Genomic DNA, 41,302 nt, shown 5'->3' with positions numbered 1-41,302 from the left:
ACTTCCAAACATTGCCGGTACAATCTCTCTGCTTCATCCCAATTGCCGCGATTTCGCTCGATATCTCCCAATACTCCCCAACTTGTTGCCATACCTGAGCGATCGCCCAATTCTGTCCTTAATTCCAAAGATTGCCGGTACAATCTCTCTGCTTCATCCCAATTGCCGCGATTTCGCTCGATCGATCCCAATACTCCCCAGCTTGTTGCCATACCAGAGCGATCGCCCAATTCTGTCTCAACTTCCAAACATTGCCGGTACAATCTCTCTGCTTCATCCCAATTGCCGCGATTTCGCTCGATATCTCCCAATACTCCTTTTGCAGAAGCGATGTTGCTCTTATTACCCTCTGTTTGAGCAATAGCCAAAGCAGCTTTAAAACATCTTTCTGCCTCATCCCAATTACCAATCTCATAATGACAACGACCCAAACCTAGTAAAGCTTCGGTTTGGTTATTACCTTCTACTATCGTTGGATGTTGGATCATTGCATTTTCTATTAAGCTTCCATTCCCCAGACGGAGGCTATAATTAATCCAAATTTTACCCAATCTTAAATACTCTCTTTTATTCCCTAAATTTAATGCAAAAAATACTGGTTCTCCGAACAGTTGCAAATCTTTCATATCTTTAATATCGTTAAAAGTTATATTAGATTGATAAAAATTATCTACTCTTTTGAACAATCCCGGCATTTGGTTGTATTGCTTTCGCACGAAATCTGCTGTCACCCGATGCAAGTCATAAAAAGACTCGCATTTCTCTTCATCATAGCGAGTTTGCATCAAACTGCTATTTACTAATTGCTCGATAATTTGTTCGGTAGCACTAATATCTTCATCTAAAATTTCAACAGCTTTGTTTGATTGTGCTGCTGTCATCAAACGGTTATCTTGTTCCCACTCATCTGTATACAAACGCAAAAAAGTTAAACTTCGGACATTAATTTGCGTCCGCAAAATGCACATCCGGCAAAGTAAATCACAAGCTGCTTCACTTTGCCTTGCTAGTTGTTCTGTGAGGATAACTTCTACTTCATCTGTCACCAATTCCGGCCGCTTGCGAAGCTTTCCCGGCTCCTCTGCATAATTATTTCCTAACATTTCTAGTACCAAAAGATGACCTTTGACTCGTTCGGCTATCCACTGCAAATCCTCCTCACTATCTCGCAATCCATATTCTTTTAAAATTTCCACGCTAGCCTCAGTGTCTACACCGAGCAGTTTTTCTACCTGTACTAGCTTGCGATTGATTGTAGCTTTTTTAGACCGCGCATCTCCCAAATCTGCTGGCACTTCCCGACAGGTTAAAATCGTTTGAGATTGATGCTGGTTGTAAACCAGGGCATTCAGCAGTTTTCCCCAATCCGGCGAAATTGATTTTCTCGCTTGAGAATGCTTAGCAGGCTGCAAGATATCTTCCAGGTTATCCAACACCAAAAGAAAACGATTTTGGGCAAATCCTGCAATAATTTTCGCAATTTTTTCATCAGCAGTCTTCAAAAGTTCGGGCGCCTGAATTTGCAAACCCTCGCTCAACAAAAACTCAGCTACATCATCAAAACTGGTTCCTTCCTGCACTTTGAAATACAGCACGCCCTCGTAGGCACTATCTGCCGCCAAAGCCCGCCCTGACAAATTTACGCCCACTGCTTCCATCAGTTTGACTGCCAAACTGGTTTTACCGATGCCGCCTTGCCCGATAATTGCTAATACCTTGGGCGCGTTTTGGGGATGCAGCAACTTGGCTGTTAACTCTGCCAAAATTTCATCGCGCCCCTTCCACACGGGAACATCTATAATATTTTGCAACCCCACAACTCGCCTGTGTTTTGTCGCGCGGGTATTTTGCGGGCTGGTGCTATCTTCGCTATGTGCTGCGGGAGAAGAGGTATTGTGGTTGCTGCTATATTCAATAGTGACAGTCGATTTGCTGTTTGCTTTCCACTTGTCTCTTAAATTTTTAATATTTTCGTGTTTGTCTCTGCTTTCCAGCTTCAGAGTAAATATCCAGTCAGGAGATCCCTGAGGATCTGTGCGGTGATCCTCCAAAATTTCCAACCAATCCCTGAGATAATAAGTTAGTGCCTCACCGATATATTGGCGAGTTTGCTTCTCTCGTGTTGTTGCATTGGGCTTAAACCCGCCTCGATCTTGAAGCAGATGCCGTAGCGCTTCTAGGTTGGTGTTCACCTTTAACTCTGAGGTGTGGTCTTTCCACCTTACATGAAGGTTGGAAACGCGATCGCTATCATCTAAAGCATAATCCAGCAGCGCTTCCACCAAGTAACAGACTCGCTGCCAAGACTTTTCGCCTTTTCCGAGATTGCGCGTAGATTTTGATTCGCCTTTTCCGCGCTTGGTCATAGATTTGAATATAAAGTTGTGAAAAAAGTTTCGGGAAAGTTTCGGGATTCCCGATACCGAATGACCGTCCCGAAAGTCCCTAATGCTGATTCTACCACAGTTTCAGCCATTTCTTGCCTTCGGGTATCCCGAAATTCCACACTCAGATTATTGAGTTGGAAATGATTTATGAAATTATCGAAAGAGCATAAACTGATGATTGCCGAGGCTGTTGCTTCGATCGCGATCGGATGTATTGACAATACGGCCGGTATTATTTTAACCGTTACCTCAGTAGCTTTGCACTTGCAGTTCGATCGGCGATCGCGACAAAGCTGCCCCTACGAGCAAATTATCAAAGGCAAGACAGTGCAGCAACGATTTGGGCACTGTCAAGAATGCCCTCTCCTCAAAATGTTAAATCTCAAAAAAGACAATGAACAAACACCCGACTAATTTGATTTGCCAAAATAAGGTTTGTAGTGAGGACTTTAGTCCGCAACAAAAGAAAGGACTGAAGTCCGAACGATCGAACGAAAAGAGGTTTGTAGTGAGGACTTTAGTCCGCAAGAAAAGAAAGGACTGAAGTCCGAACGATCGAACCTATGGGTAAACCCTACGAATTAAGGTAAATCGGTTTCACCCATCAAATAAAGGTCGCACTCCCGCGCCACACCGCGCCCTTCATTAATCGCCCAAACAACCAAACTTTGTCCCCGGCGACAATCCCCAGCGGCAAAAACTCCCGGAATACTGGTTGTATACTTTTCGTGCTCGGCTTTCACATTGCTGCGCGCGTCGCGTTCCAATCCCAACGCATCTAATAGCGGCTGTTCCGGGCCCAGGAAGCCCATCGCCAGCAGCACAAGCTGCGCCGGCAACACTTTCTCAGTACCGGGGATGTGTTTCGGAATGAACTGCCCTTTCTCGTTTTTCGCCCACTCCACCTCAACAGTGTGCACGGCTTTGACGTTGCCGTTTTCGTCGCCCTCGAACTTCGTCGCGGTGGTGAGATAGCCGCGGGGGTCATCGCCAAATTTGGCTGCGGCTTCTTCTTGGCCGTAATCCAAGCGGTAGACTTTCGGCCATTCGGGCCAGGGATTGTTGGCTGCGCGTTCCGATGGCGGTTTGGGCAGGATTTCTAGCTGTACCAGGCTTTGGCAGCCGTGGCGGATGGAGGTGCCCACGCAGTCGGTGCCCGTGTCGCCACCGCCGATAATCACTACATCTTTGCCTTCGGCTGAAATAAAGTTGCCGTTGGTGCTCTTGTCTAAAACTGCTTTGGTGTTGGCTGTCAAAAAGTCCATCGCGAAGTGGACGCCTGTTAATTCCCGCCCTTCGATTCCTAAATCGCGGGGTTTTGTGGCGCCGGTACAGAGGACAACCGAGTCGTATTCTTTTAGCAGTTGTTCTGCTGGTAAGTCTTTCCCGACTTCGGTGTTGCAGACAAATGTCACGCCTTCGTCTTCGAGGACTTTGAGCCGGCGCATCACGACTTGTTCTTTGTCTAGCTTCATGTTAGGGATGCCGTACATTAACAGGCCTCCCGGTCGATCGGCTCTTTCGTATACAGTTACCAAATGACCTGCTTTGTTCAATTGCGCCGCAGCGGACAAACCGGCGGGCCCGGAACCGATAACCGCGATTTTTTTACCGGTGCGTTTGGCGGGGGGTTCGGCGGTAATCCAGCCTTCATCCCAGCCTTTGTCGATAATCGAGGCTTCGATGTTTTTAATCGTGACAGGCGGGTTGTTGATGCCGAGGACGCAAGCGCCTTCGCAGGGGGCGGGACAGACGCGGCCGGTGAATTCCGGGAAGTTGTTCGTTTTGTGGAGTCTGTCTAGGGCTTCTTTCCACAATCCCCGATATACTAAGTCGTTCCATTCGGGGATGAGGTTGTTAATCGGGCAGCCGCTTGCCATGCCGCTGATGATACTGCCGGTGTGGCAAAATGGAATGCCGCAGTCCATGCAGCGCGCGCCTTGACTGCGGAGTTTGTCTTCCTCCATCGGTAGGTGAAACTCGTCCCAGTTGTGGACTCTTTCGACTGGTGAGAGCTCGGAGGGCAATTCGCGGAGGAATTCGATAAAGCCTGTTGGTTTTCCCATAGCGGTGTTTTTCTTAGAATTTACTATTCTGGTAGTTTGTCAAAGCTGAGGCCTGTAGCCTTCTGAACTAACTATTATCATCTCAATTGCGGGCGATCGCACCTCAGATAGAGTAATTCGTACCAGAAATCTTCTATATTGCCCTAGCTACACATAATCTGGCTGCTAAGCCTGCCGACTGGAAGTCCGATGCTCCACATACCAAGTCCGCCTCCGCGGACTGAAAACCATCAAAGCGGGGTCTCAAAATACGATACAAAAAGTTACAGGCGTTGCAAAATATTATTTTAAGGCTATACTACTGTAAACCCGTCAGATATACGGAGTTAACATCCTCAACTCCTAAAATAGGTACACAAAATCATGAGCATTACAGTTCAGAACGTATCGAAACACTTTGGCTCCTTTCACGCCATTGACAACGTGAGTTTGGAAATTAAACGCGGCTCTTTAGTGGCGCTGTTGGGGCCTTCCGGTTCCGGGAAATCGACTTTGCTGAGGATGATTGCAGGACTGGAACCGCCGGATACCGGTCACATTTACTTGATCGGCGAGGATGCTACCCAGCAGTCGGTGCAGGAAAGACATATCGGTTTTGTGTTTCAGCACTATGCTTTGTTCAAACACATGACTATTCGGAAAAATATTGCTTTTGCGATGGAAATTCGCAAAGCTCCTAAAGACTCTATTACCAAACGGGTTGATGAACTTTTAGATTTAGTGCAGTTGAAAGGTTTGGGCGACAGATATCCTTCGCAACTTTCCGGCGGCCAGCGGCAGCGGGTTGCTTTGGCCAGAGCTCTGGCTGTGCAACCGAAAGTGCTGCTGCTAGATGAACCTTTTGGAGCATTAGATGCTAAAGTTCGCAAAGAATTGCGATCGTGGCTGCACAACCTTCACAAAGAAGTTAATATCACTACAGTTTTTGTGACTCACGATCAAGAAGAAGCGATGGAAGTAGCCGACGAAATTGTAGTGATGAACCAAGGTAAAGTCGAACAAGTCGGCACTCCCGCAGAAATTTATGACAAACCTGCATCTGCTTTTGTGATGAGTTTTATCGGGCCGGTTAACGTGCTGCCAAATGCTGCGGGTTTGTTCGCCAGCAACGCTACAACTGCTTACAATAATGGCGCGGCTCATTCGGAATTAGTGTTTTTGCGCCCGCATGACGTGGAAATTAAAACTAAGCCGGAGTTTGGTTTTGCTTCAGCAAAAGTTAGCCGCATCATTCATTTAGGCAGGGAGATTCAAACTGAGTTAGTGTTAGAATCGGGTCAAACGGTAACAGCTTACGTCAGTCGCGAGCGCTTTGACAACCTACAGCTACAGCGAGAGCAGGAGGTTTACGTCAAGCCCAAACACGCGATGACTTTCCCTGCTTATTCAATTTAAATCAGCGGCTGCATCTTACTCTAAATTCTATCGGGGAGCTTTTACAAAACACTGCTGCCACATCTTTACCAGGCTCGTGCCTGGTAATGCTGTCTTGTGTCTCCAAATCGGAGGCTGAGCCTCCTGAAATTCATTCCCAGGCTCTGCCTGGGAACGAGAAAAAGATTTTACAATTGATTTAGGATTGCTATATGGGGTGATTATTCCGAAAGTTTCGGCTTTTTGTTCTGTAGGAGTTGACAAGACGGAAAATGTCGGTATAATAAATACTTATGCCGAATCAATGCGTCCGTTGAGGTTGTATGATTTCATTCGAGATTGGGCAAGCAAAAATGGTTTGCTTCGTTGTTAAGTTCGGAGAGGTTATTGGCGAGCGCAAAAATTAAGAAATTGAGAAGCGAGCGGGGCATAACAAATCATTGGAGCGGACAAAGCTGTAATATTTTCGTTGAAAGCGAAAGTTTTTCTGCCGCTCAATTTAGCTGTTAGCCTGACTAGAATCTACTAAACGCCTCATCGGGTTGATCAGGTGGATAGAGTCCATCTAATAAATATTTATATGCTTTGTTGTGGGAAAATCTTGACGAAAGATGAATATGACAGAACAACAGCCTTTCGGAAAAAGCGTAATTCAAACTTTCGTTAAATCAATTATCGAGAGTAAAGGTAAGCCCAAAACATTACTTATCAACACATCGGATTTCAATCTATTTGCTGATTTAGCAAATTCTGATTTAACTCAAGTTTCAAGGGCGGATGAAATTCCGAATAATGTAAAATTTGATGTTGTTCTAGGTGATTTGCCTCTTGGACTTAACCAAAATGAATGGCAAGACACCATAAATAACAGAATCATTAAAGCCCAACAAAATTGGCTGGATATATTAAAATCTCTATTTTCGCTTGAAGATAAAGGTTTGGCTATTTTTCTCGTCGAACCGCACGGATTAAGCAACTATCAGGGACAAAAGTTTCAGAGAGAGATGAATGCCATAGGTTTTTACGTGAATGGCGTTTTCAATACTCCTGAAAAGTTGCTTTTCCCAACAACAGCAATACGCCCAACGCTAATCTCTATTTCAAAAGAAGAACATCCAAAACTTTACTTGGGAGAGTTAGTTGAAACCGACCAAGCCGAGCAAGTTGCACATAATTTTCTTTCGTCTGTTGACACAGGACATTTAACGGGCGGAACGCTGATAGCTAACGGTGATTTTGTCGGTTTTTATAGATTGAAAATTCAGCAGCAAATCGAACGCCTTGAAACACAGTATAAAGAATACGACAAGTATACTTTGAGCGACATTGCTACTGAAATCAATTCAGTTAAAAGCGGTAAGACGTTTGAGGAAAAAGAAAACGCTGTTTATATTCCCAGCATTGGAAACTCCAAGGTTGTCAGCAATCTGCAAGATGCAAAGTTAAAACACCATAATTACTTTCAAATTGTTCTGAAAGAAAACACCTCTAACGAGTATGTCGCTTCTTTTTTTGAATCAACATTAGGAAGGCTTGTCCTCGATTCATTGAGGATGCAGTCATTTATTCCTCATGTGAACAAGCGAGATATTGAACAAGCTTCAATTGCTGTTCCAAGTATTGTTGAGCAAAAATCTATTGTGCTAACGCAACACAAATTGCGTGAGTTAAAAGATGTAATTGATAATTTCAACAGAGAGATTGCGCTTAACCCAAAAAGTTCAGCCTCTATTCAAGGACAACTAAGCCGAATGCTTGAAGCAATGGCCGTTTTGACGGACGCTGATAAAGTCCGTGCAATTATTCGGGAGGGCGAATCACAAACAATTGAATTTAAGGAATCTCTCAGTTTGGACGTGAAGAAACAAACGAAAGAGTCATACATTGAGCAATCATCTCTGAAAACTATTGTTGCGTTTCTTAATACTAAAGGCGGTACGTTACTTATAGGCGTTTCTGATGATGGTCAAATATGTGGCGTTGATGGAGAAATTGAGAAGTTTCACAAGAATACCGACAAGTTTTTATTACACTTCAAAAATCTTCTGAAAAGCAAGATTGGTGAAGAATTTTATCCTTTCATTGATAATCGGCTGGTGAAGGTAGATGATGTAAATGTTCTTTTAGTTGAGTGTAAAGCATCTCAAACACCTTGTTATTTGGATAGCAAAGATTTTTACGTTAGAACTAATCCAGCAACCGACAAACTTGAGGGGTCTAAATTAGTTAAATACGTAAAACATCGTTTTCCGAGTTGAGGATATTCTCTCTTCTCTAGGAGTGTAGCCTAACAATTCTGGTGCAGCGGATTGGGACAATCCGCTTGTAGAAATGCAAAGGTGTTGGAAACCGCTGACCAGAACCGTTAGACAGTCTAGCGGAGGTTAATAGGTTGTATTTTCAAAACGCAGTCGAGCGGAAACGCGGGTAAATGGATATGCCGTAGACTGTCAATCAGCTATAAAATTGTCGTAGAAAAGCACAAGGGTGCGCTGCGCTGCGATTCGACACCGGGATTGGGGACGGAATTCTCGATCGAGATTCCGCTGCGGCAACAAGTCAGACAAGCAGTACCGTTAGTTTCGCTGAAAATATCGGAGGCAGCTTAGAAAGAGCCGGGGAAGGAATTTTTTTTCTTATATACTACTGTAAGTCGGTCGATTTATAGTATTATGTGTAATAATGTCACAACCGATACAGCTAGGACTTACGCACAGGTGGTCATCACCTTGGTTGTTTGCACAAACACTTCGTTACACCCCGAAGAGAGGGCAAAAAACCAGGTTTCTTTGTTTTTAATGCGTCAGTCATGACTGGTTTATGCAGCTTAAACTTTGGGCGCTGGCGATACGGTAAAACCGAAAAACGGCGAGACGGCAATTGTACGAACTAACTTTGATTCCTTCAGTAACTAGCTATGACTATTGCTTCACTTTCCACTATAAATTTTGATGAAACGAGCCGACATATATTTTCTCGCCGCTCGCATTTGCCCAATAGAAGTAACGGTCTGTGGCAAATTGCCACTGGAGTAGTGCGAACTGTTACCTGGCTTGAAGATGGCACAATTATCACTTTGGGATTGTGGGGGCCTGGTGATACGATCGGCAAACCGATATCAAAATGCGATCCTTTTCAAATTGAATGCCTCACTAAAGTCGAGGCAACTCTATTATCTGCCGATCGCTGGCTAAATAGAGATATTTTGCTCAATCACATTCAGCAGGCTGAAGATTTTATTGTACTGCGAGGTTACAAAAAAGTTGACTTTATGCTGTATAAACTATTGACTTGGCTGGCTAAGAGGTTTGGTTCTGAGGTAGAGCAAGGACATCTGATCGATATGATTTTAACGCATCAGGACATTGCAGAAATTCTCGGTACAAGTCGCGTAACTGTCACTCGCACCCTCGGTATTTTTGAGCAGCAAGGTTTGATTGAGCGTCTGCCGCTCCACCGGATTGTTCTGCAACCTTCAGAGGTGTGGCACTACGAAATATAAAAGGATATTAACTGTTAAGCTGTTGCGGCATTTAGATTTAATTTTGAGGGCTGGTTCTCCTGCCCACCCCACAAGACTTTCAAGAAACAGCATTCTTAAAACTAGATGCGCGCCAGCTTAACAGTTAAGTGTTAACCTTTTCAACTCCCGATCTTGTATCATATTTCACAAAAAATTATATTGAGTTTGTGAGGTATTTGTGATGAGTTATGGAGCGCTGCTAGCTTTTGGCTGCAATGTCGGTGCTTTTTTTTAGCGGCATTGTTTCCACCAGTTTGCACGGTTGGCTGTGGATTGCTGCTGCGAGAGTTGGGTAGTGTGGCGGGAATTAAATTGCGATCGCTCCTCCGGCTCCAGAATTAAGCCACCAACAAACTACTGTTCACCTATAGACATTAAGTAGTTTATCGTGTAATCTGTTAAATTAAGTAGAGAGAGTTGGCGATCGCACTCCTGGAGCGATCGCCCAATTGCTACTAGCAAAACAGTCTCTCAATCTTGCCGCTGTTGCCCTTAACCAGAATTGCCACAGCAGCGAAATCTTATAGATTATCCGGGCAAATCTCATCAGGCTGCATTTGCTCTATACCAAGCGCATTACACATGACAGTGAATTTTGCGCTCGCTTCACCTGAGAAAAAATAAGAGGAACTAAGAACCATCAATGCCGTACAATCATTTCAAAGATAATGTCTTGCAGTCCTTAAAGAAAAAAACTGGCTGGCCAGTTATTTCTCTAAAGTCAATCAAGTTTCAAAAATCGTCCCTAGTCAGAGTTTTTGCTTTCTTTTTTGCAGTAGGTTTAGGATTGAGCGGGTTAATCCCCCAGGCTGCGATCGGCCAGCAACCTAAAGATGTCGAACTTACCTTAGTTTCCTTTGCTGTTACCAAATCCGCCTACGACAAGATCGTTCCCGGCTTCGTCGCCAAGTGGAAGCGAGAAAACAACCAGAATGTCAAAATCAGCCAAAGCTACGGCGGTTCGGGTTCCCAAACTCGTGCTGTGATTAGCGGTTTGGAAGCCGATGTCGTACACTTAGCCTTAGAATTCGATACCGATCGCATTCAAGAAGCGGGTCTAATTAAACCGGGTTGGGAGCGAGAAGTACCCAATAACGGAATTGTTAGCAAATCAGTTGCGGCATTAGTAATGCGGGCCGGAAATCCTAAAAAAATCCAAGGCTGGGCAGATTTAGCCAAACCCGGTATCAAAGTAATTACTGCTAATCCGAAAACCTCGGGTGTCGCGCGCTGGAACTTCTTAGCTTTGTGGGGCTCGGTAACTCGAAACGGAGGAAACGAACAAGCAGCCCGCACCTTTGTCGGCCAGGTTTATAAAAATGTGCCAGTGCTTCCCAAAGATGCCCGCGAAGCATCTGATACATTCTACAAACAAAACCAAGGCGATGTATTGATCGACTACGAAAACGAAATTCTGCTGGCAAAAACGCAGGGCGAAAATGAACCTTTCATTATCCCCCAAGTGAATATTTCCATTGACAACCCGGTAGCTGTAGTTGATAAATACGCAGCTAAACATGGAACTACTAAAGTAGCGGAGGCTTTTGTGAAATATCTTTACACGCCGGAAGCTCAGCGAGAATTTGCGAAAGCGGGTTTTCGACCTGTTAACTCGACGGTAGCCGGAGAATTTAGCAGTAAGTTTCCTAGAATTAGCAAACTGTTTACAATTGCCGATGTAGGTGGCCCGAATGCAGCGCAAAATAAATTCTTCGCTGACAATGCGATGTTCGATCAAATTCAGAATTCTCTGGGAAGGAGATAATCTCAAATTCCATTAGTTAAATTTTCTCCTCGACTCCCCAATTAAGTTCAAAAGCAAGTGCGATCGCACGCACTTGCTTTTTTTACAGTCCTGGACGCACTCCGACGAAAGAAACCGGGTTTTTTAATCGAGGTTGAAATAAAGCATAGCTTTTTAAGGAGGGCTAGGCAGGATCGGGCTTAACTGAACCGTATTGGGCGATCGAGGCGGCGGTATTGCTTGTAAAATACTCGCTCCCTGCAACATTTGAGACTTTCGGGCTCTACCCGCTTCTGGGTGTTCGCAAGACGGTGCAAAGGGCGGAACCAAGAACGGGCAAGCTTTCCACCCACCCTGTACCCCCACGCCGAGCATCAGGCAGTTTCCGCCCCTGTGCCCGTGCTGCTCGTAATACCGACAGTGCCGACAGCTTAAATTGCCTACATTTACGTTGCTCACGGGATTTCTCCAACCGTTTTTGTAATAAAATTATAATAACACCTGTATGCCTACCGGAATTGTGTACTATGATATACTGTACAATTTAAACTCGATCGCAAGTGAGGAATGTGGAACTATCTTCTAGAGTAGAATATGCCTTGTTAGCGCTCTTGGAACTGGCGAGCCACCACCCAAAAGAATCGCCCCTAACAGTCAACGAAATTACTGCTTCTCAAGAGATACCGGAACGCTATCTCGACCAAATTCTTGCCGTGCTCCGCCGTGCGGGTATCGTCCAGAGTCTGCGGGGCGCTAAAGGCGGTTATTTGCTGGCGAAAGAGCCTTGGCAGATTACTTTGCTAGAGGTGTTTTCGAGTCTCGAAGGATCCGGCAGCGGCCAGACTCAAAAAGTTGCGGAATCTGTAACAATAGAAAAAACTGCGGTGCTAGAAATCTGGCAGGAAGCTAGACAGGCATCTTTGGCAGTTTTGAGCAAATACACATTACAAGATTTGTGCGAACAGCGGGATGTTCGCAAACAAGCAAATCCCATGTACTACATTTAAACGGAGATAAATTTAACCATGAAAGTTGCTAAAGATGTTACGCAAATAATTGGCAAAACTCCTTTAGTTCAGCTCAATAAAATTCCTCAAGCTGAGGGAGTGGTGGCGACAATTGTCGCTAAGTTGGAAGGGATGAATCCGGCGGCTTCGGTGAAAGATCGGATTGCGGCAAGCATGATTCAGGCGGCAGAAGATGCTGGGTTAATTCAACCGGGGAAAACAATTTTAGTTGAACCGACTTCGGGAAATACTGGCATTGCTTTGGCTGCGATCGCCGCTGCGAAGGGTTACAGTCTAATTTTAGCTATGCCGGATACGATGAGCTTGGAACGCCGATCGATGTTGAAGGCTTACGGTGCTCAGTTAGAATTGACGCCGGGGCATGAAGGGATGTTAAGCGCGATCGCCCGTGCCGAAGAAATTGCCGAAGAAACCCCCAATGCTTTCATGCTGCAACAGTTTCGCAACCCCGCAAATCCGAAAATTCACCGGGAAACTACAGCCGAGGAAATTTGGGCGGATACTGACGGTAAAGTAGATTTTTTAGTGGCGGGAGTTGGCACCGGCGGCACAATTACGGGCGTTGCTGAGGTGATTAAACAGCGGAAACCGAGTTTTAGGGCTGTGGCGGTGGAACCAGCCGGCAGCCCCGTGCTTTCAGGAGGGCGATCGGGCGCTCACAAAATCCAAGGAATCGGTGCGGGATTCATCCCGGAAGTGCTGCGAGTTGAGTTGATTGATGAGGTGATTGCAGTTAGCGATGAAGATGCGATCGCCTACAGCCGCCGCCTCGCCCGAGAAGAAGGATTGTTGTCAGGAATTTCGGCAGGTGCAGCGTTGTACGGCGCGATTCAAGTTGGCAAGCGTCCCGAAAATGCTGGTAAATTGATTGTTTTTGTGCAGCCTTCTTTTGGCGAGCGCTACCTCAGTACAGTGCTGTTCAAAGATTTTGAATTACCGACAGCAACGGAATTAGAAGCATTAGTTTAGAACTACCTATGTTAGTTTTTCTATAATAAAATTGGCTTGTAGTGGGGACTTTAGTCCTCCAAAAGAAGGACTAAAGTCCTCACTACGAACCTTTTTAAGATTGGTTTGTAGTGAGGACTTTAGTCCGCAATCCCAAGGACTAAAGTCCTCACTACAAACTTTTTTAAGATGGTTTGTAGTGGGAATTTTGTCTTTCAATAGAAGGACTAAAGTCCTCACTACGAACCTTTTTAAGATGGGTTTTTAGTGAGGACTTTAGTCCGCAATCACAAGGACTAAAGTCCTCACTACGAACCTTTTTAAGATGGGTTTGTAGTGAGGACTTTAGTCCGCAATCACAAGGACTAAAGTCCTCACTACAAACCTTTTTAAGATGGATTTGCAATCAATTGGGGATGACAAAACTCTGCGAACTCACGGCGGCTGCAAAAATAAAAAAAATTACTCCCATCCCCAACAAACCAACAGCCGCACTGAAGAGGATTATCAACCAATCTGAAGGTTCGTAGGTATTCTCGTCAATTTGGCGGCGCACGATAAAGTATTTTCTAGTTGAGATTAACACGGTTGCTAAACCCACTAGAGAGAAGACTAAACCCAACTTCCAACCCGTACCGTGACGGTGCTGTATGGGGATTTGCACGGTGCGAAATCGCACGATGAGGACGCCAAAACCCATTAAGGCGATCGCGCTACGCATCCACGAGAGAAAGGTGCGTTCGTTTGCAGAGCGATCGATCGCCTTTGACAGATTTTCCTGCTTGAGTTTTTCCTCGTCTACTGTCATCGGTTTGAAGGAAATATCTGGGGCGATCGAACTTTTGGATATATTTAGGAAACACTCGGATTATTCGGGACTCATGAAACTAGCTGCGCTGCCGGGAACTGAGAAGATAAAATAAATTACTCCCATACCCAAAAGTACGATCGCCAAACTAAACAGCAGTACCCACCTGTCTGTAGGCTCGTAAGTATCGTAATCGATATCGTGACGCACAGCAAAGTAGTGCTTAGTGGAAATTAACACTGTCAGCAAACCCACCACAGAAAACAGCAAACCCAACTTCCAGCCGTTACCGGGAGTCGGTAGCAGAGGCGGGTGGAAGGCTCGCAGGCGGACGATGACGACGCCAAAACCCATCAGGGCGATCGCTGTGCGCATCCACGCTAAATAAGTGCGCTCGTTTGCTAAATGATCGCGCACCCGCGAGGGATTGTGTCGCTTGGTTTTTTGCGTATCTGCTTTTGGCGATTTAAATCCTAACAGCATAAATAAAACTCTTAATTTGGGCTGCAAACCTGGAGCAAGAATTAATTTTTTTCAGCTTCGCCGAGTTACCCGTGTTAAATCCAACTCATCAAAAAAAAGCACACCAAAATTTGTTAACACTGTCATACTTATGTATTTTCCTGTTCATCTACTTGTATAGGCGATCGCTGCCCCGGGCGCACCCTACAGCAGAGATTTCATGTTAGCATTTTAAGTCAGTTTATCTCAAGTCGAAATATTTATCGAGACTGAAACAGCCGCAGCAGCCGATAAGTACCGCTGTCTATCAAAATGAAGATTCCCAAGCCAATCAAGACAAAAGGGACAATAGCTTGAGTATAGCGAGTCAAAAAACTGGCGATCGCCCCCTGAAGAGTCAACCGATAAGCCGCCCAACACCAAACGCCTACCAAAACAAAGAAAACCGTCAAAATTACCGCCAAACTCGGCAAATCCCTGCTAGCAAACAGCGGCAGATAAATGCCGATGTTGTCTCCCCCGTTGGCGACAGTCACAGCAGCCACGTTCAAAATTTGGGGGTGGAACAGGCCTGCTAATTTTGACAGCGCAGAGAGTTATATTGACCGTTAAACCCGCCCGATACTGCTTGCACCTCATTTCGATCGTTTTCGCGATTCAGCAGGTGACTGATGCCGAGCGCGATCGGAACCAAACCCAGCAGACCAATCCAAGCTCTCGGCACAATTAAGCCGCCAAAAAAACCGGGCCAACTAGCCACAATCAATGCTGCAAATCCGAGGTACTGACCGGCCACAATATGTCTGGGGCGGAAACTAGAATTTACCTGAGCGAAGCACAGCATCAAAATGGCAATATCGTCAATGTTTGTGGCTGCAAAAGATGTAATTCCGGCAAGACTCGCTGCGGCAATCCAACTCATAACAATCATAATTGAATAATCCTCATTCCTCGGGTTTGCTTGGGGATGAGGGAATTAATGTTTTTGACAATATTCATGAGGATTATTGCATTAATCTTTGATAGGATAGGGAAACCGCAGATCGACGCTGCGGAACGCAGATATGTTTCAAGATAGTTGGCTATTTTGACAATATTCATTGACTATCATAGCACAAAGACTGACTTCACCACTCTGCTATTTCCCTTCCACTAGCAACTGTTCAAAATCCGCTGCCGGCACGGGAGGGCTGAACAAATATCCTTGCATGGCATCGCACTCGTAGCGCCAGAGAAAATCTCTTTCTGCTTCCGTCTCAACTCCTTCGGCAATTACCTCAAGACACAGACTGTGCGCCATTTCAATAATCGCTTTCACAATCGCTGCATTTGTGCAACCATCGGTGATATTGCTGATAAAACAGCGGTCAATTTTTAAAAGATCGAAGGGGTATTGCGTCAGATAGCTTAAGGAAGAATAGCCTGTTCCGAAATCGTCAATAGATATAGAAACTCCCAAATCTTTCAATTTTTGCAAAGTAGCGATCGCACTTTCGGCATCCTCCACCATCAAACTTTCTGTCAGCTCTAATTCCAAACTGCTCGGTGCCAAACCAATTTCTGCTAAAATTTCGGCAACTCTGCTGCTGAGATCCGGTTGATGAAATTGGCGCGGCGACAGATTCACCGCTACCTGCTGCAAGGAAAAACCAGCATTTTGCCAAACCTGCATTTGCCTGCAAGCTGTCTGCAAAACCCACTCGCCTAATTGTACGATGAAACCAGTTGCTTCGGCATCGGGAATAAATTCGGCGGGCGAAATCAGCCCTTTTTCTGGATGCAGCCAGCGCACTAAAGCTTCTGCACTCATAATTTTACCAGTCTGGACATTGACCTGCGGCTGATAGTAAACTTGGAATTCTTCTCGTTCCAGGGCTGCGCACAAATTTGTTTTTATCTGCTCTAATTTCTCGGCGGCTTCTTGCAGCAATTCGTTGGTTTGCGATCGCAAATTACTCTGCTGTTGGGCCAAAGCTGCTTGTTTTTTCAAGCGACTCGATATCGCGCCCACAAGTTCAGCTTTAGTAAAAGGTTTAGTCAGGTAATCATCTGCTCCCAATTCCATGCCTTGGCGCACTTGGGAGCGATCGGCTTTACCGGTGAGAAACACAAAAGGTACTGTAGCAGTAACAGGATGCGATCGCAAGGCCGCCAGCACCCCATACCCGTCAAGTTGCGGCATCATCACGTCGCAAAGAATCACGTCGGGAAGATTTGACACCGCCGCATTTAAACCTTGGGCTCCATTTTCTGCACCCGTCACGTCGAAACCTTCAGCTTTGAGGAGTTTGAGAATATTCTCCCGAATTACTCGATCGTCCTCAATTACTAGAATCTTTTTCATACGTCATTCCCTGAAAGTGATATAATTGATCGGCGTTGCAGAAAGCCGATCGGCGTGGCAATAACTGAGAACGCACAGCTCGATCGGATTAAGGGCCGAATATTTTCCGACAAAAATAGCAGACGCCCCTGAAAAACCCTAATTTTTCAAGGACAACTTGATTAATGTTTCTCTGCTTACTTAGCGCCGTCCGTATTATTACGAGGTTAATTAAGAAATCTCTCAACTAATTTTAGGCGATCGACAGTTAGCAGCACCCTGAATAACTGCTAAACTGATTGTGCCAGTCGATCGATCGTCTGCAAACAATCTCAGCTTATTTATACCAGTTGCCAAAAACAATGCAACTGCAAGCAAGATCCAAACCCTTGCAGAGTAAGTCTTTTCCCATTTTTCAATGTAAAATCTCAAATCTGAAATCTCAAATCTAAAAATGGTATTACCAAGTGGATTCCCTGAACCCGCACAGATTGGCGTCATAGAAATTAAGCAATATCCTCAGTATCGCGCTGTCACATACACCCACGCGGGCGATTTGCGACAAGCAACTGGAATTGCTTTCAATCCCTTATTTCAACACATCAGCAACAACCAAATTGCGATGACAACGCCAGTAGAAGCGCGCTATACAGCAACTTCCGAGCAAATCGATGCAGTTCCTGTTGCAGAAGTTTCATTCCTGTATCCCGCACCAAACATCGCCCCTAGCAGCGTTAACTCCGCTGTGGAAGTCACCGATACTTCACCGATGACAGTTGTCAGCATCGGCGTGCGCGGCGCCTACACTTGGGAAAGCTACGAAAACAACCTCTCCCAACTCAAAGATTGGCTTCAAGAACATCCCGAATACGAAATAGTCGGGCCACCGCGCCGCTTTTTTTACAATTCGCCAATGACAGCGGAAGCAACTAAAATCAGCGAGGTACAAATTCCGATCAAACGCCGCTGACATGAACAACCAATTCGCGAATGTGGCCGCGCTGGCGGTGTTCCCAGAGGTAAATTCCCTGCCAAGTTCCTAACAATAATCTACCGCGTGCGATCGGGATTTGTTCGGAAGTATGAGTCAGCGCAGTGCGAATGTGGGCCGGCATATCGTCTGGGCCTTCCGCATCGTGAATGTAGCTCGCGCCCTCCGGTACAAGTTTAGCCAAAAAATTAGCCAAATCCGTCAGTACATCCGGGTCAGCATTTTCTTGAATCACCAAACTAGCAGAAGTGTGGCGCAAAAACAAGCTACAAAGTCCCGTTTTAATACCTGAATTCGCTACCACATCTTCTATCTTACGACTGATATTGTACAGAGACTTGCCTGTAGTTTTAATTTTGAGTATTTCCTGGTGATGAAGCATATCATATCCGGTAAAATAACCATTATAAGGTTCGTAGTGAGGACTTCAGTCTTCAAAAAAGAGAGGACTGAAGTCCTCACTACAAACACCTTTTATTACGGGTAATTAAACGGAAATTATATCATTCAATTTGGGATTTTGCACGAGACTGTTGTAAACCTCTTCAGTCGGCGGAGGCCGACATTGTTTGTATAGCAGCGATTTCAATCGCCGTCATTCGATTTTAGATTTTAGACTTTAGATGAGCTTGTTTGCAAAAATATTCAATCGCCGCCATCCTAATCCCGGTCTTTAAAATAGTCTACAACAGCTTGGGCGATCGCCTCCGTACCGTGCTTATCCAACTTATCCGACAAAAGAGGCGGGTGCAGCGGTTTGTGCAAAAACCCCCAATCCCCCTCAAAAAACTCCGCCGCCGTCACAACTTGATGCGCCGCATAATTTTCAAGCCACTCCAACAACACCGCAGCTTCCGCAAAACCCTCTCTCATAATAGAAACAACAGGTACTTCCAAACGCAAAGCTTCCGAAAAAGTGCTGTATCCGGGTTTAGAAACCAAGCGCCCGCAGACAGGCATCAGATCAACGGGGCGCGGTAAAATCGGGAAAGATTGTGCAAACTCCTGACTTTTGACTCTAATCAAATTCGGCAAATCCGGAGCTCCCGCATCAAAAGTAATAAATTGCCAATCGCTAAATTGCTGTAAATTTTGATAAGGAATTGCCTCTAAACCCAGCCCGCCAAAAGTCAACAATACAGTTTTTTCCAGCGGTGATTCGATGCCGAATACTTCCCTAATTTTCTCATTACTGTAGCGAGGATTCCCGCCAGTCAAGCCGACATCTTGAATATTTGGAAAAGCTGGCATCGGTTCGTGCAAAGGCAGGCGAAAAAGCCGATCGCACTTTCCGAAGCATTCACCAATCCAATCAGCCATTTCCGTAAATTCCCCACCCCAATCCCGATATATAAAATCCCACCCAAAATTGCTCATCATCCAGCAAGGAACCCCAGCCGCTGCCGCCATTCGTGTTGCCAAAGGAGGAATATCTGCTAGCACCAAACCCACCCGATTTTGCTTAATAAAATTAACTTCGCCCGCAACAATCGAATTTTGCTTTTTCTTAATTTCCCGCAATTTTTCCAAAGTCGCCTCTTTATCCATATGCAAACTATCAGCTTGCACAACTCCGACATCAAAAGCACGGGGACGGAGGATAAAATCGCCAGTAATATAACATTCTAGCAGCCAGCGAGGTGCAGTTGTGGTGATAATTAATAAAATATCGGGATTTAATTCTTGAATTTTGGCAGCTACGGAGGAAACTCGGACGGCATGACCGAATCCATGATTGGTGAGGGCAATATATAATGTTGGTCGAGACATTGATAATGGGGAATTGGGAATGGGGAATTGGGAATGGGGCATTGGTCATTGGGAATGGGTAATATTATGTCCTGTCGATTACCATGACAAAAACGGATCGAGCGTGCGTCCTGGCGTCCGCTCTAATGCGGAGGACGCCAGGACGCACTACGAACTAATATTATTGCGTTTAATTGATCGGACACGATATAATTGGTAATTGGAAAATAAGAATGAAAAGGGAAAAACAAAGTACAACTGCCAACTGTCAACTGCCAACTGTCAACTGCCAACTGCCAACTGCCAACTGACTACTGACTACTGACTACTGACTCGATCGATAATTTCGCGTGCCATATCTTGTAAGGATACCACTCGATCGGCAAAACCAGCATTAACCACACTTCCCGGCATCCCCCAGACAACGCTGCTAGCCTCATCTTGAACAATAATCTTACCCCCAGCCTGCTGAATATTCTCACAACCCAGCAGCCCATCCTGCCCCATTCCAGTCAGTATCGCACCCAAAACCGCATCACTATAAATCAGCGAGCAAATTTTGGATGCTACGCGCAGCACGAAGTAGTGCGAGGTTTGCCAACAGCATTGTTACACAAATACTTCCAGCAGTGTGGCAAGGAATGGCAGATTAAAGAAGACCTCCGCAAGGCGATCGAATTTCGCCAGATTAACTTAACAGAACCCTTTGGATCGATGCCTCAAATGGACATTATTTTTATGCGAAATGTCTTAATATATTTCGATGTTCAGACAAAGCAATCGATTTTAGCGAGAGTGCGGCGGGTGTTGCGGCCAAAGGGCTATTTATTTCTAGGGGGATGAGAAACAACTGTAAATCTTGACCCGGCTTTTGAGCTGGTGCAATTTGAAAAAGGTATATGTTATCGATTGAGATGATGTGCGGTCGATCGACTATAATAAAATAGGTTTGTAGTGAGGACTTCAGTCCTTTCTTGATTAATAGACTTGAATTGCAAAAGTCTTTTTAATCAAAATTTAGGACGCTGCTCAGAGCAGCGTCCTAATTATTTTTGCAATTCAAGTCTAATCTTGAGGAATTAAGAAGGACTAAAGTCCTCACTACAAACCTAAATTTTACAGGTTTGTAGTGAGGACTTTAGTCCTTTCTTTGGGCCGCGCCCTCAGACCAAACAGGCAATTGATTAATCTTTTCCAGCGTGATATCTACATACTTTTGACCGTTCCCCGCTAGATTTTCCCCAAAATATCCATCATCGCCGTCGTGCTTGTGAGGGCCGCTGAAAACTTCTACATAGCGGCCTTGGGAACGGGCTTGATTGAAGGGAGAAGTCGCGTACCAGTACCAGCGAGTGGGAAAAACTATGCCGCCTATATCCTCAATTGGATCGCGAGTACCGCGCAGATGAAAAATGCGATCGGCTTCTGCAAAACCATTTTCTCCCGAAAACACGCCACCAACCGAAACAACATTAATTTCTGCATTCAGCCATTGCTTAAGATAGCGAGTAGCACCCAAAGCAACTTGGGCGCCACCGCTAGTCCCAATTAAAATAACTTTCACAGGTTTTTGAGGATTAGCTGCAATCGGAGATTTAGCATTCATGCGATCGATAATTACATTAGCAATCCCCTGATTGTATGCAAAGCCGTAGCGATAATCTAGAGAAATTGCAAACCTCCAGAGATTGCGAATTTTGATGAAGACATCCCCCGCAATCGGCCCGCTTTTTGCGTGTTCTGCAAACCGCCAAAAAGGAGCTAGCAACCGCTGTCCTCCTAAACTTTTGTTAGAAGCTGAATAAGGAAAAATGTCGCCCACTGCGACGCACTGCGGGTGATTTTTAACTAAACGCTTGAGAAAAAACTCTTCTCCCGGCGTTAATTCGTTGCCCGAAAAATCGCCAACTCCCGGTAAAAAGATGATATAACAATTGAGCGGCGAAGACTTGCGCGCTTCTAGATTGCTGTTACTTGAGGGTAATATCTCCGGCGGATTTTTCTTGATACCCAAAGTTTCGGCACTTTGACCCAGCCACCAGATCACAGTTCCCACCGGCGAAAGAATGCCCCAAATTATCAGGATTATACCTGCGATGGTCAACAAATTTAAACTTCCCCCGCGCAGCCACGCAAGTATCTGCAAAATCAATCTTAGCATTTAATCAAATCTGGTAGAATGCCTGTTAATTACCTAATTACGTAGAAATATTTCGGTGAGTCTGCTGTATTAGAGCTTATTTTATCCAACTTGTCAACTATCTAGAGGAGCAGGGGTTAAACGTGAAGGGAGAAGATTCAATTGCAGGTTTGCGGGCAACGCTTTGGAACGCACTTTCTTTGAACGGCAATTTTTATGAAAAAACTCCCTACACTGGCAGAACTAAGCGGATAGCTTTAACAATTGTAATTTTAGCAGCGGTGTCCAGGATTTTGGGCAGTGCCGTCATTTTGTTAATCAATCGAACTGAGCTATCGGTCTTGTTCTTAGCACTTTGGATAGATGGTTTGGCAGTCGTGGGAGGTTATTATTTTTGGAGTTTTACTATCTTTAAAATCGGGGAGTGGCTAAAACCTGGTCACGTAACTTATGGGGAGTTGTTGGTGCCGATCGGATTTGCCTACGCTCCCCAAGTGCTGAATTTCTTAACGTTAATTCCGTTGCTGGGAGAAGGCATAGAGCGGATATTAGCTGTGTGGAGTTTGCTGGCAGTAATTGTGGCGGTTCGCCAAGGTTTGGATATTGAGACTCGCTGGGCGGTGTTAATTTGTCTGGTGGGTTGGCCGTTGATTCAAATTGCGATCGGCTTTGTGAAAGTTATTGAACAGTTGCTTGCACAATGGCTGTAAAATGAGCAAATTGTCAGAAGTTAAAAGGAAAAAAATCAGGGTCTGAAGTCCTCAAAATTTATTCTGCAAGTAGGCGAGTAATAGCAATTTCAAAACGCAGCCAATGTTGCCATTGCGATCGCACGCCCGCAGCAGTCCCTTAACCTGTTAAAATAAAATTGCTTTAGGGTGCAATACTTTTGCCCAAAGGGCGTCATTTCCAACAAAAGCATTCCCCGCTAGTCATTGAGGCACTTTCGCTTGCCAATTTGAGAAAATGCTTGACAGGGTGGCAGCCACCAAGTAGAGTGAGATACAACATTCTTAGCCTTAATTTGCATTGCCACTTGTAGCTCGTATTGTAGAGCGTACTGCGAGACGGCAACCACACCCCTGCTATTCGGCTCTCCCCACTGTCCGCCCCCTATTACTAGCGATACATTGTTAAAGAAGGAAATACACAAAAATTTACATCTATAATTTGTGTAGTATTCCAAATCGCTCCTCACCAGCAGCGATACAGCCCTCGCCAAGACAGTAGGAAGGAAAAAATATGTTTGAACGCTTTACAGAACAAGCCATTAAAGCAATCATGCTAGCCCAAGAGGAAGCGCGGCGTCTCGGTCACAATTTTGTAGGCACCGAGCAAATCCTTCTCGGACTCGTCGGCGAAGGCACTGGCATCGCTGCCAAAGTATTACTGGATATGGGCCTCAACTTGAAAGAGGCGCGCAATGAAATCGAAAATATCATCGGTAGAGGTTCGGGGTTTCTCCCGCCAGAAATTCCGTTTACACCCCGCGTCAAGCGCATTTTTGAGACGGCGCTGAACGAAGCGCGGCAGTTAGGCCACAATTACATCGGCACCGAACATATCCTGCTTGGGTTGATTCAAGACGATGAAGGTGTAGCGGCGAAGGTGCTGCAAAACTTGGGGATCGATCGCCAGAGAGTTCGCACGCAGGTAATCCGCGCCGTGGGAGAAGTCGCGGCAGTACCCGGAGGCCGAGGAGATAGCGGTGGCGATCGCAAAATCCCAACTTTAGAAGAATTCGGCACTAACTTAACTAAGTTAGCAGCCTCCGGCAAACTAGATCCAGTCGTGGGCCGCGAAAATGAAATCGAGCGCGTGATCCAAGTGTTGGGGCGCCGCACGAAGAACAATCCAGTGTTAGTAGGCGAACCGGGAGTCGGCAAAACAGCCCTCGCCGAAGGCCTCGCCCAGCGGATTGTCAACAGAAACGTCCCGGAAATTTTAGAAGACAAACAAGTAATCAGCCTCGATATGGGTTCGCTGATTGCCGGTACAAAATTCCGAGGCGAATTTGAGGAACGGCTGACGAAAATCATGGCAGAAATTCGCGCTGCCGGCAATATCATTCTGGTAATCGATGAAATTCATACCTTAGTCGGTGCAGGCGCGATCCAAGGCAGCATGGATGCTTCCAATATGCTCAAACCAGCCCTCGCCCGAGGCGAATTGCAGTGTGTCGGCGCCACAACCTTGGATGAATACCGCAAGCACATCGAACGCGATGCAGCCCTAGAACGCCGCTTCCAACCGATTAAAGTCGGCGAACCGAGCGTGGCTGAAACAATAGAAATATTGTACGGTTTGCGATCGGCCTACGAACAGCACCACCGACTGACAATTTCCGACGCAGCTTTAGAAGCAGCGGCTACACTGTCAGACAGGTACATTAACGATCGATTTTTGCCAGACAAGGCGATCGACTTAATTGACGAAGCAGGTTCCCGCGTCCGCGTGATGAACTCGCAAACCCCGCCCGAAGTTAAAGAGCTCAAGAAACAACTGCCGGCTGTCACCAAAGAAAAAGATGCAGCCGTGCGCGAGCAAGACTTCGACAAAGCTGGGAAATTGCGCGATCGCGAATTAGAAATCGAAGCCGAAATCGCCGAAGCTACGATCAACAAAAGCCAGGTCAAAGCCTCTCCCATTGTCACCGAAGAAGACATCGCGCACATCGTGGCAAATTGGACGGGAGTACCTGTTAGCAAGCTGACAGAATCCGAATCGGAATTGCTGCTGCACATGGAAGACACATTGCACCAGCGCTTGATCGGTCAAGAAGAAGCTGTCAGCGCAGTTTCTCGGGCGATCCGTCGCGCGCGAGTTGGCTTGAAAAATCCCAATCGCCCGATCGCCAGTTTCATCTTTTCCGGCCCCACAGGCGTCGGTAAAACGGAACTGACAAAAGCCTTAGCCACATATTTCTTCGGTTCCGAAGAAGCGATGATTCGGTTAGATATGTCCGAGTTTATGGAACGCCACACTGTTTCTAAACTAATCGGTTCGCCTCCCGGTTACGTCGGCTACGACGAAGGCGGCCAACTAACAGAAGCAGTCCGGCGCCGTCCTTACACAGTAGTCTTGTTCGACGAAATCGAAAAAGCTCACCCGGATGTCTTCAACATGATGCTGCAAATCTTGGAAGACGGCCGTTTGACCGATGCCAAAGGTCGCACAGTAGACTTCAAGAATACGCTGCTGATCATGACATCAAACATCGGTTCGCGAGTCATTGAAAAAGGCGGCGGCGGTTTAGGCTTCGAGTTTGCCGAAAGTGCCGCAGACGGTCAGTACAACCGCGTTCGCAGCTTGGTAAACGAAGAATTGAAACAGTTCTTCCGTCCCGAATTTATCAACCGCTTGGATGAGATTATCGTCTTCCGCCAGTTGAACAAGGCAGAAATCAAGCAGATTGCTGACATCTTGTTGCAGGAAATTTTCAGTCGCTTAACCGAACAGGGTATCACTTTGTCGGTGACAGACAAGTTCAAGGATTTGTTAGTTAAAGAAGGCTACAATCCCAGCTACGGTGCTCGACCTTTGCGCCGCGCCATCATGCGGTTGTTGGAAGATGTACTGGCTGAGGAAATGCTGTCTGGGAAGCTGAAAGAAGGCCAAAGTGCGATCGTAGATGTGGATGAAAACGGTCAGGTTAAGATATTGCCCGGTGGCGAATCTGAACCGAGATTGCCGGAATTTGCATTGAGTCATTAATGCGATGACTCGCAGATAAATAACGTCTGATTAAAAACCCGGTTTCTTGGAGGAACCGGGTTTTTAATTGAAAAATACCAGTTAAAAAACAATTTTACAATAGTATTTGTAGGGTGCGTCGCCATCAACAATCCTCAAAAAAAGCGACAATCGAGCGAGCGACGCACCTGAGTTTTGTCAATAGCCGAGCCAGCCAACAAACCCAACATTTCATGCCCAATAAAAAAGCTTGCTACAATAAAAATATTGGGCTTGCTTATATGTTCATTGAACCTCCCAGGTGCGTCGCTATTTAGGTTATCGGTCTTTCTTAAAGATGGTGGATAGCGACACACCCTACGGAAGACTTGGGTATTCCGCTATAAATAGCATCGCATTTTTTGGCATTAATCCTAATTAGATGAATAAACTAGGCGACACTTTAAAATAATCGCCGAGTGCCTTAGCTTGTGCTTTGCTAATTGCCCGCTTACCATTGACAACCTCAGAAACTACGCCACTCGATCCAATGATGCCCACTAAGTCAGCTTGACGGGTGCCGCTGGCTTCCATGATGTGTTGCAAAATCTCGTGAGGCTCAGATTTGTCGATCGCATAGTTTTGGGCTTCGTAAACTTCAATTAGCGTTACCAATAACTTGTGTAAAGCTCTTTCTTCTGGAGTGCGGTTTTTTGCGAACGTCAGCCGCTGGGCCACTGCTAGGAGGCGATCGTATTCTTCCTCAGTTTCGATCGCCCGTGGAGCGACTTCTGCCAGCAAATTGCTATAATTAGCTCGATCGAAAGTAAGGGTCATTTTTCCATTTGTCCTTGTCGTATAAAGATGTCACAGATTCCTTCTGCTAAATAGGTGGTTAAACGTTTAGTCATCGGAGATTTAGCTGTAGGGTGCGTCGCCATCAACAATCCTCAAAAAAAAGCGACAATCTGATAGCGACGCACCTTATTCTTTGCAATAGGTCAACAAACAAATCCAACATTTCATGACGCTAAAAAAGCTTGCTACAATAAAAATATTGGGCTTGCTTATATGTTCATTGAACCTCCCAGGTGCGTCGCTATTTAGATTATCGGTATTTCTTAAAGATGGTGGATAGCGACACACCCTACGGAAGACTTGGCCCCATTGAACCTCCCAGGTGCGTCGCTATTTAGATTATCGGTATTTCTTAAAGATGGTAGATAGCGACACACCCTACGGAAGGCTATTTCGCATCCAGTTTATTGTCGCCCCTGCTTTTCATCAGACAAAGACTGCTGTTTTAGCAGTTTCTCCTCATGGTCTACAAGAGCTTTCTCTAACAGGAATGCTGCCAAATTGCTCGTCGATCGACCTTCTTGCTTTGCCCATTCCTCAAGGCGAGTATAAATTCCGTCTGCCAAATATGTTGATAAGCGTTTCGTCATCAGAGATTCACTATTTTCTGGTCTGGGTCGATCGTTAGTGTAATGTACGATAGCTTTGACGAGCAATTGCATAAATCTTTGAGGCAAAAAGAGGAAACCGCAGATTAACGCCGATGGACGCAGATGTCTTGCAAGATTTTTTGCGAATGCTGCAATTGCTCGCCTACTTAAGCCCTCATATCATGTCCGATCGATTGAGAGCAATAAGATGGGTTCGTAGTGCGGACTTCAGTCCGCTCCCCGGCTGCGGACTGAAGTCCGCACTACGAACCTTTTTTGTTATGGTAATCGACCGGACATGATATCGCTACAAAACCTAGCCATTTTTCTAGGTAGCATTCCCCCCATTTCTCCGATGCCACACCTGCCAGCAGGACAGCACAATTGATTTGAGATTGGAAATTTGAGATTGAAAGATTCCGAGTCCGATCGATTAATTTAAGGAGAAATATTCATGTCTTCACCTTCATCAGACTCCAGTCCCCTGGTGGCTTTGTCGAATAATTTAGCAGATGCTGTCGAAGAAGTAGGGCGCTTTGTCGTGGCAGTTCGCGGTCGATCGCGCTTTGCGGTAAGCGGCATTCACTGGCAGCCTGGAGTCATCGTAACAAGCGATCGGGCGATCAAACGCGAAAACGAAATTGCAGTCACCCTTCCAGACGGCAGCACGGCATCCTGCACCCTCGCAGGCCGCGATTCGAGTACCGATTTAGCTGTGCTCAAACTCCCGAATTCCCAGCTTCCCGTTCCCGAAATCGGCGATACATCTTCCCTGAGAGTGGGTAACATTGTGCTAGCCGTGGGCCGCAGTTCCGAAGGTGGCACGATCGCCAGTACCGGTTCTGTAAGCGCGATCGGCGGGCCCTGGCGGAATTGGTGCGGCGGCGCGATCGACCAATTCGTGCGCCTCGACCTCACTTTGTATCCCGGACTGGACGGCAGCGCCCTAGCAGACGCCTCTGGGCGGATCGCGGGCATCAACATCTCCGGGCCGCGCCACATGACGCTGACAATTCCTACTGCTACCGCCAACAAAGTAATCGAGCAATTACTGGAAAAAGGGCGAATCAAGCGCGGTTACTTGGGTTTGGGGATGCAGTCGGTGCTGTTGCCGATCGCACTCAAACAAGCTTTGAATTTGTCCCGCGACGGCGGCGTTATCGTTGTCAGCATTGAAGCCGGCGGCCCCGGCGATCGCGCGGGCATCTTGCTGGGCGACATTTTACTGGCCCTTGATGGCATTCCCGTCAGCGATACGGGCGACGTGCTGGCGGTGTTGGCGGGTTCCGGCGCGGGGCAGCCGATCGGCGTGCAGCTCATTCGCGGTGGCAATCTGCTCGAACTCTCACTTACAGTAGGCGATCGGCCTGGGAGCGATGATTGATAAGTAGAAGGAAGGAAGAAGGAAGAAGGAAGAAGGAAGAAGGAAGAAGGAAGGCTTTAGCTATCGTCCATAGAGAAGTCAGAACCAGTACACAGCAAGCTTTTTAGCGATCCGTATTTTACGCTTAATTAGGTTGATTTACTTATGACACGGGAAAATTTTACTCTTGCCAACGGGCGAACAGCCGCCATTGCCACCGCAGGAGCGGCGCGCCCGCCGATTGGGAAGGAGATTTCAGGAGAATTAGCGCTGTTGGGCGAACAACTGCGACATTCTAGCGTGCGAGTACAAACTCGGCATTCTGGCGCTGGATCGGGGGTGATTTGGGATTCAGACGGCTCGATCGTCACTAACGCCCACGTAGCACAAAGTGAGAAAAATACTGTGGAACTTTGGGACGGGCGGGTATTTGAGGCGGTGCGGACTGCGATCGATCGCGATCGAGATTTAGCTCTGCTGAAAATTGCAGCCCGCGATTTGCCAGCAGCCGCGATCGGCAATTCGGACAATTTGCGCGTTGGTGAATTAGTGCTGGCGATCGGCAATCCTTTAGGCATTCCCGGCGCCCTGACAACTGGAATCATCCACTCTGCCAACCACACAGCGCCTCTGCTTGGACGGCACCAGCGAGGCTCGATTTTCGGCAAAAACTGGCTGATTGCTGACATCAAGCTCGCACCGGGCAATTCCGGGGGCTTGCTGGCAAACGCTCGCGGCGAAGTTGTCGGCATCAACACTGCGATCGCGAACGGTTTGGGATTGGCGGTACCGGCTAGGGAAGTAGAGCGTTTTCTGCGCGCAAGTGCGACGGAACCCGTGCGTCTGGGGGCTACCATGCGATCGGTGCCTGTTTTGTGGGGAAACAGGCAGATTTTAGGCTTGTTGGTATTGGATGTAGCCTTTGGCAGCTTGGCGATGGCTGCCCGATTGCAGCCGGGGGACGTGCTAATTAGCGTTTTGGGTCAGTTTTTGGGTTCTCCTGACGATTTAGCAAGGATTTTATGGAACGCCAAACCGGGCGATCGCTTGTCGGTTGAGTTTGTGCGATCGGGAAAACTGTTTTACAGTGAAGCAGTTGCAGGCGAAAGCAGGGGATTTTTCCGATGAGGGAAAGCAGCGAGATCTCAGTTGCGATCGCTGCCGCTAATGCTATTATCCGCGTCGGGCTCGAAAGCATTGTTCGCGCCCGCCCGACGCTGGAAATAGTTGGCATTGCGTCGGGAGAAGAGGCTTTAGTCGATCGCGTGCAGGAGTCGCAGCCGGATGCTGTGCTCTTGGATGCGGGGGCAATTGATGAGCTTTCTGCTGAGGAAGCGGTGTGGGAGAAGTTGTTTGCTGTCAGCGATGCCAATGCGATCGCGATCGTGCTGTTAACAGACAATTTCGATCGCGATCGGGTGGCGGAGGCACTTGCCGGCGGCGTGCGGGGGATTTTGCCGCGATCGGCTACTGGCGAAGAGATTGCGAGCGCGATCGAAGCAGCAGCAGCCGGGTTAATTGTGCTGCACCCGGATGTTTTAGATGCGTTATTGCCGATCGAGCCTGCTATTTCCCGCACTGTTCCTGCGGTGCCTTTGCAGGCTTTGAGTCCGCGAGAAATTGAAGTTTTGCGGATGTTAGCTGAAGGTTATGGCAATAAAAATATTGCCAAGAAATTGAATATTTCCGAACATACGGTGAAGTTTCACGTCTCGTCAATTTTTCAGAAGCTCAACGTTGCAACGCGAACAGAAGCTGTTACTGTCGGTGCCAGAATGGGTTTAATTATGCTGTGATACGAAGTTGGATTTGCGATCGAGCGAGTTTGATTCGCCGATGGTCGATCGATATGAGGCGGTGAATGCTTTTCTGGGATTGACCTAGAACAGAACTCATACGTCTACTTGCTTTTCAATAGACGAACGAGTATCATGATATAAGAAGTATACTGGTCTCAAATCTTTCCCATACAGCATAAAAGTCTTCTTTATGGAGCCTGTTTCGTATGATATCAACCACTGAAAATTCAATAAAAGCATTGCTATCGACCAGTGATGAGATGATGCTGGGCGAAATAAATTTCGTCAAATCCACCTTGGAAAAACTCTTTGAATCTGATGAAGTGCAAATCTCCAAAAAAGAAATATTGAATGTTTTGCTGAGACTTTTTGATTTTTTAGAACGGATGAGAGAAGCAAAAACTTTTCTGCAAAAATTTGATATTTATTATCATCAATTATACAAGCCTTTTGTCACCGAAATTATCCAAACAAAATACAGCGATTTTTTAACAAATGATAGTCGCCAAAAACTTGAAGCTCATGAAAAATACATGGAGGGCGTGAGGAAATTATTAATAGCTCTTGGTATTATATCGATCGCACTTGAAGAAGAAGATAAAGAACGCCAATATGAATCGCTATACACGGGTATATCGGAAATATCAGAGATATTAGAAAAATATATTCTCTACTTTCCACAAAACTTGATAGATGCCATTGAAAATATAGCATTGGCATTTTTAAAAGATCCCAATATCAAGCCGGATCGAGACAATCAAAATGACACTATTTTTTCATGTTTAGTTGGATTAAAAAATACTGCTAGAGCAGTATTATGGCAAATCGAAGAACAACGAACCAAGGAAAAATCCAGTTTGAGCAACTCTCCTGCGAATCAAATCTTTACTCGCGAAATGCAAATTCAGAAGAACCAACCTGCAATGGATTGGGCAAAGTCACGACTCGACAAAATAGAAAGTATTGCCAAAGACAAAGGATGGAGCTTAGAGTGATTGTAATTTTAGACTCTAACATTCTGGCTTTGCTGGTTGTGCCTATTGATGATAAATTGTCTGAAGATGAGAAGCTGGGTAAGGAGATTTATCAATGCACGGAATGGTTTTATCGACTATTGTCGAAAGGTGCCTACGTCACTTCTTCCGATCTATGCGATTATGAAATTAGACGCGAATTAATTCGTATTAAAAGCAAAAGCGTTCAAGAGTTAGACAAACTGAGAGACTTAATAGAATTTCGTAAAGTCACTTTTGCTGTACTAGAAAAGGCTGCGGAACTATGGGCTGAAGCAAGAACTATGAGCCAATCTAATAAAGTTAAGGATAATATTGATGTAGACTGTATTCTGGCTGCTCACTGGTTTCTGCTAAAAGAGGAATACCCGGCTCGTCAAGTCATTATTGCAACTAAAAATATTAAAGATTTTCAAGGTGTTACTGATTGTTCCATTTGGCAAAACATCACTTATTTATAGTAATTTACGAGTTCGAGCGAGTTTGATTAGCCGATGGCATACCAATACGATGCGGTGAAGAATTTTATGCGAGCGAGCTTAGAGTGATTGTAATTTTAGACTCTAACATTCTAACTTTACTGATTGCGCCTCTCGATCAGAAATTATCTGAAGATGAGAAGATTGGCAAGGAGATTTATCAATTAATTCAGGACGCGATCGCTCTTAAATGCTAAAATTAGAGCGATCGCTCTTAAATAATTTTGCTTTCCCGAAGCTAGGCGATCGCATATCCAGTATGCTGTCGTACTTGGGGAGGATGAAAAGCGAGGACAATCCGATCTTTAGGAACTCCAGCAGCTACAAGTTCATCGGTAATACTATCTTCAATTCCATCATAGTGAATCCAGATTTTGTCACCGATAATCTGGACGTGGGCGACACAACCATGTACGCGCTTGTTGCGATCCCATCCTTCATCGAATAGTAGAAAATGCGTGCGCTCTCGATCCACTATAACGTATTGTTTGATGTCACCGTGACTGTAAGGTATGGCAGCATGATCTTTGAGAATTTTCTCAACAGTATCTTGATAAAATGTTAGGTTATCCATTGAATAATCTCCTCAGTATCTGGATCGAAAATAATCATTCTCAGGTTCTTTTTCCGAATTACGCGCTGACCGATTTTTTCGGAAAAAAACCTTCAAAAATTGTGTTTCTAACAGCTAGATAAAGAACTATTTATGGCTCTTCATCCTCCATAATCAGCAAGTAAAGCTCGTATTGACCGAGTGCTTTTTCTAACTCGCTGATCGGTGATGGATCATCGCCCAGTCATCAAGGAGATATTTAACCCGGATTTAGTATCAATCCCAAGATTGCAATTGTACAACCCAATGCTGCACAAAAGCAGCAATACGATCGCGCCGAGTCTCAAAAGTAGCAGCAATCCAGATAAACACAATCCCAAAAGCCAAGCCGATCGCCCATTTAATCAGCGGATAGTCAAAAATCAGCACCACCAACTGATAGAAAACATTAATTAAGAAAATTCCTGTCCCCACAAACAAAAACGCCCGCACTCGCAGCGCCAAACCCGCTGCAATCGCCACCAAACTAACAGATCCCGCTACTAAACCGTGGCTTTGCTGAGTCAAAAGAGGTATCCCGCAAATCAGCGTTGTGGCGAGCATTCGCAGATTGTGACGCAGGTTTTTTTGTGCTGGTAGTTGCAGGGCGCGATCGCACTGAGCAACGTAAAGGAAAGAAAGCCCCAAAGGAGTAAAATACCATTCCGGCTGAGTCAGTCCGATTTGTCCAAACCACCGCAGCAATATCCAGTCAATTATCGCCACACTCACGTAGGTAAAACGGACTTCGCGCTTTTCCCAAGCCAGGAAAACATAGAAGGCGGCAGCTATCAGCAAGCTAATCGGATAAAACTTAGCCGGAGATTCCAGAATAGCAACTAGGGGAATCAGGGAAGCAATTATCTGCCAAGGTTTTTTTGACCAACCCCAGTTATCCCAAGGTAAGATGTAAAGGAAATAGGCAAATAGAGAAGCAAAGGCAACTTTCCAAGGTGCTAAGGGCCCGGAAATGTATTTGACTAAAGGCGTATTGATCCAATAAAGCCGGATGCCAAAGGCTTCTAGCCAACCCAGGTAGATCCAAATCTGTCCCCATTGGCGATCGAGATTATTTCGCCCCTGCAAGAAAGCGTATTGCACTAATAGAGCACCAGTGACTAATCCTAGATTTAAGGCTGATTTAAGATCGTAGCCAGAAGCTGAAATCAGCAGCACACTGCTCAAAACCCAGTGCAGGTGAGCGAATATTTTTAATTGGGCATTGGTTAAATGCAAATAGCTGCTCAGCCAAGGAGATAAGATGCGATAGATATAGGTTAAAGTTGTGCCGAGAGTTGCTAGCACAATTAAGCCGTCGCCAAAAGCTCCTCCTGGTGTTTGGGAAAGTTGATATAGTAGGGATTCATAAGCGGAAGCTGAGACGCCAATTAATCCCAAATAAACCAAAGGTTTAAATTCTTGCTCCCGCCTACCAATGCCGATCGCAATTAAAGACGCACCCAACGAGATTAAACCGGTGCTGTTGGTAAAGGCGTGCGATCGCAAAATCAAGCCCAATACCCCGTAAAGTAGAGGTATCACGTGAATGCTGGGTAAAATTTGGCGGTAATCGGGGTTGCGGCGCCGCCACCAATCGCCCAACAATTGCGCAAATAAGCCGATCGCAATATTCGCCACTGCTAAATTAATCGTATTGCGTCCAATAAAGCTCAAACCGACTGCTGTGAGTAACTCCAAACTCCAAGCCAAGGCATAAATTGCCAGAGGCGAAAGTTGGCCCAAACTTCGGAAAACAATTGCAGCCATGATTACCAAAGTAGCAGCCAACACTTGAGTAGAGGCTGGTAAACTCAAGGTACTGCCTGCATCGTAGAGTTGAAAGGAATAAAGAGTGATGTTTGTCAACAGCAAGCTGGTGAGTAAGATTGCCCAACCATCCAAAGCTCGATCGTAAATTTCAGCTAAGGTCGAAGGTTCAGGCAAGCTGCTATAATAACGAACAATCGTGCTGCGAAGCAACCAGAGACACAAAAGTGCGATCGCCCCAGCAATTGCCCAAGCCCAACCAGACAAAAAGCCTAATTGTAGAAGAGCTGCGGCGGCGAAGCTCAAGCCAAACCCGACTCCAATTGCAGCCGCTGGTAGCTCAACTAAATAGTAAGTATTGACGAACATTAATACTGTGGCAAAACCCAAGCCCATTAATCGGTATCCCGGAAAAATCACAATCAGCAATTGTGCGAAGATTAGGGCAATCGCACTCAAGGTACTGGCGACTTGTTTGTGAGGAACCTCAGTATATTTAGCAACAGCAGTCAAAGCCAAAGGCGCCGCCAACCAAAGCAAACTCCACTGAGGGCGATCGGCGGCAGTACCCGTACTTAAATAATTTTCTAACAAGATAAAGCTGAATCCTGCTAATCCTAAGCCCATATACCAGGAAGTTTGGAACCATGCAGGATGCCAACGGCAAAACGCAGAACTTTCTCTGGTATTTGCCGCTTTCATCCAGACAAAAAATCCCCATTCAGCCGCCATGAAAATTAATAAAATTTCCGCCCAAATATTGGGTGTCTGGTTGGGAAAAAACAAGTCTATTCCCGAAGCGCTCGCGCCCAAACCAATAATGTGAGTCAGGTAAACCCAAATTGCCGGATTTCGCTTTTCCTCAACAGCAGAATCAGCCCTCGCAACTCGCCGGGAATTCTCCGGAATTACGTATTTCCAAGCAATCCAAGCTAAAGTTAAAGTAGAGACTAATAAATTGAGCGCTCGCCAAAACGGATTGACTAAACTAATAATAGTTAAAACACTGCCCAAACCCAGAGCAAGATTTTCGGCAAAATGGGCAAGTGGAAACTTTCGTTTGCGGTAGAGCCACTGCGCCGCACTTACCGTTAAAATTAAATAAGGCAACAGCAGAACGCCCCAAAAAGCCCAAGGAGTTTCCTGAGAGTTGGTAAGCTGAGTTAAAAATGCAACAAATTGTGTTTGAATCCCTAAAGGAACCACTCGCCAAACCAGCCAAATGCTCTGAAGTCCCACGGCGAAAAGCATTAGCAAATCAAGCTTTTGCCAAAACCGCACTAAGCGGTTATAAAAAAACCAAACAGCCAAGGCGCTAACTGCGATCGCCTGTAGGGGAATTTCGCGGAAACAAACCAGCCACCCCAAGCCCAACAAAGCCCCTCCGGCTAATTGCCAGTTAAAACAGTTGGTGGGATTTTGCTGGTTCGATATATTGTTTCTAATAGTCCCAGATGCGAGGGGCGGCGGCCAATCCAGCCACGCTAAAAGCACGCCGCAAATTCCCAAAGCTAAACCCATTTCATGGATATTTACATCCTTGACAAATATCGCCCGACCCAGTAAAATCCCTAAAGAATAAGCTACTAAAGCCGCTTTTTTGTAAGTCAGAAAATCTCGGCTAAAACTGAAAGCAGCAGCGATAGTTTCGCTGTCTCCCCCGCGTGTGATAGATTGCAACCGTTGTTGCTGAACTTGATAAACGGTAGCAGCAGCAGTTCCCACGGTACCCAAATAAACCGCAGCCAGGGCAAAGCCTCCAAATGCCCAACCCCAGTGCAAATAACTCAATCCCAAGTGATTTAGGGCGATCGAGTGAGTTACATTTTTACCCCACAAACTTTGATACTGATCTTTGATAATCCCGCGCGTTATCCAAGTCAAAATAACAGCAGCGGCGATTGCTACCGCCCAATTTTGGGGATATTGCCACAATCCAAAGGTATCCATCGCCCAAAAATTTATCGGCACTAGCAACAGCGTCACTTCTTGCAAAGTTTGAGCAGTCAATTGCAAATTAGCCTGTTTTTTTGCCCAACTGCTAATCGCCCAAAAAGTTAAAGTATAAGCTAATAAAACTCCGTATTGTCCGGCAGCCGGAAATCTTTCCCACTGACTCGCAGCTAAGACTCCTGAGGAGACAACTACCATGAACACTCCTAAAAATAACAGCCACACGACGCTTATTTCGGCTATTAGCGACTGCAAAATCTGACTGATCAAAGTTGGGGTTTGAGGGGTTTCTGCCCGCTCCACAACGTTTTTTGCGGTGCTACGTAATGCTTTTTGTGTTGAGAAAGCAGGTACTTTTGGTTCGGGAATAGGATCTCGCGGGCGATCGTCAATTTCAGAAACGGCTACAGCGGGCTCGGGAAGCGGGCAGACTAAATGCTGTCGGCACAATTGCTCAACCTCAGCGGGCGAAATCAAACCCAGGCGCAGCCACGCATCTAAACCTGTCAGCAACTCAGGATGTGACGCTAAGATGCTGAATTCTATTTTGCTCGATCGACCTTTGGGAGACGACATCGGCTTAAACTGCTACTAGCTACATTCCAGCTATAGCCTACTTTACAGTCGATCGAACCTCCCCACATTCCGCCCTAACAATTGGCACAATGAGTATTTATTACTAGAAAAGTGACTGGGGCGATCGTACTACTTTTATCTATTTTGAGATGGTTGGCGTTAAAAGTGCGATCGGGCTTTCGATGCCATCACCTCGATCTACCTGGGAGATATTTGGCATTTCACTAAGGAATGAAAATTTAATAATTGTTGCTTGTTTGCTTGTTACCAGGCTCTGCCTGGTAACGTAGATCCGGAGGCTCTGCCTCCTTTTAGCTCGCAACCGAGAGGAGAGAAGACTGTAGGAGGTGCTTAAGTTATTAAATTTTCGATCCTAACCTCAGTTTTCCTCAGGAGCGATCGATTACCCTGCTAATCAACCTCATATTTCCTCAGGAATTATCATGATAATTCTTATTACCTAGTGAGCAATAATACTTGTAATCAACTTGTTTACTTATTTTATATTTAGAATTGTAAATAAATCGTTAAAGCGTAATTTTAGTGTTTATATTTAACTCACATAAATCGACGGAATTAATTATTGTCAGCGAGTGCAGAGCTATACACTGCAATGGAAATAGGACTTACTGGAGGTCAGCAACCGGGTTTTTTAACGAAAATCTTTCGGTGTATTCCTGAGATAAGGTGAAACACCAAGTTTCTTTGGTCTTGATACGTAATTCCCCTGAAATAGGTTTGATTTTTCAAACCTGAGAGGGCTTTTATTTCAATTTTTGATGATTGTATCCGCTAATTCTTGTTTTGTTTTTCACAAAGAGCAGGTGTGTTATGCCAACCAAATTAATCAGTAAGGTATCCGCAAGAGCGATCGCATTTATCGACAGCCAAGTCGAAGATTATCAAAGCCTGATCGCAGGCGTTACACCGGGAACCGAAGCAATAGTGATCGACTCCCGCGCCGATGGAGTCGCGCAAATCACCCAAGTATTAACAAATCGCACCAAAATTGACAGCATTCACATAGTTTCTCACGGAAGTCCCGGCTGCTTGCAACTAGGCAAAACTCAACTGTGCAGCCACAACTTAGAAACTTACCGCAAACAATTGCGACAATGGCGGCACGCTTTAAATCTTTATGCAGACATCCTGATTTACGGTTGCAACGTAGCAGCAGAAACCGGATCGGACAGCATTAACTCAGCAGCCAATTCCAGCAGCGAATTAGACTCTTTTGAAACAAGTGCAGATAGCGCCCACTTACTCCAGCGGATTGCCGCACTAACGGGAGCAAATATTGCCGCATCTGCCAATCTCACCGGCAGTGCAGCCCAAGGTGGCGACTGGGAATTAGAATACAAAACCGGAGATATTTCTGCCTCTTTAGCATTCAATCCCGAAACTATAGCCACTTACAATCATGTCCTCAGCAACTATGTCCTCTACGACGGCATCACAAATTATTCTTTCATTGGCTCTTTTACTGGTACCTATTATGGTAGTGGCATAGGGGTATTTGGAGTGCCTGAAAACGCTCCTCTTGGAACAGAACCAAAAAAGATCATCAAGCTTAATTACGTACAAACACCATACCCCGGTATTACACAACCTCCTACTTTAAACACTGGTGCATTTTCACCAAATATTAGCATCAATACTGCCAGCATCTCAGGAGGAAATACAGGCATTGCAGGATATTCCGGTGAAGGTATACTGCTACCGCCTCCTCCATCTCTACCACCCTACGATCCAAACAATCCAAATATAGGAAATGTTTCACAACCAGGAAAACTCGATCGCTCTAAAGGTTATACCCTATTCTTTAACGTGGCGATTACCGCAGAAACAAGCGAGCCAAATCGATCGGGTTTCAGCGTCATTGCCCCTGGTGTAGAATTGGGTTTTAAATCCACAGAAATTTTTGCTCAATCAACCCCTACTACCAATAACTTTGTCCCTGTTGAAAAGGCAACACTTCCTGCGGGATTTAATCTTGCTTCATTTAACAAGTACGCACTGATTGTCAAAGATAACAAGTACAAACTTTTTGTTAATGATTCCTCAACTCCAATTTTGACAGGACCACTGCGTGACTACTTATTCCAGCCCGCAGCGATTTCTCCTAATTTCAATCCCTACATAGATTCTAACCAATACGCATCAGTATTTTTAGGAGATAGTTCCGATCGGGGAAGCTCTACGTTTCGTCTCGGCAAAGTCTCTGTTGCAAATGATGGACCCGTAATCACGCAACCGGACAGAGCAGCTATTAGTGTTACTACTGAGCAGGGTATCAATAATAATCCATATACCAATATTAATCCGCGCAGTGTCACAATTAACGTTTTGGCAAACGATACAGGCGGTGTGAAATCTCTGAAAGTCAAAAATGTGTATCGAGACGTGCCAGCGTATGGCTATATTCCTCCAGCAAATCCAGATAACGACGGTTCTTTTACACTAACCCAAAACTACCCTAATAAAGCTACTATTAGTGACTGGATTTATGTGGTAGGCAAATTCACTGAGATTGGCGGCCAACCCCGCAATAACATTGCTCGATTGAATAGTGACGGGACGCTAGATGCGACTTTCAATCCCAATGCTACACCAGATCCCAATCTCAATCCTCCCAGTGATTACAACCCCGAGCCAACCCCTGTAGTTAGCGCGATCGCGATCGGTGATGACGGCAACCCAATTGTTAGCGGCCGTTTCACCAACATTGGCGGACTCGATCGCAATAATGTAGCCCGGTTGAATGCTACCGATGGTAAAGCAGATCCAACATTTAACTCTAGCAACCCTAACAACTCTTATGGAACAAGCGATAGCTCTGGTCCTTACTCTCGGCTCGCAATCGATCTTAATGGCAACTTAATAAATAGTACCTTTTATGGCTATTCTAGCAATAATGTTATTGCTCGTTTAAATGGCTTAAACGGTTTGATCGATCCCTCTTTTAGCAGCCACAATTATCAAGGATTTGACTTTCAGTCGATAGCGATCGATGCTAATAATAACCCAGTAATAGCGGGTAGATTCACCGATATCGGGGGCCAACCGCGCAACAATATTGCTCGGTTGAATAGTGGCGATGGTACGGTAGACACAACTTTCAACCCCAACATCGTTACGGTGGGAAATTCAACTAACTCAACAGTTAATCGACTCGCCATTGATACCAATGGCAAATTATTAGTCAATGGGATATTCAATAATATAGGCGGACAGCCGATCAACTTTTCTCCGATCCGATTGAATAGCAACGGCACTTTAGATCCTACTTTCACTTCCCAAGTTATTAATGGCATTAATATTCAAAACTCTCAGATCGCCCTTGACAGCAATGGCAAGCTATTACTAGCGAAGGAGAATAAGATTGTCAGGTTGAACAATGACGGTACGGAAGATCCGACTTTTAGCTACAATTACTTGCCCGCAAATTATAACGCAGTACCGATCGCGATCGATAGCAAAAACAACGTCATAGCAGCCAGACAAACTATTGGTTTCTATACCGATCAATTGCCATCCAGTAATATCATTAGGATTTTGGGATCGAATAATAATAGCAACTATGGCTATGCTTTCTATAACGATCCCTTTAACAATCCCAATTCCAACAATATTAATGGTTCTGTCTCGGATATTAAGATTGACCCCAAACGTACCATCACCTATACTCCCCAACCCGGTTTTAACGGTCTTGACTTCTTTTATTACAACGCGACTGACGGCTACAGCAACTCCAACGACTACCAACTTGACCCAAATACTGACTACTATCAATGGCAGCAGCAGAACAAAAGAAATCGAGTCACCGTCCTCGTCAACGACTCTCCAGTGTTGGATAATTCGGGTGCACCTTATTTAACCAACATTCTCCCCAACGACGCAAATAATACAGGCACATTAATCTCAGAACTAATCGATCGACTCGGCGGCACAAAAATCACCGATCCCAATGATGCCATTTCCCCCCGTCCTCGCGGCATTGCGATTACAGATTTAGACACAACCAATGGTCGCTGGCAGTATACCACAAACGGTACAAGCTGGACTGATTTTGCTTTCACTGCTCAGGGAGTTGATCGCAATCCACTTTTATTGCCATCCAACGCCACCACTCGCATTCGCTTTATTCCCAATAACGGCTACATTGGTAATATTAGTAATGCTATTACCTTCCGTGCCTGGGATCAAATTAGCACATTAGATCGATCGGGCGATATCATAAACCCCTCCAGCTACTATGGTAGCCCAGCGAATATTGATATTGCCAAAGACTTAGAAATTAACGGTGTTTCAAGTCCTTTCAGCAGTGCGGTAGAAACAGCCAGCATCACCATTACCAACGCACCAATTATTACCAATATCAGCTCAACCGAAGCCAACGGTACTTACGGTGTTGGTAAAGTTATTCCCATTACGGTAAGACTCTCAGAAGCAGTCACAGTTACCGGAACCCCACAGCTTACCTTAGAAACCGGAATCACCGACGCAGTTGTAAATTATGTCAGCGGCAGCGGCAGCGACACCCTGACATTTAATTACACAGTCGCAGCCGGAAATAACAGTCCCGATTTAGACTACGCCTCAGCAACTGCCCTCACTCTCAGCGGCGGTACCATCCAAAATGTCAAAAACGATCTTGCTGTATTGACTTTACCAAGTCCCGGTACAGCAAACTCCTTGGGTGCCAATAAAGCAATAGTAATTGACAGCATTGCTCCCACTGTTACTATTAATCAACCTACAACCCAACTCGATCCAAGCGGCAACTCAAGCATCATTTTTGCAGTTACATTCAGCGAACCAGTAACAGGTTTTGATGCCTCAGATATTAGCTTCACAGGGAGTACAGCAGCGGGAACTTTAACAGCTAACATATCCGGCACTGGCCCTACTTACACCCTAGGTGTCAGTGGCATGACAGGCGACGGCAATATTGTTGCCAGCATCAATGCTAATGCAGTCACAGATTTAGCAGGTAATTCCAATACCGCCAGCACAAGTACAGACAATACTGTGACTTACAGAAGTGCATTACCACCGACACCAATTCCTGTAGTAACGTCGCCGACACCAATTCCT

Annotated in this window: 34 protein-coding genes; 17 read left to right on the top strand and 17 right to left on the bottom strand. The window is 45.6% G+C overall.

Annotation, left to right across the window (positions count from 1 at the left end; genetic code table 11):
- Positions 1 to 2,366, bottom strand: a 2,366-nt coding sequence (locus QUB64_RS18055; RefSeq protein ID WP_333270177.1) for a tetratricopeptide repeat protein, incomplete at its 3' end; no start/stop codon positions are given.
- Positions 2,367 to 2,534: 168 nt separating this feature from the next.
- Between QUB64_RS18055 and QUB64_RS18050 the strand changes: the two genes are divergently transcribed.
- Entirely contained in the window at positions 2,535 to 2,801 is a 267-nt protein-coding gene (locus QUB64_RS18050) for a hypothetical protein (RefSeq protein WP_333270175.1), read from the top strand.
- Between the two features lie 167 nt (positions 2,802 to 2,968).
- On the opposite strand, the gene gltD is transcribed toward QUB64_RS18050, so the two are convergent.
- Positions 2,969 to 4,453, bottom strand: a complete 1,485-nt coding sequence (gene gltD, locus QUB64_RS18045; RefSeq protein WP_333270172.1) for a glutamate synthase small subunit — start codon at positions 4,451 to 4,453, stop codon at positions 2,969 to 2,971.
- 363 nt (positions 4,454 to 4,816) lie between these two features.
- Here gltD and QUB64_RS18040 point away from each other — a divergent pair, with 363 nt between their 5' ends.
- The 3 genes from QUB64_RS18040 to QUB64_RS18030 all read left to right on the top strand — a co-directional run bounded on the left by QUB64_RS18040 (position 4,817) and on the right by QUB64_RS18030 (position 9,329).
- Positions 4,817 to 5,848 (top strand): sulfate/molybdate ABC transporter ATP-binding protein, encoded by a 1,032-nt coding sequence (locus QUB64_RS18040; RefSeq protein WP_333270170.1) that lies wholly within the window; start codon positions 4,817 to 4,819, stop codon positions 5,846 to 5,848.
- Positions 5,849 to 6,444: 596 nt separating this feature from the next.
- Positions 6,445 to 8,085 (top strand): ATP-binding protein, encoded by a 1,641-nt coding sequence (locus tag QUB64_RS18035; protein ID WP_333270167.1) that lies wholly within the window; start codon positions 6,445 to 6,447, stop codon positions 8,083 to 8,085.
- 659 nt (positions 8,086 to 8,744) lie between these two features.
- Positions 8,745 to 9,329 carry a Crp/Fnr family transcriptional regulator gene (locus tag QUB64_RS18030; protein ID WP_333270164.1) on the top strand — a complete coding sequence of 195 codons (585 nt, stop codon included), beginning with the start codon at positions 8,745 to 8,747 and terminating at the stop codon, positions 9,327 to 9,329.
- A 424-nt stretch (positions 9,330 to 9,753) separates the two neighbouring features.
- Here the strand turns inward: QUB64_RS18030 and QUB64_RS18025 are convergent, their stop codons facing one another.
- Positions 9,754 to 9,897, bottom strand: a complete 144-nt coding sequence (locus QUB64_RS18025; RefSeq protein WP_333270163.1) for a hypothetical protein — start codon at positions 9,895 to 9,897, stop codon at positions 9,754 to 9,756.
- A 96-nt stretch (positions 9,898 to 9,993) separates the two neighbouring features.
- Between QUB64_RS18025 and QUB64_RS18020 the strand changes: the two genes are divergently transcribed.
- Positions 9,994 to 11,115, top strand: coding sequence for a sulfate ABC transporter substrate-binding protein (locus QUB64_RS18020; RefSeq protein ID WP_333270161.1), 1,122 nt, complete (start codon positions 9,994 to 9,996; stop codon positions 11,113 to 11,115).
- A 153-nt stretch (positions 11,116 to 11,268) separates the two neighbouring features.
- On the opposite strand, the gene QUB64_RS18015 is transcribed toward QUB64_RS18020, so the two are convergent.
- Positions 11,269 to 11,553, bottom strand: a complete 285-nt coding sequence (locus QUB64_RS18015; protein ID WP_333270158.1) for a hypothetical protein — start codon at positions 11,551 to 11,553, stop codon at positions 11,269 to 11,271.
- Between the two features lie 110 nt (positions 11,554 to 11,663).
- On the opposite strand from QUB64_RS18015, the gene QUB64_RS18010 reads away from it, so the two are divergent.
- Complete coding sequence (locus QUB64_RS18010) at positions 11,664 to 12,101, top strand: RrF2 family transcriptional regulator (RefSeq protein WP_333270157.1); 438 nt, start codon at positions 11,664 to 11,666, stop codon at positions 12,099 to 12,101.
- 18 nt (positions 12,102 to 12,119) lie between these two features.
- Positions 12,120 to 13,091 carry a cysteine synthase A gene (gene cysK / locus QUB64_RS18005; protein WP_333270154.1) on the top strand — a complete coding sequence of 324 codons (972 nt, stop codon included), beginning with the start codon at positions 12,120 to 12,122 and terminating at the stop codon, positions 13,089 to 13,091.
- Between the two features lie 385 nt (positions 13,092 to 13,476).
- On the opposite strand, the gene QUB64_RS18000 is transcribed toward cysK, so the two are convergent.
- The 5 genes from QUB64_RS18000 to QUB64_RS17980 form a co-directional block, all read right to left on the bottom strand.
- A complete protein-coding gene (locus tag QUB64_RS18000; protein WP_333270151.1) occupies positions 13,477 to 13,878 on the bottom strand; it encodes a YidH family protein in 402 nt (133 codons plus the stop codon).
- A 60-nt stretch (positions 13,879 to 13,938) separates the two neighbouring features.
- Positions 13,939 to 14,361 (bottom strand): YidH family protein, encoded by a 423-nt coding sequence (locus QUB64_RS17995; RefSeq protein ID WP_333270149.1) that lies wholly within the window; start codon positions 14,359 to 14,361, stop codon positions 13,939 to 13,941.
- A gap of 239 nt (positions 14,362 to 14,600) precedes the next feature.
- Positions 14,601 to 14,885 carry a cadmium resistance transporter gene (locus tag QUB64_RS17990; protein WP_333270146.1) on the bottom strand — a complete coding sequence of 95 codons (285 nt, stop codon included), beginning with the start codon at positions 14,883 to 14,885 and terminating at the stop codon, positions 14,601 to 14,603.
- A gap of 29 nt (positions 14,886 to 14,914) precedes the next feature.
- Positions 14,915 to 15,271 (bottom strand): cadmium resistance transporter, encoded by a 357-nt coding sequence (locus QUB64_RS17985; protein WP_333270143.1) that lies wholly within the window; start codon positions 15,269 to 15,271, stop codon positions 14,915 to 14,917.
- Between the two features lie 207 nt (positions 15,272 to 15,478).
- Positions 15,479 to 16,684: an EAL domain-containing response regulator gene (locus tag QUB64_RS17980; protein WP_333270140.1), complete on the bottom strand. Its 1,206-nt coding sequence runs from the start codon at positions 16,682 to 16,684 to the stop codon at positions 15,479 to 15,481.
- A 433-nt stretch (positions 16,685 to 17,117) separates the two neighbouring features.
- On the opposite strand from QUB64_RS17980, the gene QUB64_RS17975 reads away from it, so the two are divergent.
- The gene (locus QUB64_RS17975; protein ID WP_333270134.1) at positions 17,118 to 17,633 is read left to right on the top strand and encodes a heme-binding protein; all 516 of its coding nucleotides are present in this window, start codon (positions 17,118 to 17,120) and stop codon (positions 17,631 to 17,633) included.
- Here the strand turns inward: QUB64_RS17975 and QUB64_RS17970 are convergent.
- The 3 genes from QUB64_RS17970 to QUB64_RS17960 all read right to left on the bottom strand — a co-directional run bounded on the left by QUB64_RS17970 (position 17,620) and on the right by QUB64_RS17960 (position 19,982).
- Entirely contained in the window at positions 17,620 to 18,036 is a 417-nt protein-coding gene (locus QUB64_RS17970; RefSeq protein WP_333270131.1) for a secondary thiamine-phosphate synthase enzyme YjbQ, read from the bottom strand. The genes QUB64_RS17975 and QUB64_RS17970 overlap by 14 nt on opposite strands.
- A gap of 278 nt (positions 18,037 to 18,314) precedes the next feature.
- Positions 18,315 to 19,424, bottom strand: a complete 1,110-nt coding sequence (locus QUB64_RS17965) for a glycosyl transferase (protein ID WP_333270278.1) — start codon at positions 19,422 to 19,424, stop codon at positions 18,315 to 18,317.
- A 297-nt stretch (positions 19,425 to 19,721) separates the two neighbouring features.
- Positions 19,722 to 19,982, bottom strand: a complete 261-nt coding sequence (locus QUB64_RS17960; RefSeq protein ID WP_333270129.1) for a chemotaxis protein CheB — start codon at positions 19,980 to 19,982, stop codon at positions 19,722 to 19,724.
- Positions 19,983 to 19,988: 6 nt separating this feature from the next.
- On the opposite strand from QUB64_RS17960, the gene QUB64_RS17955 reads away from it, so the two are divergent.
- Positions 19,989 to 20,246 (top strand): CheR family methyltransferase, encoded by a 258-nt coding sequence (locus QUB64_RS17955; RefSeq protein ID WP_333270126.1) that lies wholly within the window; start codon positions 19,989 to 19,991, stop codon positions 20,244 to 20,246.
- A 295-nt stretch (positions 20,247 to 20,541) separates the two neighbouring features.
- Here the strand turns inward: QUB64_RS17955 and QUB64_RS17950 are convergent, their stop codons facing one another.
- Positions 20,542 to 21,564, bottom strand: a complete 1,023-nt coding sequence (locus QUB64_RS17950) for a hypothetical protein (protein WP_333270123.1) — start codon at positions 21,562 to 21,564, stop codon at positions 20,542 to 20,544.
- Between the two features lie 122 nt (positions 21,565 to 21,686).
- Between QUB64_RS17950 and QUB64_RS17945 the strand changes: the two genes are divergently transcribed.
- Together QUB64_RS17945 and QUB64_RS17940 are read left to right on the top strand one after the other, a co-directional pair.
- Positions 21,687 to 22,253, top strand: a complete 567-nt coding sequence (locus QUB64_RS17945; protein WP_333270120.1) for a hypothetical protein — start codon at positions 21,687 to 21,689, stop codon at positions 22,251 to 22,253.
- Positions 22,254 to 22,785: 532 nt separating this feature from the next.
- A complete protein-coding gene (locus QUB64_RS17940) occupies positions 22,786 to 25,257 on the top strand; it encodes an ATP-dependent Clp protease ATP-binding subunit (RefSeq protein WP_333270117.1) in 2,472 nt (823 codons plus the stop codon).
- A gap of 396 nt (positions 25,258 to 25,653) precedes the next feature.
- On the opposite strand, the gene QUB64_RS17935 is transcribed toward QUB64_RS17940, so the two are convergent.
- On the bottom strand, positions 25,654 to 26,052 hold the full coding sequence (locus tag QUB64_RS17935; RefSeq protein WP_333270114.1) for a helix-turn-helix domain-containing protein: 399 nt from the start codon (positions 26,050 to 26,052) through the stop codon (positions 25,654 to 25,656).
- 425 nt (positions 26,053 to 26,477) lie between these two features.
- Positions 26,478 to 26,735: a ribbon-helix-helix domain-containing protein gene (locus QUB64_RS17930; protein WP_333270111.1), complete on the bottom strand. Its 258-nt coding sequence runs from the start codon at positions 26,733 to 26,735 to the stop codon at positions 26,478 to 26,480.
- A 382-nt stretch (positions 26,736 to 27,117) separates the two neighbouring features.
- Here QUB64_RS17930 and QUB64_RS17925 point away from each other — a divergent pair, with 382 nt between their 5' ends.
- The 5 genes from QUB64_RS17925 to QUB64_RS17905 all read left to right on the top strand — a co-directional run bounded on the left by QUB64_RS17925 (position 27,118) and on the right by QUB64_RS17905 (position 31,299).
- Positions 27,118 to 28,047 carry a S1C family serine protease gene (locus QUB64_RS17925; RefSeq protein ID WP_333270109.1) on the top strand — a complete coding sequence of 310 codons (930 nt, stop codon included), beginning with the start codon at positions 27,118 to 27,120 and terminating at the stop codon, positions 28,045 to 28,047.
- A gap of 144 nt (positions 28,048 to 28,191) precedes the next feature.
- Complete coding sequence (locus tag QUB64_RS17920; protein ID WP_333270107.1) at positions 28,192 to 29,154, top strand: S1C family serine protease; 963 nt, start codon at positions 28,192 to 28,194, stop codon at positions 29,152 to 29,154.
- A complete protein-coding gene (locus QUB64_RS17915) occupies positions 29,151 to 29,822 on the top strand; it encodes a response regulator transcription factor (RefSeq protein WP_333270104.1) in 672 nt (223 codons plus the stop codon). Before QUB64_RS17920 ends, QUB64_RS17915 begins: the two co-directional genes overlap by 4 nt.
- Before the next feature lie 209 nt (positions 29,823 to 30,031).
- Complete coding sequence (locus tag QUB64_RS17910) at positions 30,032 to 30,820, top strand: hypothetical protein (protein ID WP_333270101.1); 789 nt, start codon at positions 30,032 to 30,034, stop codon at positions 30,818 to 30,820.
- The gene (locus QUB64_RS17905) at positions 30,817 to 31,299 is read left to right on the top strand and encodes a type II toxin-antitoxin system VapC family toxin (protein WP_333270098.1); all 483 of its coding nucleotides are present in this window, start codon (positions 30,817 to 30,819) and stop codon (positions 31,297 to 31,299) included. Before QUB64_RS17910 ends, QUB64_RS17905 begins: the two co-directional genes overlap by 4 nt.
- Before the next feature lie 256 nt (positions 31,300 to 31,555).
- Here QUB64_RS17905 and QUB64_RS17900 read toward each other — a convergent pair whose 3' ends face one another.
- Positions 31,556 to 31,891: a XisI protein gene (locus QUB64_RS17900; protein WP_333270095.1), complete on the bottom strand. Its 336-nt coding sequence runs from the start codon at positions 31,889 to 31,891 to the stop codon at positions 31,556 to 31,558.
- 255 nt (positions 31,892 to 32,146) lie between these two features.
- Positions 32,147 to 36,205, bottom strand: a complete 4,059-nt coding sequence (locus QUB64_RS17895) for a hypothetical protein (RefSeq protein WP_333270093.1) — start codon at positions 36,203 to 36,205, stop codon at positions 32,147 to 32,149.
- 831 nt (positions 36,206 to 37,036) lie between these two features.
- On the opposite strand from QUB64_RS17895, the gene QUB64_RS17890 reads away from it, so the two are divergent.
- Positions 37,037 to 41,302, top strand: a 4,266-nt coding sequence (locus tag QUB64_RS17890; RefSeq protein WP_333270090.1) for a DUF4347 domain-containing protein, incomplete at its 3' end; no start/stop codon positions are given.

Origin of the sequence: Microcoleus sp. Aus8_D2 (genome assembly GCF_036702665.1) — a bacterium.
In the GTDB taxonomy this organism is placed as follows: Bacteria; Cyanobacteriota; Cyanobacteriia; order Cyanobacteriales; family Microcoleaceae; genus Microcoleus.
Note: the sequence above shows the minus strand (reverse complement) of the source record. Positions and strands in the feature narration are given on the sequence as shown.

Coding starts and splice junctions, on each gene's coding strand:
- QUB64_RS18050 (WP_333270175.1), top strand. CDS start 2,535: ATGAAATTATCGAAAGAGCATAAACTGATGATTGCCGAGGCTGTTGCT.
- gltD (WP_333270172.1), bottom strand. CDS start 4,453: ATGGGAAAACCAACAGGCTTTATCGAATTCCTCCGCGAATTGCCCTCC.
- QUB64_RS18040 (WP_333270170.1), top strand. CDS start 4,817: ATGAGCATTACAGTTCAGAACGTATCGAAACACTTTGGCTCCTTTCAC.
- QUB64_RS18035 (WP_333270167.1), top strand. CDS start 6,445: ATGACAGAACAACAGCCTTTCGGAAAAAGCGTAATTCAAACTTTCGTT.
- QUB64_RS18030 (WP_333270164.1), top strand. CDS start 8,745: ATGACTATTGCTTCACTTTCCACTATAAATTTTGATGAAACGAGCCGA.
- QUB64_RS18025 (WP_333270163.1), bottom strand. CDS start 9,897: ATGAGATTTGCCCGGATAATCTATAAGATTTCGCTGCTGTGGCAATTC.
- QUB64_RS18020 (WP_333270161.1), top strand. CDS start 9,994: ATGCCGTACAATCATTTCAAAGATAATGTCTTGCAGTCCTTAAAGAAA.
- cysK (WP_333270154.1), top strand. CDS start 12,120: ATGAAAGTTGCTAAAGATGTTACGCAAATAATTGGCAAAACTCCTTTA.
- QUB64_RS18000 (WP_333270151.1), bottom strand. CDS start 13,878: ATGACAGTAGACGAGGAAAAACTCAAGCAGGAAAATCTGTCAAAGGCG.
- QUB64_RS17995 (WP_333270149.1), bottom strand. CDS start 14,361: ATGCTGTTAGGATTTAAATCGCCAAAAGCAGATACGCAAAAAACCAAG.
- QUB64_RS17985 (WP_333270143.1), bottom strand. CDS start 15,271: ATGATTGTTATGAGTTGGATTGCCGCAGCGAGTCTTGCCGGAATTACA.
- QUB64_RS17980 (WP_333270140.1), bottom strand. CDS start 16,684: ATGAAAAAGATTCTAGTAATTGAGGACGATCGAGTAATTCGGGAGAAT.
- QUB64_RS17975 (WP_333270134.1), top strand. CDS start 17,118: ATGGTATTACCAAGTGGATTCCCTGAACCCGCACAGATTGGCGTCATA.
- QUB64_RS17970 (WP_333270131.1), bottom strand. CDS start 18,036: ATGCTTCATCACCAGGAAATACTCAAAATTAAAACTACAGGCAAGTCT.
- QUB64_RS17965 (WP_333270278.1), bottom strand. CDS start 19,424: ATGTCTCGACCAACATTATATATTGCCCTCACCAATCATGGATTCGGT.
- QUB64_RS17950 (WP_333270123.1), bottom strand. CDS start 21,564: ATGCTAAGATTGATTTTGCAGATACTTGCGTGGCTGCGCGGGGGAAGT.
- QUB64_RS17940 (WP_333270117.1), top strand. CDS start 22,786: ATGTTTGAACGCTTTACAGAACAAGCCATTAAAGCAATCATGCTAGCC.
- QUB64_RS17935 (WP_333270114.1), bottom strand. CDS start 26,052: ATGACCCTTACTTTCGATCGAGCTAATTATAGCAATTTGCTGGCAGAA.
- QUB64_RS17930 (WP_333270111.1), bottom strand. CDS start 26,735: ATGCAATTGCTCGTCAAAGCTATCGTACATTACACTAACGATCGACCC.
- QUB64_RS17925 (WP_333270109.1), top strand. CDS start 27,118: ATGTCTTCACCTTCATCAGACTCCAGTCCCCTGGTGGCTTTGTCGAAT.
- QUB64_RS17920 (WP_333270107.1), top strand. CDS start 28,192: ATGACACGGGAAAATTTTACTCTTGCCAACGGGCGAACAGCCGCCATT.
- QUB64_RS17915 (WP_333270104.1), top strand. CDS start 29,151: ATGAGGGAAAGCAGCGAGATCTCAGTTGCGATCGCTGCCGCTAATGCT.
- QUB64_RS17910 (WP_333270101.1), top strand. CDS start 30,032: ATGATATCAACCACTGAAAATTCAATAAAAGCATTGCTATCGACCAGT.
- QUB64_RS17900 (WP_333270095.1), bottom strand. CDS start 31,891: ATGGATAACCTAACATTTTATCAAGATACTGTTGAGAAAATTCTCAAA.
- QUB64_RS17895 (WP_333270093.1), bottom strand. CDS start 36,205: ATGTCGTCTCCCAAAGGTCGATCGAGCAAAATAGAATTCAGCATCTTA.